General features: G+C 62.3%; 50 protein-coding genes and 1 pseudogene (1 of these 51 running past the window's edge). 32 read left to right on the forward strand and 19 right to left on the reverse strand.

The window, feature by feature from the left end:
• Window positions 1–345 precede the first annotated feature (345 nt).
• The 7 genes from hydA to JQ597_RS31975 form a co-directional block, all read right to left on the reverse strand.
• A complete protein-coding gene (gene hydA, locus JQ597_RS31945) occupies window positions 346–1,755 on the reverse strand; it encodes a dihydropyrimidinase (protein WP_212269410.1) in 1,410 nt (469 codons plus the stop codon).
• Between the two features lie 74 nt (window positions 1,756–1,829).
• Complete coding sequence (locus JQ597_RS31950; protein WP_212269411.1) at window positions 1,830–2,666, reverse strand: transporter substrate-binding domain-containing protein; 837 nt, start codon at window positions 2,664–2,666, stop codon at window positions 1,830–1,832.
• Between the two features lie 73 nt (window positions 2,667–2,739).
• Window positions 2,740–3,240: a MaoC family dehydratase gene (locus JQ597_RS31955; RefSeq protein WP_212269412.1), complete on the reverse strand. Its 501-nt coding sequence runs from the start codon at window positions 3,238–3,240 to the stop codon at window positions 2,740–2,742.
• A gap of 9 nt (window positions 3,241–3,249) precedes the next feature.
• On the reverse strand, window positions 3,250–4,833 hold the full coding sequence (locus tag JQ597_RS31960; protein WP_212269413.1) for an acyl CoA:acetate/3-ketoacid CoA transferase: 1,584 nt from the start codon (window positions 4,831–4,833) through the stop codon (window positions 3,250–3,252).
• Window positions 4,834–4,849: 16 nt separating this feature from the next.
• A complete protein-coding gene (locus tag JQ597_RS31965) occupies window positions 4,850–5,992 on the reverse strand; it encodes an acyl-CoA dehydrogenase family protein (RefSeq protein ID WP_212269414.1) in 1,143 nt (380 codons plus the stop codon).
• Between the two features lie 15 nt (window positions 5,993–6,007).
• On the reverse strand, window positions 6,008–6,376 hold the full coding sequence (locus JQ597_RS31970) for a tautomerase family protein (protein WP_212269415.1): 369 nt from the start codon (window positions 6,374–6,376) through the stop codon (window positions 6,008–6,010).
• A gap of 3 nt (window positions 6,377–6,379) precedes the next feature.
• On the reverse strand, window positions 6,380–7,438 hold the full coding sequence (locus JQ597_RS31975) for a LacI family DNA-binding transcriptional regulator (RefSeq protein WP_212269416.1): 1,059 nt from the start codon (window positions 7,436–7,438) through the stop codon (window positions 6,380–6,382).
• A gap of 182 nt (window positions 7,439–7,620) precedes the next feature.
• Here JQ597_RS31975 and JQ597_RS31980 point away from each other — a divergent pair, with 182 nt between their 5' ends.
• The 5 genes from JQ597_RS31980 to JQ597_RS32000 all read left to right on the forward strand — a co-directional run bounded on the left by JQ597_RS31980 (window position 7,621) and on the right by JQ597_RS32000 (window position 11,363).
• Window positions 7,621–8,538, forward strand: coding sequence for a dihydrodipicolinate synthase family protein (locus JQ597_RS31980; protein ID WP_212269417.1), 918 nt, complete (start codon window positions 7,621–7,623; stop codon window positions 8,536–8,538).
• A gap of 80 nt (window positions 8,539–8,618) precedes the next feature.
• A complete protein-coding gene (locus JQ597_RS31985) occupies window positions 8,619–9,560 on the forward strand; it encodes a dihydrodipicolinate synthase family protein (protein ID WP_249148373.1) in 942 nt (313 codons plus the stop codon).
• A 10-nt stretch (window positions 9,561–9,570) separates the two neighbouring features.
• The gene (locus tag JQ597_RS31990) at window positions 9,571–9,744 is read left to right on the forward strand and encodes a hypothetical protein (protein WP_212269419.1); all 174 of its coding nucleotides are present in this window, start codon (window positions 9,571–9,573) and stop codon (window positions 9,742–9,744) included.
• A gap of 17 nt (window positions 9,745–9,761) precedes the next feature.
• On the forward strand, window positions 9,762–10,493 hold the full coding sequence (locus JQ597_RS31995) for an amino acid ABC transporter permease (RefSeq protein WP_212269420.1): 732 nt from the start codon (window positions 9,762–9,764) through the stop codon (window positions 10,491–10,493).
• A 90-nt stretch (window positions 10,494–10,583) separates the two neighbouring features.
• Window positions 10,584–11,363 (forward strand): amino acid ABC transporter ATP-binding protein, encoded by a 780-nt coding sequence (locus tag JQ597_RS32000; protein WP_212269421.1) that lies wholly within the window; start codon window positions 10,584–10,586, stop codon window positions 11,361–11,363.
• Between the two features lie 317 nt (window positions 11,364–11,680).
• Here the strand turns inward: JQ597_RS32000 and JQ597_RS32005 are convergent, their stop codons facing one another.
• From JQ597_RS32005 to lipA, 3 genes and pseudogenes are all read right to left on the reverse strand, one after another.
• Entirely contained in the window at window positions 11,681–11,923 is a 243-nt protein-coding gene (locus tag JQ597_RS32005) for an aminoglycoside phosphotransferase/kinase family protein (protein ID WP_212269422.1), read from the reverse strand.
• A 14-nt stretch (window positions 11,924–11,937) separates the two neighbouring features.
• Window positions 11,938–12,212, reverse strand: a pseudogene (locus JQ597_RS32010) (phosphoadenosine phosphosulfate reductase domain-containing protein); the annotation flags it as partial.
• A 225-nt stretch (window positions 12,213–12,437) separates the two neighbouring features.
• Window positions 12,438–13,412: a lipoyl synthase gene (gene lipA / locus JQ597_RS32015; protein ID WP_212269423.1), complete on the reverse strand. Its 975-nt coding sequence runs from the start codon at window positions 13,410–13,412 to the stop codon at window positions 12,438–12,440.
• Between the two features lie 559 nt (window positions 13,413–13,971).
• Between lipA and aceE the strand changes: the two genes are divergently transcribed.
• The 20 genes from aceE to JQ597_RS32115 all read left to right on the forward strand — a co-directional run bounded on the left by aceE (window position 13,972) and on the right by JQ597_RS32115 (window position 41,650).
• On the forward strand, window positions 13,972–16,659 hold the full coding sequence (gene aceE / locus JQ597_RS32020) for a pyruvate dehydrogenase (acetyl-transferring), homodimeric type (RefSeq protein ID WP_502754736.1): 2,688 nt from the start codon (window positions 13,972–13,974) through the stop codon (window positions 16,657–16,659).
• Between the two features lie 24 nt (window positions 16,660–16,683).
• Entirely contained in the window at window positions 16,684–18,249 is a 1,566-nt protein-coding gene (locus tag JQ597_RS32025; protein ID WP_212269425.1) for a dihydrolipoyllysine-residue acetyltransferase, read from the forward strand.
• Window positions 18,250–18,265: 16 nt separating this feature from the next.
• Window positions 18,266–20,014: a dihydrolipoyl dehydrogenase gene (lpdA, locus tag JQ597_RS32030; RefSeq protein WP_212269426.1), complete on the forward strand. Its 1,749-nt coding sequence runs from the start codon at window positions 18,266–18,268 to the stop codon at window positions 20,012–20,014.
• A gap of 57 nt (window positions 20,015–20,071) precedes the next feature.
• Window positions 20,072–21,046 carry a TAXI family TRAP transporter solute-binding subunit gene (locus tag JQ597_RS32035; RefSeq protein ID WP_212269427.1) on the forward strand — a complete coding sequence of 325 codons (975 nt, stop codon included), beginning with the start codon at window positions 20,072–20,074 and terminating at the stop codon, window positions 21,044–21,046.
• 28 nt (window positions 21,047–21,074) lie between these two features.
• Window positions 21,075–22,442, forward strand: coding sequence for a dicarboxylate/amino acid:cation symporter (locus tag JQ597_RS32040; protein WP_212269428.1), 1,368 nt, complete (start codon window positions 21,075–21,077; stop codon window positions 22,440–22,442).
• A gap of 93 nt (window positions 22,443–22,535) precedes the next feature.
• A complete protein-coding gene (locus JQ597_RS32045; protein WP_212269429.1) occupies window positions 22,536–23,708 on the forward strand; it encodes an acetyl-CoA C-acetyltransferase in 1,173 nt (390 codons plus the stop codon).
• 126 nt (window positions 23,709–23,834) lie between these two features.
• On the forward strand, window positions 23,835–24,560 hold the full coding sequence (phbB, locus tag JQ597_RS32050) for an acetoacetyl-CoA reductase (RefSeq protein ID WP_212269430.1): 726 nt from the start codon (window positions 23,835–23,837) through the stop codon (window positions 24,558–24,560).
• 54 nt (window positions 24,561–24,614) lie between these two features.
• Window positions 24,615–24,992 carry an acyl-CoA thioesterase gene (locus JQ597_RS32055; RefSeq protein WP_249148374.1) on the forward strand — a complete coding sequence of 126 codons (378 nt, stop codon included), beginning with the start codon at window positions 24,615–24,617 and terminating at the stop codon, window positions 24,990–24,992.
• Between the two features lie 11 nt (window positions 24,993–25,003).
• Window positions 25,004–25,426: a TIGR01841 family phasin gene (gene phaP / locus JQ597_RS32060; protein WP_212269432.1), complete on the forward strand. Its 423-nt coding sequence runs from the start codon at window positions 25,004–25,006 to the stop codon at window positions 25,424–25,426.
• Window positions 25,427–25,500: 74 nt separating this feature from the next.
• The gene (locus JQ597_RS32065; protein ID WP_212269433.1) at window positions 25,501–27,777 is read left to right on the forward strand and encodes an NADP-dependent malic enzyme; all 2,277 of its coding nucleotides are present in this window, start codon (window positions 25,501–25,503) and stop codon (window positions 27,775–27,777) included.
• Between the two features lie 49 nt (window positions 27,778–27,826).
• Entirely contained in the window at window positions 27,827–29,149 is a 1,323-nt protein-coding gene (locus tag JQ597_RS32070) for an NAD(P)/FAD-dependent oxidoreductase (RefSeq protein WP_212269434.1), read from the forward strand.
• 89 nt (window positions 29,150–29,238) lie between these two features.
• The gene (locus JQ597_RS32075; protein ID WP_212269435.1) at window positions 29,239–30,630 is read left to right on the forward strand and encodes a cytochrome ubiquinol oxidase subunit I; all 1,392 of its coding nucleotides are present in this window, start codon (window positions 29,239–29,241) and stop codon (window positions 30,628–30,630) included.
• A complete protein-coding gene (locus JQ597_RS32080; protein WP_312011863.1) occupies window positions 30,627–31,631 on the forward strand; it encodes a cytochrome d ubiquinol oxidase subunit II in 1,005 nt (334 codons plus the stop codon). The genes JQ597_RS32075 and JQ597_RS32080 overlap by 4 nt, the downstream gene beginning before the upstream one ends.
• A 49-nt stretch (window positions 31,632–31,680) precedes the next feature.
• Window positions 31,681–33,519 (forward strand): sensor histidine kinase, encoded by a 1,839-nt coding sequence (locus tag JQ597_RS32085; RefSeq protein ID WP_212269436.1) that lies wholly within the window; start codon window positions 31,681–31,683, stop codon window positions 33,517–33,519.
• Window positions 33,509–34,885 carry a sigma-54-dependent transcriptional regulator gene (locus tag JQ597_RS32090; RefSeq protein ID WP_212269437.1) on the forward strand — a complete coding sequence of 459 codons (1,377 nt, stop codon included), beginning with the start codon at window positions 33,509–33,511 and terminating at the stop codon, window positions 34,883–34,885. The genes JQ597_RS32085 and JQ597_RS32090 overlap by 11 nt, the downstream gene beginning before the upstream one ends.
• A 158-nt stretch (window positions 34,886–35,043) precedes the next feature.
• The gene (locus tag JQ597_RS32095) at window positions 35,044–36,744 is read left to right on the forward strand and encodes a PHA/PHB synthase family protein (RefSeq protein WP_249148375.1); all 1,701 of its coding nucleotides are present in this window, start codon (window positions 35,044–35,046) and stop codon (window positions 36,742–36,744) included.
• 499 nt (window positions 36,745–37,243) lie between these two features.
• On the forward strand, window positions 37,244–38,239 hold the full coding sequence (gene dusA / locus JQ597_RS32100; RefSeq protein WP_409411246.1) for a tRNA dihydrouridine(20/20a) synthase DusA: 996 nt from the start codon (window positions 37,244–37,246) through the stop codon (window positions 38,237–38,239).
• A 231-nt stretch (window positions 38,240–38,470) separates the two neighbouring features.
• A complete protein-coding gene (locus JQ597_RS32105) occupies window positions 38,471–39,598 on the forward strand; it encodes a TRAP transporter substrate-binding protein (RefSeq protein WP_212269439.1) in 1,128 nt (375 codons plus the stop codon).
• Window positions 39,599–39,662: 64 nt separating this feature from the next.
• Window positions 39,663–40,253 carry a TRAP transporter small permease subunit gene (locus JQ597_RS32110; protein ID WP_212031759.1) on the forward strand — a complete coding sequence of 197 codons (591 nt, stop codon included), beginning with the start codon at window positions 39,663–39,665 and terminating at the stop codon, window positions 40,251–40,253.
• Entirely contained in the window at window positions 40,250–41,650 is a 1,401-nt protein-coding gene (locus JQ597_RS32115; RefSeq protein WP_212269440.1) for a TRAP transporter large permease, read from the forward strand. The genes JQ597_RS32110 and JQ597_RS32115 overlap by 4 nt, the downstream gene beginning before the upstream one ends.
• 60 nt (window positions 41,651–41,710) lie before the next feature.
• Here JQ597_RS32115 and JQ597_RS32120 read toward each other — a convergent pair whose 3' ends face one another.
• From JQ597_RS32120 to JQ597_RS32135, 4 genes are all read right to left on the reverse strand, one after another.
• Window positions 41,711–42,283: a TIGR02281 family clan AA aspartic protease gene (locus JQ597_RS32120; protein ID WP_212269441.1), complete on the reverse strand. Its 573-nt coding sequence runs from the start codon at window positions 42,281–42,283 to the stop codon at window positions 41,711–41,713.
• Window positions 42,284–42,314: 31 nt separating this feature from the next.
• Window positions 42,315–42,518, reverse strand: a complete 204-nt coding sequence (locus JQ597_RS32125) for a DUF1289 domain-containing protein (RefSeq protein WP_212031756.1) — start codon at window positions 42,516–42,518, stop codon at window positions 42,315–42,317.
• A gap of 45 nt (window positions 42,519–42,563) precedes the next feature.
• Window positions 42,564–44,168, reverse strand: coding sequence for a sensor histidine kinase (locus tag JQ597_RS32130; protein WP_212269442.1), 1,605 nt, complete (start codon window positions 44,166–44,168; stop codon window positions 42,564–42,566).
• A gap of 129 nt (window positions 44,169–44,297) precedes the next feature.
• Complete coding sequence (locus JQ597_RS32135) at window positions 44,298–45,167, reverse strand: NAD(P)-dependent oxidoreductase (RefSeq protein WP_212269443.1); 870 nt, start codon at window positions 45,165–45,167, stop codon at window positions 44,298–44,300.
• Between the two features lie 284 nt (window positions 45,168–45,451).
• Here JQ597_RS32135 and JQ597_RS32140 point away from each other — a divergent pair, with 284 nt between their 5' ends.
• From JQ597_RS32140 to JQ597_RS32155, 4 genes are all read left to right on the forward strand, one after another.
• The gene (locus JQ597_RS32140; RefSeq protein ID WP_212269444.1) at window positions 45,452–45,889 is read left to right on the forward strand and encodes a VOC family protein; all 438 of its coding nucleotides are present in this window, start codon (window positions 45,452–45,454) and stop codon (window positions 45,887–45,889) included.
• Between the two features lie 75 nt (window positions 45,890–45,964).
• Window positions 45,965–47,128, forward strand: coding sequence for an Mrp/NBP35 family ATP-binding protein (locus JQ597_RS32145; protein ID WP_212269445.1), 1,164 nt, complete (start codon window positions 45,965–45,967; stop codon window positions 47,126–47,128).
• A 186-nt stretch (window positions 47,129–47,314) separates the two neighbouring features.
• A complete protein-coding gene (locus JQ597_RS32150; RefSeq protein ID WP_192734707.1) occupies window positions 47,315–48,403 on the forward strand; it encodes a TRAP transporter substrate-binding protein in 1,089 nt (362 codons plus the stop codon).
• A gap of 263 nt (window positions 48,404–48,666) precedes the next feature.
• Window positions 48,667–49,755 carry a TRAP transporter substrate-binding protein gene (locus JQ597_RS32155; protein ID WP_212269446.1) on the forward strand — a complete coding sequence of 363 codons (1,089 nt, stop codon included), beginning with the start codon at window positions 48,667–48,669 and terminating at the stop codon, window positions 49,753–49,755.
• 105 nt (window positions 49,756–49,860) lie between these two features.
• On the opposite strand, the gene JQ597_RS32160 is transcribed toward JQ597_RS32155, so the two are convergent.
• The 5 genes from JQ597_RS32160 to JQ597_RS32180 all read right to left on the reverse strand — a co-directional run bounded on the left by JQ597_RS32160 (window position 49,861) and on the right by JQ597_RS32180 (window position 54,930).
• Complete coding sequence (locus JQ597_RS32160) at window positions 49,861–51,462, reverse strand: TRAP transporter large permease (RefSeq protein ID WP_212269447.1); 1,602 nt, start codon at window positions 51,460–51,462, stop codon at window positions 49,861–49,863.
• The gene (locus tag JQ597_RS32165; RefSeq protein WP_212269448.1) at window positions 51,459–51,998 is read right to left on the reverse strand and encodes a TRAP transporter small permease subunit; all 540 of its coding nucleotides are present in this window, start codon (window positions 51,996–51,998) and stop codon (window positions 51,459–51,461) included. The genes JQ597_RS32160 and JQ597_RS32165 overlap by 4 nt, the downstream gene beginning before the upstream one ends.
• Window positions 51,999–52,375: 377 nt before the next feature.
• Complete coding sequence (moaA, locus tag JQ597_RS32170; protein ID WP_212269449.1) at window positions 52,376–53,407, reverse strand: GTP 3',8-cyclase MoaA; 1,032 nt, start codon at window positions 53,405–53,407, stop codon at window positions 52,376–52,378.
• 225 nt (window positions 53,408–53,632) lie between these two features.
• Window positions 53,633–54,100 (reverse strand): hypothetical protein, encoded by a 468-nt coding sequence (locus JQ597_RS32175; RefSeq protein WP_212269450.1) that lies wholly within the window; start codon window positions 54,098–54,100, stop codon window positions 53,633–53,635.
• A gap of 143 nt (window positions 54,101–54,243) precedes the next feature.
• Window positions 54,244–54,930 (reverse strand): HAD-IA family hydrolase, encoded by a 687-nt coding sequence (locus JQ597_RS32180; protein ID WP_212269451.1) that lies wholly within the window; start codon window positions 54,928–54,930, stop codon window positions 54,244–54,246.
• 145 nt (window positions 54,931–55,075) lie between these two features.
• On the opposite strand from JQ597_RS32180, the gene rpiA reads away from it, so the two are divergent.
• From rpiA to gor, 3 genes are all read left to right on the forward strand, one after another.
• The gene (gene rpiA / locus JQ597_RS32185) at window positions 55,076–55,768 is read left to right on the forward strand and encodes a ribose-5-phosphate isomerase RpiA (RefSeq protein WP_249132890.1); all 693 of its coding nucleotides are present in this window, start codon (window positions 55,076–55,078) and stop codon (window positions 55,766–55,768) included.
• A gap of 25 nt (window positions 55,769–55,793) precedes the next feature.
• Window positions 55,794–56,339, forward strand: a complete 546-nt coding sequence (locus tag JQ597_RS32190) for a DUF2059 domain-containing protein (RefSeq protein ID WP_212269453.1) — start codon at window positions 55,794–55,796, stop codon at window positions 56,337–56,339.
• Between the two features lie 179 nt (window positions 56,340–56,518).
• Window positions 56,519–57,671: the 5' portion of a glutathione-disulfide reductase gene (gene gor, locus JQ597_RS32195; RefSeq protein WP_212269454.1), read on the forward strand. 236 nt of this gene lie beyond the right edge of the window; 1,153 of the gene's 1,389 nt are visible here — the first part of the coding sequence; the start codon lies at window positions 56,519–56,521; the stop codon falls past the right edge of the window.

A 57,671-nucleotide genomic window follows, 5' to 3' on the forward strand; every position in this document is an offset into this window, starting at 1 on the left:
GTGCCAGGACCACACGGTTTTGCCGTACGCTTATCCACGCCGTCGTCGAGGCGTAAACCAGCGTCCACCGCAACCCGTCCAACGTCCGTGACGACGGCCGACGCCCTCTGAGAGGGACGGGATGGCGATATATATGCACCTGATTTGTCTTCTGGTAAACAGAAATATTTTTCATTTCGGGGCTTGACACTAATTCCGTAAATCGTAAGTGATTTGCCCGTCGGGTTGATTTGTCGCACGCAGACCTCAAGATTGTGCTTGCGTGTGAGGCGACGCAACTGGCGTTTCGTAGTTGGCTGGCAGCATTGGGGCGAGGCCCCGTGTTTCGAGGTTAGGCCGGTTGCGTTAGTCGCGGGCGGAGGCGAACTGCGAAGGGTCGCGTGCCAGATGCTGGCCGGCCCCCTTGCGGCCGACCAGGGTGCCATCCGCGACGACCACCTCACCACGCACCAGTGTGGTCACCGGCCAACCGGTGACGCGGAGGCCCTCATAGGGCGTGTAATCGGGGCCGTGATGCAGGATGTCCTGGCTGATCGTCACCTCACGCGTCGGATCCCAGATCGCGATATCTGCATCGGAGCCGATCGCGATCGTGCCCTTACGCGGATAGAGACCATAGGTCTTGGCATGGTTGGTCGCCGAGAGGGCAACGAACCGGTTCAGATCGATTCGTCCCTTGACCACGCCTTCCGAAAACAGAATCGGCAACCGCGTCTCGACGCCGGGAATCCCGTTCGGCACCCAGCGAAAGCTGGTGCGGCCTTTCGGGGCGAGCTTTCCGGTCGTGTCGTAACGGAACGCGCAATGGTCGGAGGAGAAAACGCTGAATATCCCTTGCTGCAATCCTTCCCAGCAGGCGACCTGGCTTGGGACATCGCGTGGCGGCGGACTGCAGACGTATTTGGTCCCCTCCATGTTGAGCCCCTCCATGTCCTTCTCGGTCAGGACGAGATATTGCGGGCAGGTTTCACCAAACACCTTGAGGCCGCGCTGCTGGGCACGACGGACTTCTTCCATCGCTTCGCGGTTGGAGACGTGGACGATCATCACGGGCACGTCGATCAGCTCGGCGAGGGCGATGGCGCGATGGGTGGCCTCGCGTTCGACGACAATCGGCCGGGATGCGCCGTGGAAATGCGGAGCGGTACGGCCGCCTCGCTCCAGGCGATCGGTGAGGAAACGGATGGCGTCGAAATTCTCGGCGTGGACCATGACCAGCGCGCCGGTCTCGCGGGCAACCGACATCACCTCGAGGATCTGGCGATCGCTGAGCGCCAGATCCTCATAGGTCATGAATACCTTGAACGAGGTGTAGCCGTCCTTGATCAGGGCCGGGAGCTCCTGGCCGAGGACCTGTTCGGTCGGGTCCGAAATGATCAGGTGGAAACTGACGTCGATGTAGCAATTGCCGTCAGCCTTGGCGTGATAGTCCCGCACCGCCTGCCGCAGGCTCTGTCCGCGTTCCTGCAGACAGAACGGCAGCACCGTGGTGTTGCCTCCGAAGGCGGCGGCGCGGGTGCCGCTTTCGAAATCGTCGGCCATGACGATGCCCGGCCCGCTCGGCTGGGAAAAGTGGACATGGCTGTCGATGCCGCCGGGCAGGACCAGCCGGCCGGTAGCATCGATGGTCTGTCCCGCATCGCCGAGGCCGTGGCCGAGTGCTGCAATCCGTCCGTCCGATATCCCGACATCGCAGGCGAAGGTGTCGGACGCCGTCGCCACTGTGCCGCCGCGGATGATGGTGTCGAATGTCATGTCGCGCTCCGGTCGGGTCGGTTTGCGGATTGCTCACCGGGGAGCGCTGCCGCGCCATGCGGCAGCACTTGCCGTCAGTTGGTGGGGCCGTCGCCGCGGATGACGAAAGTGGTGGCTTTCAGCTTGGTCATGCCGAACTTGTCGAACAGCTTGTCATAGGTGCCGTCTGTGCGGATGGCCGTCAGCGCGTCTGCCGCCGCCTGCGCCAGCAGCTTGTCGCGGAAGGCGAAGGTAATGTCGGTGCCGGCAATGTCCCTGACCCAGATCTTGGCGATGCCGCGCTGCTCGAGCGAGTTGGCGGTCTCGTTGATGTTGAGCGCAGCCTCGAGCTGTCCGGCGCGCAAGGCTGCCGAGGTCGCGGTGACGGTCGTGAACGTGCGCAACTCGATTTCCTTGAGCCCTTTGGCCACCATCGCGGCGCTGTACTCGCGCGCCTTGCGCTCGGTATAGGTCGCCGACTCGACGCCGACGACGCGGCCGGCGAGATCTTCGAACTTCTCCAGCTTCAGGCTGGATGCAGGATCGGTATAGATGCTGATCGCCTGCTGCGCGTAGGGCACGAGGTACAGCATCTTCGAGCGCTCCTCGGTCCAGAACAAACCGGTGTTGATGGCGTCGAAGCGGCCGGAGCGCAGACCCGGAATCATTGGCGGGAAATCCATCCGCAGGAACACCGGCTCGATGCAGATGCGTTTGGCGATTTCGCGCGCCAGTTCGACATTGAGCCCCTGCAGTTCGCCCTTGTCGTCGATGAACTGCTGCGGTGGCAGGGTCGGATTGATGGACATCTGCCATTTGCCGGCTTCGATCAGGCTCGATGCCGGCACTCTTGGCGTGCAGTTCTGGGCGTGAGCTGTTGGGACGAGGCCGATCAGCACGGCCAGAGCGGAGAAGATATTGAGAAGTCGCATGACGTGAACCCCTTAAGTGAAAGTGAATAGGTGAGGCGGCGTTCCCGGGTCTGGTCGTCTTTTCGTTGTCTCGTTATGACGCGTCCGGCGTGGCGGATGCGCAATCGGGCTGGCGGGTCAGGATCAGCGAGGTATGGCGGGCTTCCGTCACCACCTCGTCGCGCTGGTTGATCAGCTCGAGTGCTTCGATGACGACGCCGCGCGCGGGGTTGCGGGTCGGCCGCTTCTCGACGAAGCGGAATCGCACGCGCAAGCGGTCGCCGGCGACCACCGGCGCCTTGAAGCACACGCCGTCCCAGCCGAGCGAGGCGACTGACGTCTCTTCATAGAGTTTCAGCTCCGACTTCAGCCCTTCCATCAGTGACAGGCCATACAGCCCATGCGCGATCACTGCCGGAAAGCCGCGGGATTTCGCGTAAGCAGCGTTGACATGCAGCGGATGATGATCGCGCGTGACGTCGGCGAAGGCCGCGATATCGGCTGGCGTCACGGTGTGTGCCGCGCTCTCGAACTGCGTGCCGGATTCGATATCTTCAAAACGGAGATTGATCGGCGCGGTGGCTGTGGTTTCCATAGCGTGTTCTCAGGCGACCTTGCGCGGGCGAGCCGGCAGCTCAACGAAGCTCTGGCCGATTCCCATCGGCCCGGGCCGGAAGATGCGCGGGTCCATGTCCTTGAGGTCGGGGCTGATGCGCGGCCGGAATCCCATATGCGCCAGCACATCCTGCTCCAGGCGTACGCCCGGGGCGATCTCGGTCAGCGTCATGCCGCCATTCTCCAGCTGGAACACGGCCCGTTCGGTGACGTAGGAGACTTCCTGGCCGCGCTGCGCGGCCAGACCAGCACTGAAGCTGATCTGGCCGACCTGCGGCACGAATTTACGGAAGGCGCCGTCGCGGCGGATCGCCAGCCGCCCGTTTTCGACGGCGATGTCGAACTTGCCGCCGGTCATGGTGCCGCTGAAGATCAGCCGCTTGGCGTTCTGGGTGATGTCGATGAAGCCGCCAGAGCCGTCGCGGCGGTCGCCGAAACGGGTGACATTGACATTGCCCACCTCGTCGACTTCCGCGAACGAGAGAAAGGCGCAGGAGAGGCCACCGCCGTCGTAGAAATCGAACTGGTAGGCCTGATCGAGAATGGCGCGGGGATTGATGGCGGTGCCGAACTCTCGCGCATGGCCCGGTACGCCGCCGACCACGCCGGATTCCACGGTCAGGGTGATCAGATCCGCGATGCCTTCCTCGGCTGCGACATTGGGGATCATCGCCGAGATGCCGACGCCGAGATTGACCACGTCGCGCGGGCGCAGCTCGAAGGCGGCGCGGCGGGCGATCACCCGCCGTTCGGTGAGCGGATCGGGCACGATCATCGCGACCGGTACGCGGGTCTCGCCGCAGCGAGCAGGATCGTAGAGCGTGCCGTAGGTCTGCATCTGCCCGGGTTCGAGCACGACGTGGTCGATCAGGAAGCCGGGGATCTTGACCATCTGCGGATGGATCGAGCCGCGCTTGACGATCCGTTTCACCTGGCAGATGACAGTGCCGCCGGCATTGTGAACGGCTTGCGCGATCGAGAGATCCTCGCGCGTCGTGCCTTCGTGCTCCATGCTGACATAGCCGTCCTCGTCGGCCGAAGTGCCGCGGATGATGGCGACGTTGGGAGGCGAGGGCGCGCGGTAGAGCAGCCACGATTGGCCCTGCAGTTCGACGAGGTCGACCAGCGGCAGGGTGGTGCGTGCATTCATTCGCCCCCCGTCCTGGCGCGGGTCCATGTAGGTGTTGAGGCCGACATGGGTCAGCACGCCGGGATGCTTTGCGGCCATGGCACGGCAGAGCTGGCTCATCACGCCTTGGGGGAAGTTGTAGGCGTCGATCAACTCGTCGCGCACCAGGCGCATGAACGGCACTTGCAGCCCGAAATTGCCGCCGACCACCCGCGCGATCAGGCCTTCATGCGCGAGATGGCATAGACCCTTCTCGGTCACCGCGCCGACGCCTGTGATGTTGATCAGCGTTAGCCCGTGCGGCCCGCCGCCGCCGAGGAAACGCTGCTCCAGCGCATCGAGAACGGCTTCCGCCACGCCGGTTCCGCCATTGCCGCCGACGATCAGCGTATCGGTGTCGCGGATCAGGCTTGCGGCCTGTGCCGCGGTGATGATGCTCAGCACGGTTGCACGCTCGCCGTCATGCGGCCTCCTTCTCGACCTGGCGGGCGATGATGAGGCGCTGGATCTGGTTGGTGCCCTCATAAATCTGCGCGAGGCGCACGTCGCGGAACAGCCGTTCAATGCGGTAATCGCGTGAATAGCCGTTGCCGCCATGGATCTGCAGCGCGTTGGAGACGTGCTTCATCGCCATGTCGGTGGTGAACAGCTTGGCTTGCGCCGCTTCCTTGGCGATCGGCACGCGCGCGTCGTGCAAGCGCGCGGCGTGGTGGATCAGAAGGCGGGCGGCGGCGATGTCGGTCGCCATGTCGGCCAGCATGAACTGAATCGCCTGAAAACCGATGATCGGCTGGCCGAACTGCTTGCGGTCCTTGGCGTAGGCGGTGGCATCCTCGAACGCGGCCTGTGCCATGCCGAGTGCCATTGCCGCCATCATCAGCCGGCTGAAATTGAAGTTGCTCATGGCCATCTTGAAGGCCTGGTTCTCCGGCCCCATCACGCTGTCGGCCGGCAGGCGCACGCCGGAGAAGGTGATCTGGCAATCCTCGAGGCCGTGCATGCCAAGGAGCTCTTCATTCTTGCCGCGCGCGATGCCCGGCAATTTGCCATCGACGAGGAGGCAGGAAATGGCGCGGTGTCCGGACTCGGCGCCGGTGCGGGCGAACACCATGATGCGGTCGGCGACGCCGCCGAGTGTCACCCAGGCCTTGGTGCCGTCGAGCAGCCAGCCGTTGCCGTCGCGCACCGCTGATGTCCTGATGCCGGCGACATCGGAACCGTGGTCGGGTTCGGAGACGGCGGTGGCGGGGATAATCTCGCCGTTCAGGATTTGCGGGATCAGCGCCTTGTGCGTCTCGGTGCCGTGCTGGTCGAAAAACAGCACCGCTTCGACCGGAATGGCGAAAGCGTTGGCCACCGCGCCCGAACAACGTGCCAGCTCTTCCATGGCGATGCAGGCGGCGACCGCGTCGAGCCCTGCGCCGCCCGCGCCTTCGCGCAGGCAGATGCCGAACAGGCCGAGGTCGGCCATGCCCTTGTAAAGCGAACGGTCGAAGCGGTCGTCGCGATCGATCGCCGCGGCGCGCGGCAGGATCTCGGCCTGCGCGAAGCGACGCGCGGTGTCTCGCAGCGCTTTCTGGTCCTCGGTGTAGAAACGGTCCATGGCGTGTCGCTTCCCTCAGTCGCTGGCGAGCTTGGAATCGTGGGCGACCTCGTCCTTCTCGCGGTCGAAGAAGTACGCGGCGACATCGGCCCCCGGCACGCCATAGGCGTTGCAGACGCTTCGCGTCAGCGCAGCCGCGGCGGCACGGCGCTCGGCCTCGCTGCGGCGGAAAGCGTGCACCTTGAGCAGGATACGCTGGCCGGTGCCTTGTGATCCCATCTCTCCGGCATGGGCATAGTCGTCGGGAGCGATCGGCAGGAAATAGAGCGTGATCGTCTGCGCGTCGACGCCGAAGCTCGACATCAGGCCGTCGGTGATGGATTTGGCCAACGCGGCCTTGCTTTGAGGCGGGGCAGGCGGCGCAAGGATTTCGACATAGGGCATCGGTCAGGCCTTCGCTCTGGACGATTTGGTTGCGGAGGATTTGCGTGGGGACGGATCGAACGGGCGGCAGGAATCGCGCTTCACCAGCCGGGCGCCGACGCGATATTCGCGCACGCCATCGGCGCCGTTGCCCTTGGCGTCCATGCGGTGTAGCAGGCGGTCGACGGCGAGGTTGGCAAGGTCGCTCGCGCCGTTGTCGACGATGCTGATGGCCGGGCGATGCCACTCGAACCAGGGCGAATGCTCGTAACAGAGCAACGAGAGATCATCGGGAATCGACAGGCCACGTTCGGCGATCACGCGCAGGACGCCGAGCGTCGCTTCGTGGTTGGCGACGAAGATCGCACTAGGGGGCTCGGCGAGATCCAGCAGCTTGCGACAGGAGGCGGCGCCGGTTTCCGGCTCGAAATGGCCGGCATGGATCAACGCGTCGTCCACTTGTATCGACGCCTCGCGCAGTGCACGGACATATCCCGACAGTCGCTCCCGTCCTGACGTTGTATCTGGACGGCCGACAATGATCCCGATCCGTCTATGCCCGAGTTCGATGAGATAGCGCGTGCCCACGTATGCGCCTTCTGAATCGTCGGCGAGTACGGTCTCGAGGTCTGTCCCGTCGTCGCGGCGCACCAGGCAGACGATCGGGATTTCATTTGCCAGAGCGGTCAGGCGGGCGCCGTTCTTGCCCGTGGGCACGACGATCAGTCCATCGACGCGATGGTCGGCAAGTGTCGTCAGCGTATCGCTTTCCAGCTGCGGATCGTCGCCGGCGATGCACAGCAGCATCTGGTAACCGAGCGCCTTCAGCCGCGCCTGCACCACCTCGGCCATTACCTGGAACGACGCATTGGCGAGGTTGTGGACCAAAAGCCCCACCAGCCGCGACTGTCCGGTTTTCAGTCCGCGTGCGATCGGGTTGGGACGGTAGCCGAGCTCGCGCGCAATGCGCGTCAGGCGCTGCTGGGTACGCTCGCTCGTCAATCCGCTGCCGCCCAGCGCGCGCGATGCTGTGCTGATCGAAACGCGGGCCGCCAGTGCCACATCTTTGAGCGTGACGCTCATCAATCCTGCCGTTAGAATGGAAACGATTGCAAAACAGTATGGGCAGAAATTTGCACGTGCAAGCCTAAATTTGAGATGGGTCTTGCCCAAATCAACGCCAATACTGCAATCGTTTGCAGCAATGCGGTGGCCCGCGACAGGGGCCGCTGCTCGGGTTCACGTTGAGCAACTGGAAGTCCTCGATGAAGACATTTCGCGGCACCTACACCGTCATGATCACGCCGTTCACGCCGGGCGGCGATGTCGATGCCGAGGCGTTGCGGGACTTTGTCGATTGGCAGATCGAGCAGGGGATCCACGGGCTGATTCCGCTCGGCTCGACTGGCGAATTCCTGTCGCTCGATGACGACGAGAAAATTCTGGTGGCCGAGACGGTCATTGCCCAGGCGGCGGGTCGTGTGCCGGTGCTGATCGGGACCGGTGCGGAGGATACGCGAGAGGTGGTACGCCTCAGCCGTCGTGCCGAAAAATTGGGCGCCGATGGCGTGATGATCATTCCACCGTTCTATTCGACGCCGACCGACGACGAGCTCGTCCATCACTACAAGACCGTGGCCGATGCGATCTCGTTGCCCATCATGGTCTACAATAATCCCGCGACTGCCAATGTCGATCTCAAGCCGGCACTGGTGGCGCGGCTCGCTGAGATCGACAACTGTCTTTACATCAAGGAGTCGACGCTCGAGGTGACGCGCGTGCGCGACATCATCCGGCTGTGTGGTGACCGGATGACCGTATTCGGCGGCATCCTCGGCTTCGAATCTTTCGTGGAGGGCGCGCAGGGCTGGGTAGCGGTTGCCTCCAACGTGGCGCCCCAGGCGATGGCGCGCATCTTCAGCCTCGTCGCCGATGAAGGCAAGATCAATGCGGCGCGCAAGCTCTATCTCGATTATTTGCCGGTGATCGAATTCGTCGGCGGCCAGGCTTATGTCGCCGGCACCAAAGCGCTGCTCGGCCATATGGGCTTTTCTGTCGGCGTGCCCCGTCCGCCGCGTCTGCCATTGCCGGCCCCGCAGGACGCGGCCGCGCGGGCGTTGGTAGCGAACTTCGGCCTAGTCTGGCCAGGGGCAATGGTTTCATCAAGGCAGGTCGCCGGCTGAGGAAAGGGCGCGCATATGATCGCAGTAGCTCGTCACAGGCACAGCGCGGTTCCACGGCGCGAGCGATCATGAGTGATCGGATGAAGAAACCCGATCTGCGCGGCGTCACGGTCGCCACCGTGCTGCCATTCAACGACGACCTGACGATCGACTGGGAAGGCTACGCCCGGCTGCTCGATTATTGCGCCTGCCCGGATGGCATCGCGGCCGTCTTTGTCAACGGGCATGCGGGCGAGGGCGCCTCGCTGTCGGACGAAGAGCGCCAGGCGGTGATCGCGCGAACCCGAACCCATATCGGCGAGAAGCCGCTGCTTGCCGGCATCATTGCGCACTCGACCGCCGACGTCATCAGCCAGGCTCGGCTCGCCGAGGCCGCCGGTGCGGATTGCGCGGTCTTGTTCCCGCCTGCCGCGCTCGGCGGCGGTGCATCCGCCACGTCGCGCGCGCCGGTTAGCTTCGTGCGGTCGGTCAGCGAGGCAATCGCAATCCCGGTGTCTATCTTCCAGTATCCGATGGCGTCCGGTTTTGGTTATTCGCCGCAGACGCTCGCCGAAATGGCGGCCATCGACCGCGTGATCGCCGTCAAGGAAGGCAGCGATACGATGCTCGCCTATGACGAGAACCGGCGGGCCGTGAAAAAAGCCGATCCGGAGGTCGCGGTCTTGCCTTCGAATTACAACTGGTTCCTGCCGCAGCTCGCTGTCGGTGGCGACGGCATCCTGTCCGGGCTCGTCAGCCTGGCGCCGCATCTGTTTATCGAACTCTGGCAGGCGTCGGTCGCCGACGACCTCAAGGCGATGCGCGCCGTGAACGAGCGCCTCTATCCGATCGTCAAGGCGATTTACGGTCCAGCACCGATCGTTGACATGCATACGCGCATGAAAGTGGGCCTTAAAGAACTCGGCCTGATCCGCAACGCAGATCCGCGGCCACCGCTGTTGCCGGTTCTGCCCGGACTTTACGACGACATCGCAACGACGCTCGGCGCCGCGCGCCGCGCCTGCGACATTCGCCCGACTTGAGGATGCCATCATGTCCGACGAAGCCTTCATCGATATCGTAGCTCCCGACGGCGGCACAAAATTTGCTGCCGAACGGTATCTGATCGGAAAGCCATCCGCCTTCGAAGCCGGCAGCTGGCAGATGAACTGGCTCAGCCAGCCGATCGATCAGGCGCTTGCAATCGTCGGCCCCGGTCCGGCCTGACACATGGAGACGAGCCGATGACCCATTTCAATCTGGCGGCCAGCGTCGACTACTTTTTCAATTTCTTTCTGATGAAGGGCGTGCTCGTCACCATCGGCTTGACGGTTGCCGGAGTCGTTGGCGGGCTCATTCTGGGGATGGGCATAGCGCTGATGCGCATGTCATCCAACCCTGTGCTCAGCGGCTTCGCCCGATTCTACATCTGGTTCTTTCGCGGCACGCCGCTCCTGATCCAGCTCGTGGTGATCTACAGCGGCTTGCCGCAACTGGGTATCAAATTCGACGTGATCACCTGCGCCCTGGTCGGATTGATCCTCAATGAAGCCGCATATCTTGCTGAAATCGTTCGCAGCGGTTTCATGGCGGTGTCGGCCGGGCAACGGGAGGCCGCCTGGGCTCTAAGTCTGTCGAGATGGGTAACGTTCCGGCGCATTACGCTTCCGCAAGCGTTTCGACTGATGATCCCGCCGCTCGGCAACTCCATCAATTCGCTCCTGAAGGCGACGTCGCTCGCCTCTGTCATCTCGGTCGAGGAAATCATGCGCCGAAGCGACATGCTGATGCAGGAGCATTTTCAGATTCTCGAAGTCTATGCGGCCGCCACGGCCTATTACTTGATCCTCACCTCGGTCTGGGATGTGGCTCAGCGCCGCCTTGAAAAGCACTTTGGCCGTTCGAGCGCGACAAGATCGCGAAGATCCAACGCAACAGCGCCGCCGACGCAAGCCGGCCTCGAGGCCAGAGCATGATTGTGTCGAGGGGAGGTTGTTGTTGCGAGGAACGAAGCTCCGGTCGCGAGGAGCAGCTCCGCTTCGCTCGCCACTTAAGGAAACGCATCGATGGCAACCGATATTGACGATGTACAGGGGCAGCCCCGCAAAGGCGAGGTGGCCGCGGTTCGGATGGAGGCGGTCTACAAGTACTACGGCGAATTTACAGCCTTGAACGAGATCGATCTCAAGGTGGCCAGTGGCGAGAAGATCGTGATCTGCGGCCCGTCCGGTTCGGGGAAATCGACCCTGATCCGGTGCATCAATCATATCGAAAAGCACGACCAGGGGCTGATCTACGTCAACGGCACCGAGCTGGATGATCAGCGCAAGAACATCGACGCCATCCGGAGGGACACCGGAATGGTGTTCCAGAGCTTCAACCTGTTCCCGCACATGACGACCCTGGAAAACTGCATCCTGGCGCCGATGACGGTGAACGGCATGACGAAGCAAGAGGCGAAGGACATCGCCATGCACTTCCTGACCAAGGTTCGGATCCCCGAGCAAGCCGAAAAGTTTCCGGGGCAGTTGTCGGGCGGACAGCAGCAGCGCGTCGCCATCGCGCGCGCGCTCTGCATGCGGCCGAAGATCATGCTGTTCGACGAGCCGACGTCGGCGCTTGATCCGGAAATGGTCAAGGAAGTACTGGAAACGATGAAGAAGCTGGCGGAAGAGGGCATGACCATGCTCTGCGTCACCCACGAGATGGGCTTCGCCCGCGAGGTCGCGGACCGGATCGTATTCATGAATGAGGGAAAGATCGTCGAGCAAGCGGCTCCGGAAAACTTCTTCAATCATCCGGCGTCCGAGCGGGCGAGGACATTCCTCGAGCAGATCCTTCATTAGTTCGTAGCTCTCGCGCTTGAACGAGAGAGACCAATCGGCACCGAGTGAAGACGAAGCCAGACGACCTGGCGAGCAAACACGAGATGCAGCTGCGCGCAAGGCCAGAGCGGCGCGATTCATTCCGGGCAAGGGCCGCGCAGCCCAGGCATCAACTGATGCGGGGCGCGTTACAGTCGGATTGCCGATCGTTTGCGATCACCGAGCACCAGTCATGTCGGCGGCTCCGGGCAAAGCTTCGCTAACGCACCTTCTCTTCGGCGATGGTCTGCCGACCCAGAATTGTCGAAGACGATTTTCGTGATCGAGTCGGTCTGCAGTCAAAGAGTCTGGAGAAACCGCCGCCCCATCGCCACTGTGCCCTCCGCATAGCCGTTTCCCAGCAGACGTGCCGGCTCGGTTTCCGGGTGCGATGCGATCCAGGCCGTCAGCAGCATACGCCTCAGCATCACAAAGGTAAGCATCGCCTCATCCTCTTTCGATACTGGTGCCACGTTCTGATATCCCTCAAGCCACGTATTCTGCAGATCGGTGATGATCGGTTCGTGCTCCATGAAGCTCACGGCCGCCGCGACTGGGTATGCACGGAGGAGCCGGAAGCAATCGGTCCAATTCCGCGCGCCGAGCCATCCTGATTGACGTGAACGAGCAGATCGATTCCGATTCGGAGAATGGTTTCGTCGCGAAACGTAATCATATCGCGAAATTTCAAGGTGTATCAACGTGCAAGAGCGGGAACGGAAGCTTGGCCGGATGGAACGCCTTGATCGCCAGATGCAGCATGACGCTTGAATCTTTGCCGATCGAGTACAGCATCACTGGCTTTCCGAACCCGGCAATGACTTCGCGCATGATCTCAATTGATTCCGCCAAAGGCCTCGTCTGGCTCGGCGGCAATCTCGACAGGTCCGGTTATTCTTTCCACTTTAGAAAGCTTCAGAACTAGCGAGCGTGTTGTCGAAGTCCCGGATAGGTCGCGCGTCAGTCAACCCAAGCGAGAATTGCAAAGAAAATCAGGGGCGATCCATGGATCAAGAGCCGGTCGCGGTTTCGATGGTGCTCGCTTTGCAACGCTCCTCAGGGAAAACCGCGTCGGCGCTCGCGCAGTTTGCGGAAGTCATCGCCTGCGTGGTGTGAGGAGCGTGTCAGCGGCGTGGCCGACACCAGCAGAAAGCCCTTGGCGTAGGCGATCTTTTGATAGGCCTCGAACTCGTCAGGGGGAACGAAGCGTGCGACCGCATGGTGCTTGCGCGTGGGCTGGAGATACTGGCCGATGGTCAGGAAATCGACGTCGGCGGAGCGCAGATCGTCCATCAATTGCAGCACCTCGCTCCGGTCTTCGCCGAGGCCGACCATGATTCCGGACTTGGTGAAGATCTGTGCGTCGAGTTCCTTCACGCGCTGCAGCAGCCGGACCGAATGGAAATAGCGCGCGCCCGGCCGCACCGTCAGATATTTCGACGGCACGGTCTCCAGATTATGGTTGAACACGTCGGGTTTCGCTGCAACCACCGTTTCGAGTGCGCCGCGCTTACGCAAGAAATCCGGGGTCAGGATTTCGACCGTCGTACCTGGGCTTGCCGCGCGGATGGCCGCAATCGTCGCGGCGAAATGCGCCGCACCTCCATCGGCAAGGTCGTCACGATCGACCGAGGTGACGACCACATGTTCCAGTCCCAGCTTGGCTACCGCTTCGGCGACCTTGACCGGTTCATCCGTATCGAGGGCACCCGGCAGGCCAGTGCGCACGTTGCAGAAAGCGCAGGCGCGCGTGCACGTGTCGCCCATGATCATGAAGGTCGCGTGTTTCTTCGCCCAGCACTCGCCAATGTTCGGACAACTGGCTTCCTCGCAGACGGTCACGAGCTTGTTCTCGCGCACGATGCGCTTCGTCTCGGCCCATTCGGCCGAGCCGGGAGCCTTGACGCGGATCCACGCAGGCTTGCTCTGCAAGGGCGTGTCGGGTCGTTTGGCTTTTTCGGGGTGACGCGGCTTGTCCGGCCGCATCCCGGCTCGCGGATCGCTGTTGAGGAGATCGAGTATGACGGTCATTTGGTCAGCCTCGTGAGTGCGGCAGCTCGCGGACATTCGGCTATCCAAACGAAGTTCGTCAATTCGATTCTTCGTCCTCCCACCAGCGACCCCTCGCGACCGGTCGCTGCGCTGCGCGGGCGCTGCTGCCTCGATCGCGCAGGCCGGTTTCGGACTTCGAGCCGTGCATTTGGAACCCGTCGCCGTTCCGGTCCGACATTTCGGGTGATCCGTCCGGGTGGTTTTCCGGAGCTTCAGACAGATTCGAGCCGATCGCCCCCGAGGGCGCGACGGCTTGCATCGCAATCTCAAGCAAAATGAACGGCATGCGCGCGATGGGCCGCGCTTTTCGTGGTCTGGCACGAATGCTGCTTAGGTAATCGGCAAAAGAAGCATCCGCAAAAGAAGCGGCAGCTCAAGAACAGACAAAGCGAGGGGACGTTCAGATGCCAGCCAGTATTCAACTCATCACCTAGAGCGCCAGGCGATATCGCCTGTGCGGCATTGCGCGTTTCCGCAGTACGCGGAGCGCAATGAACGTTGACGCTTGTTTTCGGCTTGGCCTGCAATGGAGAAGGTAATGAAGGTCGCGGACGCGCATGATCTGGATCCGCTGGAAACCCGGGAGTGGCTGGATGCCTTGTCGGCAGTCCGGGGCCATCGCGGCAACGAACGGGCCGAGTTTGTCGTCAATGCGGTGATCGACGCTGCGCGCAGCGGCGGCCTCGGCATTCAACAGACGTTGACCACGCCCTATTGCAACACGATTCCGGTGGACCAGCAGCCGGCGCTGCCGGGCGATCGCGCGATCGAACACAAGCTTCGCTCGATCATCCGGTGGAATGCGCTGGCCATCGTGCTGCGCGCCAACAAGGAGAGCTCGGAGCTTGGCGGCCACATCGCGAGCTTCCAGTCGGCGGCAACACTCTACGACATCGGCTTCGGCCATTTCTGGCACGCGCCGACCGAGAAGCATGGCGGCGACCTCATTTTCGTCCAGGGGCATTGTTCGCCGGGCATCTATGCGCGCGCCTTTCTCGAAGGCCGCTTGAGCGAGGAGCAATTGCTCGGCTTCCGGCAGGAGACCGCGGGCGGCGGATTGTCGAGCTATCCGCACCCCTGGCTGATGCCGGACTTCTGGCAGTTCCCAACGGTGTCGATGGGGCTTGGGCCGCTGATGGCGATCTATCAGGCGCGGTTCCTGAAATATCTGGAGAACCGCCATCTGGCCGAAACCGCCAATCGCAAGGTCTGGGCCTTCATGGGCGACGGCGAAACCGATGAGCCGGAATCGCTCGGCGCGATTTCGCTCGCCGGCCGCGAAAACCTCGACAATCTGATCTTCGTCATCAATTGCAACCTGCAGCGGCTCGACGGACCGGTCCGCGGCAACGGCAAGATCGTCCAGGAGCTCGAAAGCGTGTTCCGCGGCGCCGGCTGGAACGTCATCAAGGTGCTGTGGGGCTCGGGCTGGGACCGCCTGCTGCAGAAGGACAAGAGCGGGCGGCTGCTCCAGCTCATGGACGAATGCGTCGACGGCGAATACCAGGACTTCAAGAGCAAGAGCGGCGCTTACATTCGCGAGCACTTCTTCGGCAAATACGAGGAAACGAAGGAACTCGTTGCCGACATGAGCGACGACGATATCTGGGCGCTGGCGCGCGGCGGCCATGATCCGGAGAAGGTGTTCGCCGCCTACACCGCCGCCGTGAATCACAAGGGCCAGCCGACCGTCATCCTGCCGAAGACCGTCAAGGGTTTTGGCATGGGCGAATCCGGCGAAGGCCAGATGATCGCGCATCAGGCCAAGAAGATGACGCAGGATGCGCTGCGCGGCTTTCGCGATCGCTTCCAGGTGCCGGTCTCGGATGCGGACCTGAGCAAGGTTCCGTTCCTCCGTCTGCCGGAAGACAGCCCGGAGATGAAGTATTTCCACGCCCAGCGCGCAAAGCTCGGCGGCAGTCTGCCGCAGCGCCGGCGCAAATCCGCCTCCCTGCAAATTCCGCCGCTATCAACGTTCCAGCGGCTGCTCGACGCCAGCGGCGAGCGCGAAATTTCGACCACGATGGCCTTCGTGCAGATGCTCGGCACCCTCGTGCGCGACAGAGCGATCGGCAAGCACATCGTGCCGATCGTGCCGGACGAATCCCGCACCTTCGGCATGGAGGGCATGTTCCGCCAACTTGGCATCTACTCGTCGGTCGGTCAGCTCTACCGGCCGCAGGATGCAGACCAGCTGATGTATTACCGCGAGGACAAGAGCGGACAGGTGTTCCAGGAGGGCATCAACGAAGGCGGCGCGATGTCGAGCTGGATCGTCGCAGCGACGTCCTACTCGACCAACAACGTGCCGATGATCCCGTTCTACATCTATTATTCGATGTTCGGCCTGCAGCGCGTCGGCGATCTCGCCTGGCTCGCCGGCGACATGCGTGCCCGCGGCTTCCTGCTCGGTGGCACCGCCGGCCGCACCACGCTGAACGGCGAGGGCTTGCAGCATGAGGACGGCCACAGCCATTTGCTGGCCGCCACCATCCCGAACTGCATCTCGTACGATCCGACCTTTGCCTATGAGGTCGTGACTATCGTCCGCGAGGGTATGCGCCGCATGTATGAGGCGCAGGAGGACGTCTACTACTACATCACCCTGATGAACGAGAACTATCAGCACCCCGGGTTGGCCGAGGCCGGCAAGGGGGCGGAAGAAGGAATCCTCAAGGGGCTCTACCTCCTCAAGAACGGCGGCGAGACCGCGAAGAAGGGTCTGCGCGTCCAACTCATGGGCTCCGGCACCATCCTGCGCGAAGTGATCGCGGCCGCGGATCTGCTCAAGGCAGATTTCGGCGTCACCGCCGACGTCTGGAGCGCGACCAGCTTCAACGAACTGCGCCGCGACGGCATGGCGGCGGAGCGCTGGAATTTGCTGCATCCGACCGAGCAGCGCCGCAAGAGCTGGGTCGAGGCGCAACTTGAAGGCCATCCGGGGCCGGTCGTGGCGTCGACCGACTACATGCGCAGCTACTCCGACCAGATCCGGGAATATGTGCAGGCGGCCGGCCGTCGTTACGTCGTGCTCGGCACGGACGGTTTTGGCCGCAGCGACTATCGCGTGAAGCTGCGAAAATTCTTCGAGGTCGACCGGCATTACGTCGCCGTCGCCGCGCTCAAGGCGCTCGCTGACGACGGCGCGATCAAGCCGGCGATCGTGGCCGAAGCCATCGCCAAATACAAAATCGACGCCGGGCGTGCTGCGCCCTGGACCGTGTGAGCCAGCGGAGCCGAGGACAGAGCGATGAGTGGTCTGATCGACATCAAGGTTCCCGATATCGGTGACTTCAAGGACGTCCCGGTGATCGAAATCTTCGTCAAGCCGGGCGACAAGGTGAAGGCCGAAGATCCGCTGGTTGCGCTGGAGTCCGACAAGGCGACCATGGAAGTGCCGTCGCCGCGCGATGGCGTGGTGAAGTCGGTGGTCGTGAAGCTTGGCGACAAGGTCAGCGAAGGCACGGTGGTGGTGCAGTTCGAGGGCGCCGGCGCTGAACAAACCGAGGCGCGCCCGGTCGTCAGCGCTCCGCCGTCACCGGTCAGCGCACCGGCGGGTGTTGCCGAGGTGCGAGTCCCCGATATCGGCGACTTCAAGGACGTTCCGGTCATCGAAATCTTCGTCAAGGCGGGCGACAGCGTGAAAGCGGAGGATCCGCTGATCGCGCTCGAGTCGGACAAGGCGACGATGGAAGTGCCGGCGCCGCTCTCGGGCACCGTGCGCGAGATCAAGGTCAAGACCGGCGACAAGGTCAGCGAGGGTTCGATCATCCTGTCGCTCGCAACTGGCGCAGCACCTTTGCAGGCCGACATTCCTCCCGTGTCGTCGCCTGCGTCCTCGTCGGCCACCGCCGCTGGAACGGCGGTGGTCGGCGCCTTTGATGAAGGAAGCTTCGCGCTCGCCTATGCCGGTCCGGCCGTGCGCAAGCTGGCGCGCGAACGGGGTGTCGATCTCGGCAAGGTCAAGGGCTCGGGGAATCACGGCCGCATTCTGCGTGAAGACGTCGAGGCCTTCGGCAAAGGCGGAGCGGCGCCAGCCAAGCCGCAAGCAGCGACCGCCAGTGGGGGCGGCGTCGGCGGTATTGACCTTCTGCCCTGGCCCAAGGTCGATTTTGCGAAATACGGGCCGGTCGAACGCAAGGAACTCGGCCGCATCAAGAAGATCTCCGCGGCCAACCTGCACCGCAACTGGGTCGTCATCCCGCACGTCACGACCCACGACGAGGCTGACATCACCGATCTCGAACAATTCCGGGTGACGATGAACAAGGAGTTGGAGAAGAGCGGCGTCAAGCTCTCGCTCCTGCCGTTCATGGTGAAGGCCGCGGTCGCAACGCTGCAGAAGTTCCCGGAATTCAATGCCAGCCTCGACGGCGATGCGCTCGTCTACAAGAACTACTGGCACATCGGCTTTGCCGCGGACACGCCGAATGGCCTGATGGTGCCTGTCATCCGCGACGCCGACAAGAAATCGGTGCCGGAGATTGCCAAGGAGATGAACGCCCTCGCCAAGCTCGCGCGCGAAGGCAAGATCAAGCCCGACCAGATGCAGGGTGGGACGTTCTCGATCTCCTCGCTCGGCGGCATCGGCGGCATCTATTTCACGCCGATCATCAACGCGCCCGAAGTCGCGATCATGGGCGTCTGCAAGGGTTACTGGAAGCAGCACTCCTCCGACGGCAAGACATCGAACTGGCGGCTGACACTGCCGCTGTCGCTGTCCTGGGATCACCGTGTCATCGACGGTGCGGCGGCCGCGCGCTTCAACGTTTACTTCGCCAGCGTGCTCGCCGATCTGCGGCGCGTGCTGTTCTGAGATCGGGGGAAGCAGCATGGCACAGCAGATCGAAGTGAAGGTCCCCGATATCGGTGACTTCAAGGACGTTGCGGTGATCGAAGTGATGGTGAAGCCCGGCGAGACCGTCGCGGTCGACACCAGCCTCATCATGGTCGAGTCCGACAAGGCGTCGATGGAGATTCCGTCTTCCCACGCCGGCGTCGTGAAGGAAGTCAGGGTCAAGGTCGACGACAAGGTGAACGAAGGGTCGACCATCCTCGTGCTGGAGGCCGCAGGCGCCGCAGCAGCACCGACCCCCGCGCCGGTATCGCAGCCGGTCGCGGCCGTACCGCCAACGGTAGCGCCTGCCGCGGCATCCCATTCCGGCAAGGCGGACATCGAATGCGACGTAGTGGTGCTGGGCGCCGGTCCCGGTGGCTACTCAGCCGCCTTCCGCGCCGCCGATCTCGGCATGAAGACCGTGCTCGTCGAACGTTACGACACGCTCGGCGGCGTGTGCCTCAACGTCGGCTGCATCCCGAGCAAGGCGCTGCTGCATACGGCTTCCGTGGTGGACGAAGTCAGGCATCTTCCCGACCATGGCATTTCCTTTGGCCCGCCGCAGATCGACCTCGGCAAGCTGCGCGCGTTCAAGGACGGCGTGATCAAGAAGCTGACCGGCGGCCTTGCGGGCATGGCGAAGGCGCGCAAGGTCGAGGTTGCGACCGGCGTCGGTGCCTTCCTCGACCCACACCATCTCGAGATTGTCTCAGCCGGAGGCAAGAAGACGGTCAAGTTCGCCAACGCCATCATCGCCGCCGGCAGCGAGGCCGTGAAACTGCCGTTTCTGCCCGAAGATCCGCGCATCGTCGATTCGACCGGCGCGCTGCAGCTGAAATCAATCCCCAAGCGCATGCTGGTGATCGGTGGCGGCATCATCGGTCTCGAAATGGCGACGGTCTATTCGACGCTCGGCGCACGCATCGATGTTGTCGAAATGCTCGACGGGCTGATGCAGGGGGCCGACCGAGACCTGGTCAAGGTCTGGGAGAAGATGAACGCGGGCCGTTTCGACAAGGTCATGCTGAAGACCAAAACGGTGGGCGCGAAGGCGATCGAAGCCGGGATCGAGGTGAGCTTCGAGGGCGAGCAGGCGCCTTCCGGGCCGCAGGTCTATGACCTCGTTCTCGTGTCGGTCGGCCGCAGCCCGAATGGCAAGCAGATCGGGGCCGAGAAGGCCGGCATCGCGGTGACCGAGCGAGGCTTCATCGACGTCGACAGGCAGATGCGCACCAACGTGGCGCACATCTTCGCGATCGGAGACATCGTCGGCCAGCCGATGCTTGCGCACAAGGCGGTGCATGAGGCTCATGTGGCTGCAGAAGTCGCGCATGGCGAGAAGTCGTATTTCGATGCGCGGCAGATTCCGTCTGTCGCCTACACCGATCCTGAGGTAGCCTGGGCCGGGAAGACCGAGGAGCAGTGCAAGGCCGAGGGTCTCAAGGTCGGCAAGGCGGTGTTTCCATGGGCGGCGTCGGGCCGCGCTATCGCCAACGGCCGCGACGAGGGTTTTACCAAGCTGCTGTTCGATACGGCGACCCATCGCGTGGTCGGCGGCGGCATCGTCGGCACGCATGCCGGCGATCTCATCAGCGAGATCTGCCTTGCGATCGAGATGGGCTGCGAGCCGGCCGATATAGGCAAGACCATTCACCCGCACCCGACCCTCGGCGAGTCGATCGGCATGGCGGCTGAGGTGTTCGAGGGTCATTGCACCGACTTGCCACCGCAAAAGAAGAAGTGACGTTGAAGACCAACCAATTGTCAGAAGCGGGGCGCGGTTGAAGTGAAGGAGACAGTCATGGTTTCAAAAGCGTGGCGAGTTCTTGTCCTTCTCGCATTTGTTCTGCTTCCGCCCAGATTGGCGTCGGCGGCGGAGGCGCATTGGCCCGAGACGCTTACTCTCGGCACCGCGTCGGAAGGCGGCACCTACTACGCCTATGGTGAAGGGCTGGCTCGATTGCTCTCGCGAGAACTCGGCATCGCGGTGGTGGCGCGACCGACTGGCGGCCCGGTCGAGAATATCAAGCTGCTCGAGACCGGCGAAATTCAGCTGGCCTTCGTCACACAGGGCGTGGCGTTGCAAGCCTGGAACGCCGGCGCTGCCTGGACCGATGGGCGGCAATACCGAAACATGCGCGCCATGTTCGCGATGTATGATACGCCGTTTCAGTTTCAGGTGCTCAGTGAATCGCCGATTCAATCGTTTGCCGAATTCGCCGGCAAGCGTATCGGTGTCGGGCCCGAGGGCGGCACCACCGCCGCCTACTTTCCCGAGTTCCTCAAGGCGCTGAAGATCGAAGCCACCCTGGTTCACGGCGATTGGGCGGAGCTCGCGGAAAAGTCGCTGGCGCGAAGCATCGATGCGCTCGCGGTTGGCGCCGGCGTGCCGGTTCCGGTATTTATCGATATCGAGCGCAAGGCGAAGGTGCGCTACCTCCCTCTCACGCGGCAGGAGATCGCAACACTGCGCCTGACGATGCCGGAACTCTCCGCATCCGTTGTTGCGGCGGGTTCGTATCCGACTTTGCGGCGCCGGTACGACACGATCGGCCTTTTCAACTTTGCCGTAGCGCACAAGGATTTGCCGAACGATCTGGTCACAGCCATCGTCGACACAGTGTTCGCCAATAACGAGCGGCTGGTCGAAGTTCATCCGGCGGCGGCGGAAACGATCCCCTCCAACATCATGCGCAACAATTTCATTCCGCTTCATGGCGGCGCGGTCAGTTGGTATCGCAGCAGGGTTACGCCCGGGGTTGTGCATTCAGATTGAGAAACAGTCCTTAGGGAAGGAATAGGATATGGCAACAGCAGCAACGACAGGCGGTCACCATTCCGCAAAATGGTATCAGCACCTCTATGTGCAGGTTCTGGCTGCAATCACGGCCGGCGTCCTACTGGGCCATTTTTATCCTCAGCTTGGCGAGCAGATGAAGCCGCTCGGCGATGCGTTCATCAAATGCATCAAGATGATCATCGCGCCGATCATCTTCTTCACCGTTGTGCATGGTATCGCCAGCATGCGCGACATGAAGAAGGTCGGACGTGTTGGCTTGAAGGCATTGATCTATTTCGAAGTTTTGACGACAGCTGCGCTGATCATCGGGCTTATCGTTATCAATTTGTGGAAGCCTGGCGTCGGCATGAACCTCGATCTGTCGACCGTTGACACAAAATCGATCGCGGCCTTCACTGCGAAAGCGAAGGAGCAGGGCACGGTCCAGTTTCTGATGGACATTATCCCGTCGACCGTCGTCGGCGCGTTTGCCAACGGCGAAATCCTGCAGGTGTTGTTCTTCGCAATCCTGTTTGCATTTGGCCTGCAAGCTCTCGGTCATCACGGTGAGGGCGTGCTGCGGCTGATTGATGTCGTGAGCCACGTGTTCTTCAAGATCGTAGGCTACATCATGAAACTTGCGCCGATCGGAGCGTTCGGCGCAATGGCGTTCACGATCGGCAAGTATGGCGTGGCGACGCTGATCTCGCTGGCAAACTTCATGTTGGCGTTTTACGTAACATGCTTGCTGTTCGTCTTCGTCGTGCTTGGCTCCGTTGCGGCCCTTAGCGGCTTTTCGATCTTCAAGTTCATCCGTTACATCAAGGAAGAACTCCTGATCGTGCTTGGCACTTCGTCATCGGAATCAGTGCTGCCGCGCATGATCGCCAAGACCGAAAATCTTGGCTGCGAAAAGTCGGTCGTCGGATTGGTTATTCCGACCGGTTATTCGTTCAACCTCGATGGCACTTGTATTTACCTGACAATGGCGGCGATCTTCCTGGCGCAAGCGACGAACACGCCCCTGACGATCTGGCAAGAGCTCGGCATCATCGGCGTTCTGCTCCTTACGTCCAAGGGCGCCGCCGGTGTCACGGGATCCGGCTTCATCGTCCTGGCCGCAACACTTGCATCGGTCGGGACAATTCCGGTCGCGAGCATCGCCTTGATCCTTGGCATTGACCGCTTCATGTCGGAGGCGCGCGCGCTCACCAACCTCATAGGAAATGGCGTTGCGACGGTGGTCGTCGCCAAATGGGAAGGGGCGCTCGACGAAAGAATGCTTCATCGACGTCTGAACCAGGAGAGCGATGTCGAAGCTGATGATCCGGAGTCCGTAAAGATTGCGGATGACGAGATAGAGGCAGGCGCGCCCCGGCCAGTCGTCGCTTGATCCTGGAAACGGCAGAGGCTGCCAGCCTGGAGCCTGTTACCGCGCTTGGCAACGGCTTGGGAAGCGCAGGGAACACTAAAAGAGGAGTTGAATATGACTGATGTAGTGATTGTGTCCGCCGCGCGGACGCCGGTTGGTTCTTTCAATGGAGCGTTCGGCTCGCTGACTGCCCACGAACTGGGGGCTGTGGCGATCAAGGGCGCGCTGGAGCGCGCCAAGGTCTCGCCGGAAGAAGTCGATGAAGTGATCCTGGGCCAGGTCCTATCCGGCGGCGAGGGACAAAATCCGGCGCGGCAGGCCGCCATGGCGGCCGGCATTCCGCAGGAGAAGACGGCGTGGGGCATGAACCAGCTTTGCGGTTCGGGCTTGCGGTCGGTGGCGCTCGGCCTTCAGCAGATCGCCAACGGGGATGCAAAGGTCATTGTCGCCGGCGGCATGGAGTCGATGTCGATGGCGCCGCATCTGTCGCACATGCGGAACGGCACCAAGATGGGCGACACCAAGTTTATCGACTCCATGCTAAAGGACGGCCTGCTCGATGCGTTCCACGGCTATCACATGGGAGTCACCGCGGAGAACATCGCCACCAAATGGCAGATCACCCGGGAAGAGCAGGACGCGTTCGCCACCAGTTCGCAGAACAAGGCCGAGGATGCGCAGAAGGCCGGCCGGTTCAAGGACGAGATCATTCCCGTCACCGTCAAGACCAGGAAGGGCGACGTCGTCGTCGACCAGGACGAATATATCCGCCCGGGCACGACACAGGACGCGCTCGCGAAGCTGAAGCCCGCCTTTAACAAGGAGGGCAGCGTGACCGCCGGCAATGCTTCCGGTCTCAACGACGGCGCGGCCGCGCTGGTGCTGATGAGCGCCGATGAAGCCAAAAAACGCGGCCTCACGCCGCTTGCCAGGATCGTCTCCTGGGCGACCGCGGGCGTCGATCCCGCGGTCATGGGGTCGGGCCCAATTCCGGCGTCACGCAAGGCGCTTGAAAAGGCCGGATGGAAGGTTGGGGATCTCGATCTCGTCGAGGCCAACGAGGCCTTCGCGGCGCAAGCGATCGCCGTCAACAAGGACATGGGCTGGGATCCGTCGATCGTGAACGTGAACGGTGGCGCCATCGCCATCGGGCATCCGATCGGCGCATCCGGCGCGCGCGTTTTGACGACGCTGTTGTTCGAGATGCAGAAGCGTGGCGCCAAGAAAGGCCTTGCCACGCTGTGCATTGGCGGCGGCATGGGCGTCGCCCTGACGGTCGAGCGTTAGACCGGCGGACGGGCCGGTCGTTCCGGCCGGAGCGAGGCGCGGACGGCACCGGGCCGCCCGCGAATGACAACGGCTCCCAGAGAGCCGGCAAATACAAGTTCAACCGATCAAAATCAGGAGGAGACCATGTCCAGAGTTGCGGTAGTGACGGGCGGTACGCGAGGCATAGGTGAGGCGATCTCGATCGCGCTCAAGGCGGCCGGCTACAAGGTGGCTGCGAGCTATGCCGGCAATGATGAGGCGGCCGCGAAGTTCAAGGGGGAGACCGGCATCAACGTCTACAAATGGGACGTGTCAAGCTACGACGCCTGCGTCGCAGGACTCAAGCAGGTCGAGGCCGATCTGGGCCCGGTGGATGTACTGGTCAACAACGCCGGCATCACCAAGGACGGCATGTTCCACAAGATGACGCCGGACCAATGGTATGCCGTCATCAACACCAACCTGAACTCGCTGTTCAACATGACGAGGCCGGTGTGGGAAGGAATGCGCGAGCGCAAGTTCGGCCGCGTGATCTGCATTTCCTCGATCAACGGCCAGAAGGGCCAGATGGGCCAGGTCAACTACTCCGCCGCCAAGGCAGGTGACATGGGCTTCGTGAAGGCGCTGGCCCAGGAGGGGGCTCGCTCCGGCATCACCGTCAACACCATCTGTCCCGGCTACATCGCCACCGAGATGGTCAAGGCGATCAACCCCGAGGTCGTGGCCAAGAACATCCTTCCTCTGATCCCGGTCGGCCGTCTGGGCGAACCGCACGAAATCGCGCGCACGGTGCTGTTCCTGGCATCCGACGATGCCGGCTTCATCACGGGCTCGACGATATCCGCAAACGGCGGCCAGAGCATGGTCTGAGGCACCGCTATGTCGATGCAGCCACAAGGGGATCTGACGACGCGAACGCTCGCCATGCCTGCGGATGCAAATCCGAGCGGCGATATCTTCGGCGGCTGGGTGCTTTCCCAAATGGATATCGCGGGTGGCATCCATGCCGGCCAGCGCGCTCAGGGGCGCGTCGCGACGGTTGCGATCGAGGCGATGCACTTCATCAAGCCGGTCCATGTCGGAGACGTTCTGTGCGTTTACGCCGCGGCCGAGCGTGTGGGGCGGACTTCGCTGGCGATCCGCCTGGAGGCCTGGGCGCTGCGCCGCCGCCTGGGGGACCGTGTGAAGGTGACCGAAGGCATCTTTACGTTCGTCGCGCTCGACGCCGAAGGACGACCGTCGCCGATCGCAAACGTGACCGACGCCGCTGCCACAAATCAACACCGCACCAATCACTCATGAAGGAGACGGACATGTCTGACAACAAGTCAATGCCGGGCGCAGATTGGGGCCTCCCCGGGTTCGACTTCGCCAAGCTCATCGAATCCTGCCAGATCAGCGGCGTCGACATGATGTCGTTGATCGACATGGAGAAGAAGAACATCGACGCGCTCACCGAGGTCAATCGTTCGGCATATGAGAGCTGGCGAAACCTGATGGCACGGCAGACCGAGGTTTTCCAGGAAACCATGAAGGCGATCGCCGCCGAGGCAAGCAACGAAACCGTTGCGGGACGGCGCACTGAAATCGCCCGGCTGGGATTCGAGCAAGCTCTCGCCAACATGCGCCAGCTCGCCGAGACCGCGACCGAGTCCCAGAAGCAGACGATCGAAATATTGCGCCGGCGCTTCGAGGAAGGGATGGCCGCGATGCGCGCCCGTGGCGGAAGCGCCTGAGAGCCGCTAACCGAGCAAGAGCAGGAGAGGGGGCGCATCCGCCTCTCGAACCAAGGGTAGAATCGGGGAATATGATGGATCAGGATCTGAGGGAAGCCGCACTCGAATATCATCGCTTGCCGAGGCCGGGGAAGATCTCCGTCGTGCCGACCACGGCGATGGCAACGCAGCGCGATCTGGCCCTGGCGTATTCACCTGGCGTGGCGGAACCTTGCCTGGTCATTGCCAAGGATCCGTTGCAGGCCGATGAACTGACGGCGCGCAGCAACCTCGTGGCCGTCGTCACCAACGGCACCGCCGTGCTTGGTCTCGGCAATATTGGCCCGCTGGCGAGCAAGCCGGTCATGGAAGGCAAGGCGTGCCTGTTCAAGAAGTTCGCCGGGATCGATGTATTCGATATCGAACTCGCCGAGGAAGACCCTGACGCGCTGATCGAAACGATCGCCAGGATGGAGCCGACCTTCGGCGGCATCAACCTGGAGGACATCAAGGCGCCGGAATGCTTCTACATCGAACAGAAGCTCCGCGAGCGAATGAAGATTCCGGTCTTTCACGATGACCAGCACGGCACTGCGATCATCGCGGCGGCGGCAATCCTCAACGGGTTGAAGCTGGTCAAGAAGGACATTGCCGACGTCAAGCTGGTGTGCTCCGGAGCCGGTGCGGCGGCGCTGGCATGTCTCGATCTCATCGTCAGCCTTGGCCTGCGGCACGACCGTATCATCGTGACCGACGCAAAAGGCGTCGTCTATGCGGGCCGCACGGAGGGCATGGACGACAACAAGGCGCGCTATGCGGTGAAAACGGAGGCGCGAAAGCTGGGCGAGATCGTTCAGGACGCTGACATCTTCCTCGGCCTGTCGGCCGGCAATGTGCTGACGCCCGACATGGTCAAGAAGATGGCGCGAGATCCCCTGATCTTCGCCATGGCCAACCCGATCCCCGAAATCATGCCGGAGGACGCGCTGGCCGTTCGTCCCGATGCGATCATCGGGACAGGGCGTTCGGACTACCCCAACCAGATCAACAATGTCCTGTGCTTCCCGTTCATCTTCAGGGGCGCGCTGGATTGCGGGGCGACCACCATCAACGAGGAGATGAAGCTTGCGACGGTCCGCGCGCTTGCGGATCTGGCCATGACCGAAGTGCCCGAGGTGGTCGCCGCCGCATACAAGGGGGAGGGGCTTCGCTTTGGCCGCGACTATCTCATTCCAAAGCCGTTCGACCCGCGTCTCATCGAAATGATCGCGCCGGCGGTAGCCAAGGCTGCCGCCGACACTGGCGTCGCCAGGCGTCCGATCGCCGATATGGAGGCCTATCGTCAGAAACTCGGTCGGTTCGTCTACCAGTCCGGCAACGCGATGCAGCCGGTTTTCTCGGTGGCGAAGGGAAGCGGCAAATCGCTCCTGCTGGTGGAAGGCGAGGATGAACGGGTGCTGCGCGCGGCACAAGTCGTCGTCGACGAGAGGATTGCAAGACCGCTGCTTCTCGGCCGGCCGTCGACGATCGAGGAGCGAATCAGGGCCTTCGGTCTCCGGCTCGAGCCGGGTAACGACTGCGAGATCATTGATCCGCATGATGCGCAGGTCTATTCCAAGTGCGCGGACGTCTACCATGCGAGCAGGAAGCGCGATGGTGTGTCGGCCGCGCTGGCGCTGTCGGAGACACGGAGCAATGCGACGGTGCTCGCATCGATCCTGCTCGATAGGGGCGTCGGCGATGCGATGCTGTGCGGGGTTATCGGAAGGACCGCCGATCACCTTGCCGCCATACGCAACGTGATCGGGACGCGGGAGAACGTGCGGACGCTTGCAGTAATGCAGATGCTCATTCTGCAGCAGCATCAGCTGTTCATTTGCGATACCCACTGCAATCTCAGCCCGACCGCCGAGCAGGTCGCCGACATTGCGTTGCTGGCGGCTGCCGAGGTCAGGCGGTTTGGCGTCACGCCGAGGGTTGCGCTGTTGTCGCATTCGAGCTTCGGTAGTTCGGCCGTCCCGGAGGCGCACAAGATGCGGGAGGCGCGCGCAATCATTCGCGAGCGATCGCCCGATCTTGCCGTGGAAGGCGAGATGCGCGGGGATGCCGCGCTGTCGCAGTCGGTACTTGATCACGAGTTTCCCGATTCCGGCTTCGTGGGTCCGGCGAATGTGCTGGTGATGCCGAATCTCGACGCCGCCAACATCTCCTACAATTTGTTGCGGATGGCCGCGGGCCAGGGACTGACGGTCGGCGGCATCCTGCTGGGGGCGGCAAAGTCGGCCCACATTCTCACGCCATCGTCGACGGTCCGGCGAATCGTGAACATGGCCGCCGTCGCCGTCGCAGATGCAGTCTCCGAGAGAGCCTGATCAGGAGGACGCGTTTGGGCGGGTTGTGAACTGATCGGTCGAGGCCATCATGAGTGAGCCACAGTTGGGAAAGTCCCGCATCGTGATCGTCGGAGGCGGAGCCGGCGGATTGGAGCTGGCGACGCGCCTTGGCGACAAGTACGGACGCAAGGGAAAGCTCGACATCACGCTGATCGAGCGAAAGCGCACGCACGTGTGGAAGCCGAAGCTGCACGAAATTGCCGCCGGTAGCATGGATATCGCCGCCCACGAGGTCGATTATCTTGCCCAATCCTACTGGCATGGCTTTCGCTACCGGATCGGGGAGATGATCGGGATCGATCGGGATCGCCGTCAGGTGCAGGTGGCGCCGTATTTCGACGCCGAGGGCCGCGAGGTTACCCCGAAGCGGGCCTTTGACTATGACGTCCTCGTGGTCGCCGTCGGAAGCCAGAACAACGACTTTGGCACGCCCGGAGTCGCGGATCATGCGATCAAGCTCGAATCGCAGTCGGACGCACGTCGGTTCCACGAAAGAATGGTCAATGCATGTATCCGCGCGCATGCCCAATCGGCGCCTCTGGGAGCGCACCAGTTGAAAGTCGCAATCATCGGGGCCGGTGCGACCGGCGTCGAGCTTGCGGCCGAGCTCCACAGAACAACGCGCGAAGTGGTGGCGTATGGCCTCGATCAGGTTGATCCCCAAAAGGACATCAGGATCACGCTGATCGAAGCCGCCGAACGGGTGCTGCCCGCCTTGCCCGAACGGGTTTCGAAAGAGACGGAAAAGTTGCTTGTCAGGCTCGGTGTCAATCTGCTGGTGGGGGCCAAGGTCTCCGAGGTCGGGTCCGACCAGGTGAACCTGACGGACGGCCGGACGATTCCCGCCGAATTGATAGTCTGGGCTGCGGGCGTCAAGGCGCCCGACGTCCTGAAGGATATCGCCGGCCTCGAAACCAACCGCATCAATCAGCTCGTGGTTCGGCCGACGCTGCAGACAACGCGCGACGACGGCATCTTTGCCATCGGCGACTGCGCGGCCTGCTCATGGGGCGAGCGCGGCAATGTGCCGCCTCGCGCACAGGCGGCTCACCAGCAGGCCTCTCACCTGTATTCACAGATTCCGCGCTATCTGCGCGGCGAGCCGCTCAAGCCCTATCGCTACAGGGACTTCGGATCACTGGTGTCGCTCGGCGAATTCAGCACGGTCGGCTCGATGATGGGAGCGCTCGTGGGCGGCAATCTGGTCTTCGCAGGTATCTTCGCGCGGATGATGTACCTGTCGCTCTACAAGATGCACGAACACGCGTTGCATGGTTCGGTGAAGGTGGCGCTCGACACGCTGGCCCGCCTGATCACCCGGCGCACCGAGCCGCACGTGAAGCTCCATTGATTGCAGGGCATGGATGGGATGGGTGCTGTGTCGGCCGTTGTGCACTGGATTGGGGGTGAGGCACTGCGCCGAACCTGGAGGGAATGCTGATGGACGTCGTGGTCCTTGCGCGCATCCAGTTCGCCGCCAATATCACGTTCCACATTCTGTTTCCCTCGATTTCGATCGCGCTGGGGTGGGTTCTGCTGTTTTTTCGGTTGAAGCACCTGCGCGCGACCGACCCGCAGAAAAAACTGGATTGGTTGCGCGCCTACCGGCTGTGGACAAAAATATTCGCCCTGACATTCGCGCTCGGGGTCGTCAGCGGCGTCACCATGAGCTTCCAGTTCGGCACCAACTGGCCGGGCTACATGGAGCGCGTCGGCAATATCGCCGGCCCGCTACTCGGCTATGAAGTGCTGACCGCATTTTTTCTGGAAGCGGGTTTTCTTGGCGTGATGCTGTTCGGCCACCGCCGGGTAGGGGAGATGATCCACCTTGGGTCGACCTTCCTGGTCGCATTCGGCACAATGCTGAGCGCATTCTGGATCCTTGCCTTGAATTCATGGATGCAGACGCCGGCGGGCTACGAGATCGTCGACGGCCAGTTTCACGCGCGGAACTGGCTGGAAATCATCTTCAACCCGTCCTTCCCGTACCGCTTCGTTCATATGATGCTGGCATCCGCGCTGACCTGCGCGTTCCTGCTGATCGGGATTAGCGCCTGGCAGATCCTGAAAGGTGTCGCGACGGCCAGTGCGTCGCGCGTGCTGCGGACCGGGCTGGTATTCGCCTCCCTGGCTATACCGGCGCAAATAGTGGCGGGTGATCTTCACGGGCTCAATACCCTCCAGCATCAGCCGCAGAAGATCGCAGCGATGGAAGGTATCTGGGAAACAACGCGGGGAGCCCCGCTTCTGTTGTTTGCGATCCCGGATGACGCGACGCGAACGAACCGCTTCGAACTGGCGGTGCCGAAACTCGCGAGTCTGATCCTCCGGCACGATGCTGACGGCGAAATCAAGGGGCTGAACGAGTTTCCATCGGCCCATCCGCCGGTCTTTCCGGTGTTCTGGTGCTTCCGGATCATGGTGGGGACTGGCATCCTGATGCTGCTGGTCAGCTGGATCGGCTTGTGGCGGCATTGGCGCGATGGCTGGGATTTCGCCCGGATGCCGCGGCCGATGCTCAAGCTGTTCGCCGCGATGACCTTTTCAGGTTGGGTCGCGACCATCGCCGGATGGTACGTCACGGAGATCGGACGCCAGCCCTTCATCGTTGCCGGCCTCCTTCGGACCAGCGACGTCGCCTCTCGTGTTCCGTCGTCGAGCATTGCCCTGACGCTCGGCATCTACATTGCGGTCTATCTGGCGCTGCTCGTCGCCTATGTCGGCGTGCTGAAGCACATGTCGGAAACATCGGAAAAGAAGCCGGGCATGATCACATCGGAAGGCTTGGCGGAGAGCCCGCAGGACTATCAGCGCCGGGGAGAATTCGCATGATTTCGATGTCGTTCGACGAACTGCTCCCACTGATCTTCATCGGGTTGATGGGGGTGTCGCTGCTCGTCTACGTCGTGAGCGACGGATACGATCTCGGGGTCGGCATGCTGATGCATCGGGCGACGCCCGAAGAGCGGGATACCATGGTCGCATCCATCGGTCCGTTCTGGGATGCCAACGAAACCTGGCTGGTTCTTGGCGTCGGCCTGCTCCTTGTCGCTTTCCCCAAGGCGCATGGGTTGGTCCTGTCGGAACTGTACCTGCCGACTGCCCTCATGCTGGTTGGCCTGATCCTGCGCGGCGCAGCTTTCGATTTCAGGGTCAAGGGCAAGGCCAGCCGGAAGGCGATGTGGGACCGCCTCTTCATCGCGGGGTCAATGCTTGCGTCCGTGTGCCAGGGCTGGATGCTTGGTCGCTATATCAGCGGCTTCGGTGAGGGCTGGAACTATCCAATCTTTGCAGGCGCCATTGCGGTAGCGCTGCCGATGGCATACGCGCTGCTCGGTGCGACATGGCTGGTGATGAAGACGGATGGCCAGCTCCAGGACAAGGCGATCGAGTGGAGCAAGATCGCCTGGCCACCCATGGTCGTGGGCTTGATACTGATCTCGATGGCAACGCCGTGGATCAGCGAGACTGTTCGTGTCAGGTGGCTTACCTTGCCGGCGATGATTGCGGTGGCGTCGATCCCGATCACGACGGGCATTGCGCTGCTGACGGCGCGCCTCCTGCTCGGGTCGCCGGCCGTACGCGGCAGCCTGTGCTGGCTGCCCTTCGCATTGCTGGTGCTCGTCTTCTTCCTGAGCTTCCTCGGCCTCAGCTACAGCATCTATCCGTTCGTGGTGATCGACAGGCTTACCGTCTGGCAGGCCGCCAGCAGCCCCGAATCGCTCAAGATCATCCTGATCGGCGTTTGCGTCACGTTGCCTGTCATTATCGCCTACACCGGATTTTCCTATCGCGTATTCCGGGGCAAGACCATAGAGTTAGACTATGCATGAGCGGTCGTCCGTCGTGGCCGGCGCTCCTCGGATTTGTCTGGTTCCCGAGATGACGGACCTTCCATCGCTGGTGAACATCAAGGGGAGTCCCGCAATCAGTTCGGTGGCGCCCGGTTCCACGCGTTGGCTTGTGCGCGGAGCAATTGCAGCCGGGCTGGTCGTGGCCGCTTCGTGGCTCGGATATGCCGTGGCTTTCCAGCGCGGACTGGAGCATTTGCGCGCGGCAGCGCAGCAGCGGCTGGCCGTGGAGGCCGCCCGGCTCGACGGTCATCTTTCAAGATTTGAATACCTGCCGTCCTTGCTCGAGACGTCCCCCAGCGTCTTCCGGCTGCTCGACGCGCCCGGCGATCCCGCACTGCGGGAAGCCGTCAGCCAGTACTTGAAGTCGATCAATCTGCTTGCGGGAGCCGAAAATCTCTACGTCCTCGGCGTCTCCGGCGATACACTGGCCGCGGCTGATTTCGAGCAGCCGGGTACACCGTTTGGCCAAAACCTGTCGTACCGTCCCTATGTCAGCGAGGCTCTCTCGAAGGGTCGAGGGACGTTCTTCGGCGTCGGCATTACCAGCGCGCGCGCCGGCTACTATCTCTCCTACGCCCTGAAGGACGGCGGGGAGACGAGGGGTGTTGCCACCGTCAAGGTCAACCTGGATTCGTTCGAGCGCGCGTGGCGCGACATTGAGAGCGATATCCTTCTGCTCGACGAACGCCGGGTCACGATACTCTCGTCCCGGGACGCGTGGCGCTTTCATCCGATGGCGCCGCTGTCGCCTCAGATGCACGAAGAGATTTCGCGATCCAAGCCATACGGAAACCACGAACTGACGCCGCTCGGATGGACCTTCGTCGCTCAGTTCTCGGAGGGCGCTGCACGCGTCACCGCAGAAAACGGCGTGGCCTACACCCTCAGCGAACGGCCAATCAACCGCGGTCTGTGGAAGCTGGTCCTGCTCGACGATGAGGCGCCGACGCGGCAGACTGCGCTGATCATCGGCGCGATGTCGGGCCTCGCCTGCATCGTTGCGTTGCTGGCGGCTGGTCTGGTCGAGCAGCGCAGGCGAGCGATCAAGCAACGCCTGGCCAACCAGGCGGCGTTGCAGGCGGCGAACGACATGCTCGAGATCAGGGTGCAGGAACGAACCGCCGAACTGCGGGCCGCGCAGGATGATTTGGTCCATGCCGGCAAGCTCGCCGCCCTCGGCCAGATGTCGGCCGGAATCGTGCATGAACTGAACCAGCCTCTGGCCGCCCTGCAGACGGCCGCCGACAATGCGGTTCTGCTCGTCGACCGCGGGTCGATCGGCGATGCCCGCGGAAATCTGACCCGGATTGGCGAATTGGTGCGCCGACTCGGACGCCTGACCGGCCAGTTGCGGACTTTCGCATACAAGTCGAGCAGCCCGCTTGAGGCGGTCTCCGTCGAACATGCCGTGGCCGAATCGCTCAAGATACTCGCCGGGCGCGTCAAGGAAGGGGGAGTGACCGTCGTAACCGACGTTGACGCGAATATCTGCGTCATCGCCGATCAGACGCGGCTTGAGCAGCTGTTGTGCAACATCGTGGCGAATGCGCTGGACGCCGTGGAGAGCGCCGACCGGAAGTCGATCCTGATCCGCGCGAGCCGGGAACAGGGGCAGACCGCGCGCTGCCGCATCGTCATCAGCAACAGCGGTCCTTCAATCGCGCCCGATGTCCTGCAGCGCATGTTCGAACCTTTTGTGACGACCAAGCCTGCGGGCAAAGGGCTCGGTCTTGGTCTGATGCTCTCCAACCACATCGCGCACTCCTTTGGCGGCGAACTGCGCGCACGAAACCTGACGCCATGCGGCGCCGAATTTGCAGTGACCCTTCCATTGGCTGGCACATCAGAGGTTTCGCATGAGCGATGACCAATCGATCGGCGTGATCTACGTCGAGGACGATAACGATGTCCGGATCGGCGGCGTTCAGGCGCTTGAACTTGCCGGGTTTTCCGTCTCGGGGTTCGCCTCGGTCGAGACCGCCAGTGTGTCCGTCCGTGCCGACATGCCGTTCGTCGTGGTCTGCGACGTGCGCCTGCGCGGCAAGAGCGGCCTTGAATGGCAGTCCGATCTGCACAGGTTGGATCAGGATCTGCCAGTGATCCTGATCACCGGGCATGGCGATATTTCCATGGCCGTGCAGGCGATGCGAAACGGTGCCTACGACTTCATCGAGAAGCCGTGCTCGTCGGAGCAACTTGTCTCGGTGGTACGCAGGGCGACCGAAAAGAGGCGACTGACCCTGGAGGTGCGCTCGCTGCGATCGGCCCTCGCAGACCGCCAGGCAATCGAGGCGAGCCTCCTGGGCCGCTCGCCGCAAATACAGGAAGTGCGCCGGCTCGTTTCCACATTGGCCGCGACGAACGTCGACGTCACGATCTATGGCGAGACCGGAACCGGCAAGGATGTGGTTGCGCGCTGTCTCCACAATCACAGCGGGCGACGCGGCGGCCACTATGTCGCGGTGAACTGCGGCGGCCTCCCCGAATCGCTGGTCGAGAGCGAGTTGTTCGGCCATGAGGTAGGGGCGTTCACCGGCGCCACCCGTCAGCGTATCGGAAAGATCGAATATGCGAATGGCGGAACGCTGTTCCTCGACGAAATCGAGAGCATGCCGCTGAGCGTGCAGGTGAAGTTGCTGAGGTCGCTGCAGGATCGATCGATCGAACGCGTCGGAACGAACAAGCCGATCTCGGTGGATTGCCGCGTCGTTGCGGCGAGCAAGACGAATCTGCTCGAGTTAAGCGAGAAGCGGCTGTTTCGCGCCGATCTCTACTATCGCCTTGGCGTCGCATTCATCGAACTGCCGCCGCTTCGCGAGCGGCGCGAAGACATTCCCCTGCTGTTCGAGCACTTCACGCTGGACGCCGCCAGACGGTTCGAGCGCGACGCGCCGATACTGGACGAGCAGACGCTGTCCATCTTGCTGGCCTATTCGTGGCCGGGAAACGTACGGGAGCTCCGTAACGTCGCCGATCGCTTCGTGCTTGGCGTGCTCGACGGCAAGGCCATCAACAAGCCCGGGTTGGGTGCATCCGATGTGTCGTTGCCTCGACAGTTGGAGAACATCGAGCGGTCGATCATCGAGGACGCGTTGCGGCGCAAGCAGGGCGACGTTCAGGCGACGGCGACGCTTTTGGGCATCCCGAAGCAGACGCTGTACGACAAGATCAAACGCCTTTCCGTTAACGTTGACGGGATCAGGGAGGGGACAAGTGTTCGCTCCGGCTCCTGACGACAACAAGCGGCCATTGCGACGGGTCCGGCCGGATAGCTGACAAGGTCTCGGCGCATACGAGAGCGAAGGGCGCCAGACAGAAGCTGCCCGAAGAGGAAACGAACGAAACATTCAATCTTGCTGAGCGAGGGTAAGTGATGGATCGGCCATTCAATATGCCTGACGAATTTGTCGAAGGTTTCATGAAGGCAGGCGCGAGCCTCTGGCGGTCGCTGGGTTGGACACCGAACGGCGATCGTGACGGCGCGGGCCTTGGTGCAACGTTGAATTCATCGGGGCGCATCGCCGAATTGCAGGCTGACCACCTGATGCGTCTGTACCAACTCACGGAACAGGTCATCAAATCGGCTGCAGGCGTGCAGGGCGAAGGCAGCGTCGGGCCGGCGCGTGGCGATCGCAGGTTCAACGCCACGGAATGGCGGGACAATTCGCTCCATAGTCTGCTGAAGCAATGCTATCTGCTGAATTCGCGCTATTGCACTGACTTCGTAGAAGCGCTGGATCTGGACGAAAAGGAAAAGCAACGGCTGCGCTTCTTCACGCGCCAACTCGTCGAGGCGATGAGTCCGACCAATTTTCTCGCCACCAATCCCGAAATCATCAAGCTTGCAACGGACACCGAAGGCCAAAGCCTCAAGGCAGGCCTCGACAATTTGATGTCGGATCTGGGCCGGGGCAGCCTGACGATCACGGACGAGGGCGCATTCGAGGTCGGAAAGGACGTCGCGGCATCCGGGGGCGCGGTCGTGTTCGAGAACGATCTTTTTCAACTGATTCAATATGAACCGGCGACGGAGCAGGTGGCCGTTCGGCCGTTGCTGATCGTGCCGCCCTGCATCAACAAGTTCTACATTCTCGACCTTCAGCCGGCCAATTCCTTCGTCCGGTTTGCGGTCGAGCACGGCATGACGGTCTTCATCGTTTCCTGGCGCAATCCGGATGCCTCTTGCGGACATTTTGGATGGGATGATTACGTGGAGCATGGCGCCATGCGCGCCATCGAGATCGCCCGATCAATTTCCGGCGCCGACAAGGTCAACGTCGTCGGCTGGTGCGTCGGGGGAACCATCCTGTCGTCTGCGCTCGCTATCCTGCGGACGCGGGGCGACGAATCGGTCGCCAGCGTGACTCTGCTGACGACCATGCTCGATTTCCGCGAACCAGGTGATCTCGGCGTATTCGTGGACGAGGAGAGCGTGCGACAGCGTGAGCAGACCATTGGGAGTGGCGGCATCTACCGCGGCGCCGAACTCGGATTCGTGTTCCAAACCCTGCGTTCGAAAGAGCTGATATGGCCGAACGTGATCAACAATTATCTGAAGGGAAAATCGCCCGAGCGTTTCGATCTTTTGTTCTGGAATGCCGACGTCACCAATCTGCCGGGACCGATGTACTGCTGGTACATCAGGAACATGTACCTGGAGAACAATCTTCGGCACCCGAACAGGTTGACGATGTGCAACACGCCAGTCGATTTGGGGCGGGTCGATCTGCCGGCTTATGTTTTGGCGACCGTCGAGGACCATATCGTGCCGTGGCGATCCGCCTATCGCACGACCGGCCTGTTCAGCGGTGATACGCGCTTTGTCCTCGGCGCAAGCGGACATATCGCCGGTGTGATCAATCCCGCGTCGAAGAACAAGCGAAGCTATTGGGTGTCGACCAAGCGATCCGACGACCCGGCGACCTGGCAGGCAAGCGCCGATGAAAAGCCCGGCAGCTGGTGGAACGACTGGATGGCCTGGCTCAAGCCGCGGGCGGAAGAGCAATTGCCGGCGCGAACGCAACTCGGCAGCAACCTCTATCCTCCGGGCGAATCTGCACCCGGTCGATACGTGAAGGCGAAAGCCGACTGACAGCGTCTATGGCGAGCATGGTACTACCGGCAACCGAGAGGCAGTCGAGGCGGCGATGGTTGGCGCATGCGCGGCGGCTTTTGGCGGCCTACCATGTTCGGCCTGGCGAGCTAGGCTACCTCCGATCGATTCGCGAAACCGCGAAGGTATCCACCTAAGTATTTGATATATAATAGTGTTATACTATTTTTGCGATTTTAGTAGAACCCGCTTGCCGGGATGTCCCTGATCGGATCGTCTTAGCAGCCCATGGTCGCCAGATGGGTGCTCGAAGTCTGAGCCAGCGTCGTCACACTGCTCACATTCTATTGAGGTGTTTCTCGACATGCGCCGACATTGGAGCACGCATGATCTCTTCAGTTCGCATTGGATCAACGCGGATTTCGTTGCAGAGCATGCGTGCAACGGCAGGTCGAAACGGGTACCAACGCGCGCAGTTTCCGTTTAGTCTGGATGCACATGTTTGCAGTTCATCACATTGAGAGAGTAGTCTAGGCTGTTGAAGCATCAAGATTATCGCTTCTCCGTCGCACCCATGATGGATTGGACCGACCGGCATTGCCGCGTGTTCCACCGTCTGATGACGCGGCGGGCGCGGCTTTACACGGAGATGCTGACGACCGGCGCCATCATCCATGGCGACCGAATGCGGCTGCTCGGCTTCGACCAGAGCGAGCACCCCGTTGCGCTGCAGCTTGGCGGCTCCGATCCGCGCGATCTCGCTACCGCTGCGAAGATCGGCGAGGATTTCGGCTATGACGAGATCAACCTCAACGTCGGCTGTCCGTCGGACCGGGTAAAGGACGGCCGCTTCGGCGCCTGCCTGATGGCAGAGCCGGCGTTGGTTGCCGAGGGCGTCGCGGCGATGAAGCGCGCGGTGAACATTCCCGTCACGGTCAAATGCCGCATCGGCATCGACGACCAGGATCCGGAAGTGGCGCTGGACGTGCTGGCGCGCGGCGTCGTTGCCGCGGGCGCCGATGCGCTGGTCGTGCACGCCCGCAAGGCCTGGCTCAACGGCTTGTCGCCGAAGGAAAACCGCGACATTCCGCCGCTCGATTACGACAGAGTCTACCGGCTGAAGGCCGCGCTGCCCGAGGTGCCCGTCATCATCAATGGCGGGATCGGCAGCCTCGCCGAGGCGAAGGCGCATCTTGCCCATGTCGATGGCGTGATGCTGGGGCGGGCGGCCTATCAGGAGCCGTGGCGATTGCTCAAGGTCGATCCGGAGTCATTCGGCGAGGCGGCGCCGCATGCGACGATGAAGGATGTGTTTGAGGCTATGATGCCCTACATCGAAAACCAGCTCGGGCAGGGCACGCGGCTGCATTCGATGACGCGGCATTTCGTCGGCGCGTTTCACGGCGTGCCGGGCGCGCGTGCCTTCCGCCGCCATCTCGCCGAAAACGGCGTCAGGCAAGGCGCCGGCGCCAACGTATTGTGCGATGCGATTGCGCTGGTCGAAGCCCGCGCGGCGTCTTCGATCGCGGCCTGACGGCAACGCTTCTGGCGCGCGACCCAGGCTGATGGCAGCGTTGGTGCTGCCGGCAATTTCTCAATTAGCTGTCTCGCTTCCACGAGCCTGGCCACTCCATCTTTCACCGGCTCACTTGCCGGTCCGACAGATATCGCCTTGACAGCGCAATCATCCCGTCCGTAACTTCAGCTCACAAGATCAAAAAAACATCAACCAAGGAGAAATTGCTGCCAAAAGGGAGGAGTGAGAATGCTCAGGTACACGTCTATTGTCGTGGCTGCTGCCCTCGGACTCGCCGCCACCTTTACGGACCCAGCCCAGGCTCAGACCCCGGCTCCGGCGCCCAAGCCCCTTGTATTAAAAGGGCAATCGACCCACCCCGCGTCGTCGAACTTCCACCTCATCTTCAAATTGTGGGCCGAGACCGTCGAAAAGATGACGGCTGGCCGCCTCAAGATTGAAACGCTCCCGGCCGGCGCCATCGTTCCCCCGTTCGAGGTCTTCGACGCAACGTCGAAGAACGTTCTCGACGTTGGAATGGCGCCGTTCGGCTACATCCTCGGCCGCAACACCGCGACGATTCCGATGTCGCACGGTCCGTTGTTCGGCATGGACGGAAGCGACTACTGGGCCTGGTACTACGACGGCGGCGGCATGGCCCTGCTGGAAGAATTCTACCGCGACGTCCTCAAGCTCAACGTCGTGGGCTTCCCGATTCCGACCGATTATCCGCAAGGCATGGGCTGGTTCAAGAAGGAGATCAACAGCCTCGCCGATCTCAAGGGGATGAAGTATCGCATCTACGGCATCGGCGCGGAGACCTACGGCCGGCTTGGCGTGTCGGTCGTCACCATACCGGGCGGCGAGATCGTCCCAGCGATGGAGCGCGGCGTGATCGAAGGCGCTGAATGGATCAACTGCGAGGAAGACAAGAAGCTCGGTCTGCACCAGGTCGCGAAGCACTACTACACCCCTGGCATGCACGAGCCCGTCACCGGTGGCCAGTTGATGATCAACGGCGATGTCTGGAAGAAGCTGACGCCGGATCTGCAGGAGATCATCAAGGTTGCCAGCGTCTACGCCACGACGCAGCGCAATTTCTCCTTCAACCGCGAGACCGCGCAGGCCTGCCAGGACCTCCTCAAGATGGGCGTCCAGTTGCATCGCACGCCGGATGATGTCCTGAAGAACTTCCTCGACGAGTGGGAGAAGATCCAGGCCGAGTACGCCGCCAAGAACCCCTTCTACAAGAAGGCGATGGACAGTCAGAAGGCCTACGCCGAGAAAATCGTCCCGTTCAAGCTTTCCTGGTTCCCGCCTTATAATTTCGCCGGCGAGTACTACTGGAAGGACAAGGTCTATCTGCAGAAGAAGTGATCCGCTTTCGCGCGCGCAACTGGCGTCATTGACAGGCGCCAGTTGCTTTCCAAGGGGGATCATGATGTCGACTGACGGCGGAGCCTCGTATCCTGCTGGCGTGGGAAGGGAGTTTCCACACGCCTTCTACACGATCATTCGGGCCATTGACCGGTTCTCGGACGTCACCGGCAAACTCATCTCCCTGACGATGTTGTTCCTCGTGGTGACGATCACCTACGAGGTCGTGATGCGTTACGGGTTCAATGCCCCGACCGCCTGGGTTTACGAGTCGAGCTTCATGGCCAACGGCGCGGCCTTCATGCTCGCCTGCGGATATGCGCTCTACAAGGGTGCGCACGTTCGAACCGATATTTACTGGGAGAATTTTTCGGAACGCACCAAGGGGATCATCGACATGATCTCCTACATCCTGCTGTTCTACCCGGTCATGATCACCTTCATGGTGGTCAGCTACGACGCCGCATTGCATTCCTGGGACACCGGTGAGAGGTCGCAGGAAAGCGTGTGGCGCGTGATCATGTGGCCGTTCCGGGCCACCATCCCGCTGGCGGCGGTCCTTCTCATGGTTCAGGGCGTCTCCGAAGTACTGAAGTGCTGGTATCAGATCCAGTTCGGGCGCGAGTTCGAGCACAAGGAAAAGATCGAGATATGACCGGACTCGAGCTGCTTGGCCTATTCATGCTGCTGGTGATGCTGGGGGCGATCTTCATCGGCCTGCCGATCAGTTTTACGTTGCTGTTTCTCGCCGGTGTGTTCGGCTACATCGGCATGGGGCCGCGGGTGCTCAGCCTCGCCTACCTGCAGACCATCGGCATCATGAAGCAGGACGAACTGGTCGCGGTGCCCATGTTCATCCTGATGGGCTTCATCTGCGATCAGGCCGGGCTGATGGAACGACTGTTCAGGGCGTTCCGCGATCTGTTTGCGCCGCTGAAGGGCGCATTATACGTGGTCGTCATCGTTACCGCGACGCTGTTCGGCATCGCTGCCGGAACCGTGGGCGCGACGGTGGCGCTGCTCGGCATCATGGCCGGTCCGATGATGATCCGCTCCGGCTACGACGTGCGCATGTCGGCGGGCGCGATCGCGGCCGGCGGCACGCTCGGCATCCTGATTCCGCCGTCGGTCATGCTGGTCGTGATGGCGCCCGTGCTCGATATCTCGATCATCGATCTGTATGCGGCCGCGTTCGGCCCGGGCTTCCTGCTGTCCGGCATGTTCATCGCCTACACGCTGATCCGCTGTCATTTCAATCCGAAGCTCGGTCCCCCGGTGCCAATCGAGGAGCGGCCGGAATCGATGAAGATCGTGCTGTGGGAGTGCCTGGTCGGCCTCGTACCGGTGACGGTGCTGACCATCGTCACGCTGGGTGCGATCCTGGCCGGCATCACGACGGCGGCGGAGGCGGCGGCACTCGGCGCGCTCGGCGCCATCCTTCTGGTCATCCTCTACGGCAAATTCACGTGGAGCGGTTTGCTGCAGGCCTGCTACAGCACGATGGCGACCACCAGCATGGTGCTGCTGCTCGCGGTCGCCTCCAACGTGTTCGGTGCGGTGTTCGCGTGGCTCGGCACCGCCAGCTGGATGACCAATGCGCTGCTTGCCTCGCCGCTGCCGGCCTGGGGCACCATGACGCTGCTGCTGACGCTGATCTTCCTGCTCGGCTGGCCGTTCGAATGGCCGGCGATCGTGTTTATCTTTCTTCCCATGCTCGCGCCGGTGGCCAAGGGCCTCGGCTACGACATGGTGTGGTTCGGCTGCATCGTCGCGGTCGTCCTGCAGACGGCGTTCCTGTCTCCACCCGTCGCCATGTCGGCCTATTATCTCAAGCAGGTCGTGAGGGAATGGAATTTGAGGTTGATCTACCGCGGCATGGCGGACTTCATGGTCATCCAGGTTCTGTGCGTGGTCCTAGTGCTGATCTTCCCGGCGATCGCGATGTGGTTTCCAGGCTGGCTGCAGGCCCGCAGGGATGCCGAACGCAAGAAGGTGCAGATCGAGTATGTGATGCCAGCGAAAGTCGCCGCTTCGCTGCTCGGGCCGAATTGACCCGCACGCAGCCGAGCCACCCATCCGCAAGGCGCCGGCGGGCCGCGCGATGCGATCGCGCTAGTTGGCAGCCGCGCGGTCGCGCCGGGGGCGGCGCGGGGAGCTGACGCTGCCCGTCACGTCGGGATAGCCGTGCAGCATCAGCTGGTCGGCCTTTACGCCCCAGCTTTCCAGGCGATCCAGAAAGCTCATGCCGAGCAGGTTGGTTTTCATCTGCCCGCGCTGCACCACCAGCGCCGGGACCGATTTCTCGACGAGGTGACCGACCGCGAGACGGTCGAGCGTCAGCCGCGCCGCCTTGGTGTGCCCGCCCACGGTTTCGACGTCGACATTGTATTCGAGCATCTCGAGCGGCAGCCCGATCGCCTTCGCGGTTTCCCAGGTCAGCACCACCGAGGTCGCGCCGGTGTCGATCACCATCGGCGCCTTGACGCCGTTGATCTTGGCATGCAGCGCGAATTCGCCGGCCTGGCCGCGCGCGATCTGCACCGCGGGCACCGGCTGCGGGCTGTGCCGCCGCAGCATCTGCGAAACCTGGTCGCTGGCGCGTGCGATCTGTTCGGGGTCGCCGTAAGCAACGACGGCGCCGGCGGTGGCGGCGAGCATGATCAGGACGAGCAGGATGCGGCTCATCGCGCCCCCCCCTGGGCAGTCCTGCGATCGATCAGCTGGACGTCGGACGCTCCGCGATCTGCGCCAGGCCGGCCTCTGCCATGCGGGCCGGCAATCCTGCCATCACGGCCAGCCGCTCCGCGCTGTCCATGCGGTGCCATTGCGCGATTTCCGGCAGCGTTCGTCCGCAGCCGAAGCAGAGTTTGGTTTTGGGGTCCATCATGCAGACTGCGATACACGGCGTTTCTTTGCTCATTCAGGGAGTGTGAAATGCTTTCAGTGGTTTGCGCAAGCGCTCCAGTTACAGTCCTGTTCCGGCGCTCATGATCGGCTTGTGGCGCGCCCGGCGCTTCTCGTCGGCGGTCGCAATGATGACGGGCTCCGGCTGCAGGGGCGGGGCCTCTTCGGCCATCGGCGCCAGCGCCGACATCACGCGCTCCGGCGGGAAGGTGACGATGACTTCGGTGCCGATCCGCAGCTTCGATTTCAGCGTGAAGGTGCCGCCATGCATGTCGATCAGGCTTTTTGCGATCGGCAGTCCCAGCCCCGCGCCCTGTTCGGCCGACTTGATCGAGTTGGAGCCCTGGCCGAACGACGCCAGCACGATCGGGATTTCGTCTTCGGCAATGCCGGAGCCGGTGTCCTTGACGCTCAGATACTGGCCACCGGACGCGGTCCAGCCGACCTTCAGCCAGATATCGCCGCCTTGCGGGGTGAACTTGATCGAGTTCGACAACAAATTGAGCACGATCTGACGGGTGGCGCGCTCATCACCCCAGATCCGCGGCATGCCCTGTTCGAACACTTCGTGGATGGTGATGCCGCGGCTGGTGGCGCGCAGTTTCAAGAGATGATGGCAGTCGGCGACGACATGCACCAGCGACACCGCTTCCTCGTTGAGTTCGTAGCGGCCGGCCTCGATCCGCGACAGATCGAGGATCTCATTGATGAGGTTGAGCAGGTGGACGCCCGAATTATGGATGTCGGCGGAATATTCCTTGTAGACCGGCACGGTGTGCGCGCCAAAAATTTCGCTCTTCATCACCTCGGAGAATCCGAGGATCGCGTTCAGCGGCGTGCGCAATTCGTGGCTCATCTGCGCGAGGAAGCGCGACTTGGCGACGTTGGCGGATTCGGCGCGATGCCGCGCCTCGTCGGAGATCGCCTTGGCCTGCTCGAGCTCGCCGATCAGCGCATCCTTTTCGGCGCGCGCCTCCAGCGTCGCCAGCGTCGTCGAGTGCAGGCGATGGGCGAGCAGCGCGAAATAGCCTTCGGCGGCGAGCGCCAGCATGGCGAGCGCGTAGGTGTCGAAGGTGCCGCCCAGCACGAAATTCAGCGCGATCGCGGCCGTCACCGGCGCGGTGGCCGCCAGCGCCGCAATCGGCAGGCTGGCCGCCAGCATGCTCGACACCGCGATCACCAGCAGCATCAGGAACATCATCATCGTGTTCGACACGACGTCGAGGCCGGCGGGGTGGATCAGGATCGCGGTCCAGCACAAGCCGTAGAGCAGGTCGAGCAGCACAAATCGCGTGCGCCATTTGCGCGTGGCAGCGAGCGAGGGCTGCACCGCCAGAAATCTCCGGCAATTGCGGATGATGACGGCATGAATGCACAGCATGCCGAAGGTCCAGGCCAAAGCCGCTATCGGGTGCATCCAAAGGCCGAACAGCACACCGGTCGCAACCACCAGCAGCATGACGACGTAGGAGGCCGACATCCGGGTCTGGGCATATTGCCGGAGCAGTTCGGTGTCGAAAGCCGGGCGGGTTCCGCTGGTCGACGTTAACCGGTCGCGCGCCTCGCGCACCCGCTGCGCCGCGGCGCGCCGGGTATTGACCGGCGCGGCGACTGGCGGGTCCGCCGGAAGCTGGACAACCTCGGGCTTTTCTGCGGGATTACTCATTAAACAACACAAACCCTGCCCGCGAACCGCGCGGGCTTTTGTATTGTCTATCTGTGAGCCCAAATCCTTAAGCGATGACTTAAAGAGCTAAAGAATCCCGTTAACGCGAGGTTAAATTAACCTCTTCGCTCAGCGCTGCAGCCTTGCCAGCAGGCTCGACGTGTCCCAGCGCTTGCCGCCCATTTTCTCGACTTCGGAATAGAACTGATCGACCAGCGCGGTGACCGGCAGATTGGCGCCGTTGCGGCGGGATTCGGCGATGCAGATCGACAGATCCTTGCGCATCCATTCGACTGCAAAGCCGAAATCGAACTTGCCGTCGTTCATGGTCTTGTAGCGGTTCTCCATCTGCCAGGACTGCGCGGCGCCCTTGGAGATGGTCTCGATCACGGCCTGGACGTCGAGGCCGGATTTTTTCGCGAAATGAATGCCTTCGGAGAGGCCCTGAACCAGCCCCGCGATACAGATCTGGTTGACCATCTTTGTTAACTGACCGGAACCGGCAGGTCCCAGCAGCTTGCACATCCGCGCATAGGCCGCGATCACGGGCTCGGCGCCGGCATAGGCGTCCGCGGCGCCGCCGCACATCACGGTCAGGACGCCGTTTTCGGCGCCGGCCTGGCCGCCGGACACCGGCGCATCGATGAATTTGAAGCCCGCTTTGGTGGCGGCGGCATCGAGCTCGCGGGCGACTTCGGCAGACGCGGTGGTGTGATCGACGAAGGTCGCGCCCTTCGCCATGCCGGCAAAGGCGCCATCAGCGCCGATCGTGACCGCGCGCAGATCATTGTCATTGCCGACGCAGCACATCACGAAGTCCTGGCCTTCGGCGGCGGCCTTTGGCGTCGGCGCCGTGCGGCCGCCGAACTTGTCCGCCCATTCCTTCGCCTTGGCTCCGGTCCGGTTGTAAACGGTGACCTCGTGGCCGCCCTTTTTCACCAGATGGCCCGCCATCGGGAAACCCATCACGCCGAGACCGAGAAAAGCGACTTTAGCCATGTGTGCTACCTTATCGTTTGCCCTGGCGGGCTTGATCTTTGGGGGGCCGGACTTCGACCGAAGCTGGGAAGGGCCGGGCGGAACCCTGAGGCGGGTGGCCGCACCATAACCTCTGCGCCATGAAGGGCAACGCCTTCGTTTGGCTGGCGCGACCGGACACCGGTTCGCGTCAGGAAAACGCGTCAAAACAAGAGGCTAGAGAAGTCGGTTATGATTCCATCAGAACCGATTATGCTCTAGGATCACCCGGTTCAAACAACTCACAAAAAAGGGAGTGAGATCGCATGGGCGTCAGCGTGGGCGTGCTCGATCATTTCAACATCCGGACCCGGAATCTCGCCGACACGGTCCGTTTTTACGAGGATATCCTGGGCCTGGAAAAGGGCGCCCGGCCGAACTTCGCCTTCCCCGGCGCGTGGATGTATTCGGAGGGCAAGGCGGTGGTGCACCTGGTCGATATTTCCAAGACCGACGAGCCCCAAAAGCCTGACTCCGGCGTGGTCCATCACGTCGCCTTCGCCAGCACGGGCTTTGCCGGCATGCAGCAGCGGCTCAAATCCAAAGGAAGGGAATTCGACTCGCGTCAGGTTCCCGGCGGCGATCTCTGGCAGATCTTCGTCACGGATCCCAACGGCGTCATGGTCGAATTGAACTATGAGGCCGCCAAGGAGGGCGGGGTCGTGGCCCCGGCCGAACGCCGGGACGACGTCGGAGCAAGGTAGCCTTTTGGGCTGCAACGCTCTAAGAGGGCCCCGGTTCTGATGTTCATCAGAACCGAAGGCTCCAGGAGACGTGCGGTGAGCGTAACGCAGCAACAGGTTCTCGATGCCTTGGCCAAGGTGGCTTCGCCGCGCGGCGTCGCCTTGACCAATGCCAATGTGCTGTCGGCGATCACGGCCACCGACGGCAAGGTGTTCTTCTCCATCAATGTCGACGCCGCGGAGGCCCGCGCATGGGAAAGCGTGCGGGCGCAGGCGGAAGCTGCGGTTCGCGCCATTCCCGGCGTCAGCGTGGCGATGATCGCACTGACCGCCGAGCGCAAGCCCGGTGCGGCTTCGCCGTCATCAGGCGCGGCGTCTTCGCCGCCACCGCCACCGCATCAGCATCGCCATGCCCACGGCATGCAGCCGGTATCGGCGCATAAGCCGCCGCAAAGCCCGGCGTCGCCGATGTCCAGGCAAGCCGAAATTCCGGGCGTTGCGGCCGTGATCGCGGTGGCATCCGGCAAGGGCGGCGTCGGCAAGTCGACCACGGCGCTCAATCTTGCGCTGGGCTTGCGCGATCTCGGCCTGCGCGTCGGCCTGCTGGATGCCGATATTTACGGCCCCTCGGTGCCGCGGCTGACCGGCATTCACGAGAAGCCGAAACTGAACGACGATCGGAAAATGATTCCGATCGAACGCTTCGGTCTCTCCATCATGTCGATCGGCTTCCTGGTCGAGGAAGAGACCGCGATGATCTGGCGCGGACCGATGGTGATGTCGGCGATCACCCAGATGCTGCGCGACGTGGCATGGGGCACGCTCGACATTCTCGTCGTCGACATGCCGCCCGGCACCGGCGACGCGCAACTGACCCTGGCGCAGAACGTGCCGCTGAAGGGGGCGGTCATCATCTCGACCCCGCAGGATCTCTCCTTGATCGACGCGCGGCGCGGCCTTGCCATGTTCAAGAAGGTCAACGTGCCCGTGCTCGGCATCGTCGAGAACATGAGCTATTTCCAGTGCCCGCATTGCGGCACCCGGTCGGACATTTTCGGTCATGGCGGGGCGCGGCACGAGGCCGAGCGGCTGGGTGTGCCGTTTTTGGGGGAGATCCCGCTGCACATGTCGATTCGCACCACCTCGGACTCCGGTAACCCTGTGGTGGCAAGCGAGCCGGACGGTCCGCACGCCGCCATCTACCGCGAAATCGGTACCAAGGTCCGCGACCAGCTTCAGGGCGCAAATGCTGCCGCCTGAGGGCCTTATTCTGCTTGCCTGAGACTTTCGTTTAATCAGTGCAGTCATGCCTTTGTCGCGTTTTCGTTAGCCAACTTCCATGTTAAAGCGCCCCCGCCAGAGCGCCCCGGATGATGTGGAATTCGCCCCGCCGGAGGATCGCTCGCGGAAATTGGGAAACGCCCCCGCCTTTAAGGAGATGCCTGAATGAAGCGTCGTGATTTTTTGAAAGTTTCAGCGGCCGGTGCTGCCGCGACCGCCGTTGCCTCGCCGGCGATCGCGCAATCCTCGCCTGAAATCAAATGGCGCTTGACGTCGAGCTTCCCGAAGTCGCTCGACACGATTTACGGCGGTGCTGACCAGCTGTCGAAATATGTCGCCGAAATGACCGACAACAAATTCCAGATCCAGGTCTTCGCCGCGGGCGAGGTCGTTCCCGGTCTGCAGGCGCTCGACGCCACCTCCAACGGCACGGTCGAGATGTGCCACACCGTCTCCTATTATTACGTCGGCAAGGATCCGACCTTTGCGATCTATGCGTCGGTCCCGTTCGGCCTGAACGCACGCCAGCAGAACTCCTGGTGGTCGCAGGGTGGCGGTGGGGAACTCGGCAACGAGTTCTTCAAGAAGTTCGGCGTGATCGGTTTCCCTTGCGGCAACACCGGCACCCAGATGGGCGGCTGGTTCCGCAAGGAGATCAAGACGGTCGCCGATCTGTCGGGCCTCAAATTCCGCATCGGCGGTATCGCCGGTCAGGTGTTGCAGAAGGTCGGCGTCGTGCCGCAGCAGATCGCCGGCGGCGACATCTACCCGGCGCTGGAAAAGGGCACTATCGACGCCGCCGAGTGGGTCGGTCCTTATGACGACGAAAAGCTCGGCTTCCAGAAGGTCGCGAAGTTCTATTATTACCCCGGCTTCTGGGAAGGCGGCCCGATGGTCCACGCCTTCACCAATCTGGAGAAGTGGAATTCGCTGCCGAAGAACTATCAGGCGATCCTCACCAACGCTGCGGCGCATGCCAACGGCTGGATGAACGAACGCTATGACATGCTCAATCCGGCAGCCTTGAAGCGTCTGGTCGCCGGCGGCACCCAGCTCCGTCCCTTCACCAACGAAGTGTTGGAAGCCTGCCTGAAGGCGACCAACGAGCTGTGGGCCGAACTGTCGGCCAAGAATGCCGACTTCAAGAAGACGATCGATTCGATGCAGGCCTACCGCTCCGACCAGTATCTGTGGTGGCAGGTTGCCGAATACACCTTCGACAGCTTCATGATCCGCTCGCGCACGCGCGGCTGATACATAGCGTTTTCGAGCGAAGTGGATCCCGGTTCGCGTCAAGAAAACGCGTCAAAACAAAAGTGAGACCCCTGGGTCTGATGTAATCAGGACCAGGGGCCTCATCCTAAGTCGCACAAGCAAGCCCGGTCTCCGCGAGGAGGCCGGGCTTTTTGCGTTACGCCCTGCAGTTCGGGATGGAAATCGGGAACCGGATGTTCCATGGTGCCGCCAAAGCCTCGGCAAGAAGGCTATCGGACACACATCCACAAGGGCAGGATTACATGAAAAGAAGAGATTTTCTCAAGGTCACAGGTATTGGCGCCGCAGGTGCCGCAACTCTGGCGGCGCCCGCGATCGCGCAATCGATGCCGGAAATCAAATGGCGGCTGACGGCGAGCTGGCCGAAATCGCTCGACACGCTGTGGGGCGGGGTCGAGGTGATGGCCAAGCAGGTTGCCGAAGCCACCGACAACAAATTCCAGCTCCAGACTTTTGCCGGCGGTGAAATCGTTCCGGGTCTACAAGTCCTCGATGCCGTGCAGAACGGTACCGTCGAGATGGGACATACCGCGTCCTACTATTACTTCGGCAAGGACCCGACATTTGCGTTCGGCACGGCGGTGCCGTTCGGACCCAACCAGCGCCTCAACCAGGCCTGGTACATGCAGGGCGGCGGCAGGGAGCTGCTGAACGAGTTCTACAAGAGCTATAATGTCACGTCGTTTCTGGCCGGCAATACCGGCTGCCAGATGGGCGGCTGGTTCCGCAAGGAGATCAACACCGTCGACGACCTGAAGGGACTGAAGATGCGCATCGGCGGCTTTGCCGGCCGCGTCATGCAGAAACTGGGCGTCGTGCCGCAGCAGCTGGCCGGCGGCGACATCTATCCCGCGCTCGAAAAAGGCACGATCGACGCGGCGGAATGGGTCGGCCCCTATGACGACGAGAAGCTCGGCTTCAACAAGGTCGCCCCGCATTATTACTATCCCGGTTGGTGGGAAGGCGGTCCGATGCTGCTCGGCATCGTCAATCTGGAAAAGTGGAACACGCTGCCGAAATACTATCAAACCGTGCTCGAGCTGGCAGGGCAGTCCGCCAACAGCTGGATGATGGCGAAGTACGATCAGCTCAATCCGCCGTCACTCAAAAAGCTGCTCGCCGGTGGCACCAAGCTGCATAGCTTCTCGCCGCCGATCATGCAGGCCTGCCTGAAGGCGACCAAGGAGATTTATGCCGAGACGTCGGCGACCAACCCGAACTTCAAGAAGGTGCTGGACTCGCTGAACGGCTTCACCAGCAACGGCTACCAGTGGTTCCAGGTCGCCGAACTCGGCTACGACAGCTTCATGGCGCGCAACCCGCAGGGCTGATCGCCAAACAAGCAGCAGCTTTGACAAACAAAAACCCCGGAGCGAAAGCTCCGGGGTTTTTCGTTACAGGAATCTTGGCAGGGATCTCGGCGGGAAGCGCGCCCGCTATTGTTTAGGCTGGCCGAAATCCAGTGGTGGCAACTCGATCTGCGGCACCTCGATCCTGACCTTGCTGAGATCGACGTCGAGCGGCTTGTCGAGGAACACGGTCACCACGATCGGGAAAGCGATCACGATCGCCACCATGATCGCCTGCAGGCCGATCCAGGGCAGGGCACCCCAGTAGATGTCGGAGCTCTTTACTTCCTTGGGCGCGACGCCGCGCAAATAGAACAGCGCAAATCCGAACGGCGGATGCAGGAACGACGTCTGCATGTTGACACACAGCATGACGCCGAACCAGATCAGCGCCGCATCGGGCCCCACGACCGGCGCCAATACCTTCTGCGCGATCGGCGCCACCATCGGCAGGATGATGAAGGCGATCTCGAAGAAGTCGAGGAAGAACGCCAGGAAGAAGATGAAGAGGTTGATGAAGATCAGGAAGCCCCAGACGCCGCCGGGGATCGAGGTCAGATGATGCTCGAGCCAGACGCCGCCGGAGACGCCGAGGAACACCACCGAGAAGCAGGTCGAGCCGATCAGGATGAACACCACCATGGTGGAGAGGCGCATCGTCGACTCGTAGCCCTGCTTGATCAGGCCGCGCAGGTCGGGGATACGGACGGCTTCGAGGCAGAGCCAGACGACGGCGAGATAGACCACCGCGAAGGTGAGTTTCAATACCTTGCCTTCACCGAGCAGCATGCCGATGATTACGGCGACACCGGTGGCGGCGATGCCGATGAGGAGCATCTTGTGCCCCTTGTTGCTCAGATCCTTGTGGTGGATCGCGGCGAGCACGATGGCGCCGATGGCGCCCATCGCGCCGGCTTCGGTCGGCGTTGCGAGGCCGAGCATCATGGTACCCAGCACCACGAAGATCAGAACGGCCGACGGTATGATGCCCATCAGGCATTTCTTCCAGAGCGGCCAACCCGTCAGCGTGAGCGCGTCTCTCGGAACCGGAGGGACGTGATCCGGTTTGATGAGGCCGAGCATGAACGTATAGCCGGCGAACAGGGCGATCTGGAGGATTGATGGCCCCCAGGCGCCGAGATACATGTCGCCGACCGACTTGCCGAGCTGGTCGGCCATCACGATCAGCACCAGCGAGGGCGGCACCAATTGGGTGATCGTGCCGGACGCGGCGAGCACGCCGGTGATGTAGCGAATGTTGTAGCCGTAGCGCATCATCACCGGCATCGAGATCAGCGCCATGGCGATGACCTGCGCCGCCACCGTGCCGGTGATCGCGCCGAGGATGAAGCCGACGATGATGACGGAATAGCCGAGGCCGCCGCGGATCGGTCCGAACAGCTGGCCCATCGAGTCCAGCATGTCTTCCGCAAGCCCGCACCGTTCCAGGATCGAGCCCATGAAGGTGAAGAACGGGATCGCCAGCAGCAATTCGTTGGAGAGCACGCTGCCGAAGATGCGGCCCGGAATGGCCTGCAGGAAGTTCATGTCGAAGAAGCCGAGATAGATCGACAGGAAGCCGAACGACAGCCCGAGCGCGGCCAGCGTGAAGGCCACCGGGAAGCCGATCAGCATGGCCAGAATCAAGCCGCCGAACATCAGCGGCGGCATCATTTCCAGCGTAATCATTGCACCGGCCTCTCGTATTTGGCGTCGATCATCACATAGCCCTTCAACGCCGCGATACGCTTGATCACTTCGGAGAGTCCTTGCAGAGCGAGAAAAACGAAGCCCACGGGAACGACGGCCTTGATCGGCCAGCGCACCAGGCCGCCGGCATTGCTCGAAATCTCGCTGACGGCGTAGGATTGCATGAAGAAAGGCCACGACAGATAGGCCAGCAGCAGGCAGGACGGGATCAGGAAAAACAGCGTTCCGATCATGTCGAGCCAGAGCTGTCCGCGCTCGGACAGCATGAGATAAAGAAGTTCGACGCGAACATGCTCGTTCTTCTTGAAGGTATAGGAGGCGCCGAACATCACGAAGACGGCGAACATGTACCACTGCAATTCGAGCCAGCTGTTGGAGCTGTAGCCGAACGCGTAGCGGATCATCGCGTTGGCGGCGCTGACCACGCAGGCGGCGAGCACGAGCCAATTGCAGATGCCGCCCAGTTGTTCGTTGATCCAGTCGATGCCGTTACTGATTGCCAACAATGGACGCATTACGTTCTCCTCGGGCACGTCATCGACATGCGCCGGATTTCTTCATTGATATTGCGTCGCCACCCCGCGTCAGGCGCGCAGAGCCGCTGCCGCGCGGCAAACGCGCAGCTTCGTTCCGGCGCGAAAAACGCGCAGGATCGCAGCTCATTCGCTGGAGCGATTGCAACGATAGTCCTCCCCCGTTCGCACGCTTCCGCCGTCTTGGCTGTTCCATTGGGAAACAGCGGCCCATCCGGCCGTGCTGGCGTAAAGCAGCCGCACCATTTCAGTGCGTTGCAGCGGCGTCAATCGGAAAATGGACAAATTGACGCGGGCTATCAGTTGCGCGGGGAGGACGCGCTTCGTTGCGCCGGACGGCTGAAATACACGCTGAAATTTCAACCGCCGGTGACGCTCATGTGGCGGCTGACGCTTGGGCGGTTATGGCGGCGGTCGATGATGAAGTCGTGGCCCTTCGGCTTCAGGCCTATGGCGCGATCGATCGCGGCGGAGAGCAGGTCGTTGTCGGCAGATGCCCGCAAGGGTTTGCGCAAATCGGAGGCATCCTCGTGACCGAGGCAGGTGTGCAGCGTGCCGGTGCAGGTGATCCGTACCCGGTTACAGGACTCGCAGAAATTATGGGTCATCGGCGTGATGAAGCCGAGCTTGCCTCCGGTCTCGCTGACGCGGACATAGCGGGCAGGGCCGCCGGTGTCGTCGTCGAGGTCATCAAGCGTGTAGTGCTGGGCGAGACGCGCGCGCAACAATGACAGCGGCACGTACTGATCGATCCGGCCTTCGCCGATATCGCCCATCGGCATCACTTCGATCAGCGTCAGCGCCATGCCCTTGTCGTGCGCCCATTGCATCAGCGAGGGGATCTCCTCCTCGTTCATGTTCTTGAGCGCCACCGCGTTGATCTTCACCGCAAGGCCCGCCGCGCGCGCCGCTTCAATGCCGGCGAGCACCTTGTCGATGTCGCCCCAGCGCGTGATGGCGCGGAATTTGGCGGGATCGAGCGTGTCCAGCGAGACGTTGATCCGGCGCACGCCGGCGTCGCGCAACTCGCCGGCAAAGCGCGCCAGCTGCGAGCCATTGGTGGTCAGCGTCAACTCATCGAGCGCGCCGCTCGAAAGATGCCGCGACAGCGAGCGCACCAGCGACATCACGTTGCGCCGGACCAGCGGTTCGCCGCCGGTGAGACGGATTTTGCGCACGCCCTTGGCGACGAAGGCCGAGCACAGCCGGTCGAGTTCTTCCAGCGTCAGCAAATCGGCCTTCGGCAGGAACGTCATGTCCTCGGACATGCAATAGAAGCAGCGCAGGTCGCAGCGATCGGTGACGGAGACCCGCAGATAGCGGATGCTCCGCCCGAACGGATCGGTCATCGGAGAGAACAGCTGATCGGGAGAAGTCGACAATCCGCTCATCCAAACTGCCTTGCAAACCCTGCCTGCGCGCCGCGTGCGGCGGAACCGCCGCAACGTCTGTCGCCCATCATTCTATAGCGCTTTCGAGCGACGTGGATACCGGTTGGCGTGAAGAAAGCGCGTCAAAACGAAAGACTTATATCCCGGTTCTGATCTTCAATCAGAGCCGGGATATAGGCACGAAGCAGGACGGCTACAATCCGCAGCTTTCGGGTGCGGTGCCGATCAGCGGGCCGGCTGCGCCGCCGGCGTGGCGGGGCTCGGGGACGGCGAGGCGGCGGCGGGCGCGGCTGCCGCAGGCTTCGGCTTTTTCTTCGGCCGCATCGGTTTTTTGCGCGGCGGCGGCCCCGCGGGCTTCAGCTCGGCGACCACGGGATTGGGATCGATCGTGGTGGAGGCCGGCGTTACGTAGTCGCCGGGGTCGCGAATCACCTGAACGGGAACCGTGACCGGCTGGAACCTCGGCATCGCGAAGGTGACCGTAAAGCCGGAATCGGGGGCGGCGACCGCAACCGAGCAGGGGGTCTTGCAGCCCGGTCCGACCGAGGTGGTGGCATCCGCCCCTGGTGGCACCGACTCCAGCTGGACCTGGATCGGCGGCGGCGTCGGCTTGAAGGAATCCATGGAAAACGAGGAACAGCCGGCCAGAGAGGCTCCCGCGACGGCAATCGCGAACACACGACCTATGATCATCACTCACCTGCGGCGATCAGCCACAATCCCCGATCCGGACCATAGGAGCGTGAGAAGAGGGCCGCAACCGCGGCGTGCAGATTCGCTAAAGGATGGTTAATGTCGCTCCGTAGCGATTCGGATATGATATATAAATCAGCATGTTAGGAGGCCGTCGCGGCCCCGCTAAGACTGTTCACGGCCGCGGGCAGTTCGCGAAAATGGCCGATCAGCCGGTCCGGCTTCAACTCGGCAATCGGCACGTCGGTGTAGCCGAATTCGACCCCGATCACCGGAATGCCCGCGCGCCGGGCCACGCCGATATCGGGACCGGCATCGCCGACCATGATGGCGCCCTCGAGCTGCGTGCCGGCACGGGCCAGCGTCTGCTGCAGGATCACCGGATCGGGCTTTGAGACGCCAAAAGTGTCCGCGCCGCAGATCGCGGCGAACCGCTTGCTGAGGTCGAGCTTGTCGAGCAGCAGTTTCGAAAGCCATTCCAGCTTGTTGGTGCAGACCGCAAAGCGAAAGCCTTGTCCTTCCAGTTCATCCAGCGCCGCTTCCAGCCCCTCGAAGGGGCGTGATTCATCGGCGATGTGGGCGGCGTAATATTCGACGAAATCCCTGGTCAGGCGGTTGACGTCGTCCACGCTCATGGTGCGGCCCTCGAGTTCGAGGCCGCGCTCGATCAGCTTGCGCGCGCCGGCGCCGATCATGTTGCGCGCGCGGGCGAGCGGCACGGGGGCGAGGCCCTCGCGATGAAGCACGAAATTGAGCGCGCTGATCAGATCCGGTGCGGTATCGACCAGCGTGCCGTCGAGATCGAATACGAGGGTGCGGGGAGGTGTCATTTGGCATTCGCTACCGGCCCGGGCGTGATGATGCAAGGGCTCGATAGGCCCGATTTGGCCTCGTTAGCGCTATTCCTTCCGCCCAAACGACGCTAGATATGCGCCGCCAGACCGGCGGATTTTCAAAGGGCATATCCACGTGGACATGGACGCATTGAAACGGCAGGCGGCGGCGCGCGCGCTGGAGCATGTACAGGACGGCATGAAGCTCGGGCTTGGCACCGGCTCGACCGCCAAGCACTTCGTCGAACTGCTCGGCGAGAAGGTCGCGAAGGGCATGCGCGTGATCGGCGTGCCGACCTCCGAGGCGACCCGCGCGCAGGCGCAGGCCTGCGGCGTGCCGCTGACCACGCTCGACGAGATCGACCACCTCGATCTCACCGTCGACGGCGCCGACGAGTGCGACGGCGCGCTCAATCTCATCAAGGGCGGCGGCGGTGCGCTGCTACGGGAGAAGATCGTGGCGGCCGCCTCCGATCGCATGATCGTGATCGCCGACGACAGCAAATGGGTCGATGTTCTCGGCCGCTTCCCCCTGCCTGTCGAGGTGATCCCGTTCGGGCTCGCCGCAACGCAGCGGGCGATCGTGTCAGCATTTGCGCAAAGCGGCGTTTCCGGGCAAATGGAGGTCCGGAAGGCCAAAGACGGCCACGTTTTTGTCACCGATGGCGGCCACTGGATTGTGGATGCCCATCTTGGGAAAATACCGGATGCGCCGCGTCTGGCAGGCTTGTTGAGCGTGATTCCGGGCGTCGTCGAACACGGTCTGTTCATTGGCCTGGCCCGCACGGCCGTGCTGGCCGGCGCACAGGGAATTCGCGTAGTTGAACGGCGATAGCGCCGAATCTTTGAGGAGAATTGGAATGAAGAGTCTTTCCGGAAGTTTGTCGGCTGCGGGTCTCGCGGTGGCGCTGGCGCTGATCGGAGCGCCAGCCATGGCGCAGCAGAAAAATGCCCCTGCGCCCACCCTGGCCATACCCGGCAAGCCCGCGTCGCCTGGCGCCATCGCCGCGGCCAAGGAAATCCTGAACATGAAGAACGCGAGCGCGATGTATTCCAACGCCGTTCCGGGCCTCGTCGATAAGACCAAGAACGTGCTGCTCGGCGCCAACCTCAATTATCAGAAGGACCTCAACGAGGTCGCCGTGATCGTCGCCAAGAATCTGGCCGGCCGCGAGAAGGAAATCGGCGACGGCATGGCGCAGATCTACGCCAACGAGTTCACCGAGCAGGAATTGAAGGATCTGGCGACGTTCTACAAATCGCCGCTCGGCCAGAAATTGATCCTGAACGAGCCGAAGGCGATCTCGGGCAGCATGGCCTATATGAACGAGTGGGCGCAGTCCTTTGCCGAGGTGATCAACGGCCAGTTCCGCACCGAGATGAGGAAGCGCGGCAAGGAAATCTGATCTTCGGTTACCTCGCCCCGCTTGCGGGGAGAGGTCGGCGCGCAGCGCCGGGTGAGGGGGTACAGGTCTCAACGCGCATGTTGCTCGTGGAGGGAGCCCCTCACCCCAACCCTCTAAGAGCGAGCTTTGCTCGTCTAGACCCCGCAAGCGGGGCGAGGGGGAATTGACAGGGGCTGACCATGGCTGAATACGACGTCGATCTGTTTGTCATCGGTGGTGGTTCGGGCGGCGTCCGCGCCGCGCGCATCGCGGCCGGCTACGGCGCCAAGGTGATGGTCGCCGAAGAATACCGGATGGGCGGCACCTGCGTGATCCGCGGCTGCGTGCCGAAAAAACTGTTCGTGATCGGCTCGCATGTCCGTCACGAGATCGAGGACGCCGCCGGCTTCGGCTGGACCATCCCGGAAGTTTCCTTCGACTGGCCCACTTTGGTCGCCAACAAGGACAGGGAGATCGCCCGGCTCGAGGGCATCTACACGACCAATGTCGAGAAGACAGGCGCGCAGGTGGTGAAGGCCCGCGCGGTGCTCGAAGATGCCCACACGCTGCGCCTGTCCGACGGCAAGCGCGTCACCGCGCAAACCATTCTGATCGCGACCGGCGGCCGGCCCAACCACGGCGCCGAGATTCCCGGCATCGAGCACGTGATCTCCTCGGACGAGGCGTTCCACCTCACTGAGTTGCCAAAGCGCATCGTGATCCAGGGCGGCGGCTATATCGCGCTGGAATTCGCCGGCATCTTCAAAGGCTACGGCGCCGACGTCACCGTAATCTATCGCGGCGACAACATCCTTCGGGGTTTCGACGAAGACGTGCGCAAGCATGTGCGCGCGGAGATGGAGAAGCAGGGCATCAACATCATCACCGGCTGCACCATCGCGAAAATCGAAAAACACGGCAAGGAATTCACCACGCACCTCTCCAGCGGATCGAGCATCGCCTCGGACCAGGTGATGTTCGCGATCGGCCGCCATCCCAACGTCGCCAATCTCGGGCTGGAGACGGCGGGTGTCGCGATCAATCCGAAGAACGGCGGCATCGCCGTCGACGCCTGGTCGAAAACGTCGACGCCGAACATCTACGCCATCGGCGACGTCACCCACCGTATCAACCTGACGCCGGTCGCGATCCGTGAGGGCCATGCCTTCGCCGACACCGTGTTCGGCAAGCGCCCGGTGCAAGTCGATCACGCCACGATTCCGACCGCGGTGTTCTCGCAGCCCGAAGTCGGCACCGTGGGCCTCACCGAAGCCGAAGCCCGCGCGCAGTTCAGCCACGTCGATATCTACAAGACCGATTTCCGGCCCATTAAAGCGACGATGTCCGGCCGCG

This window comes from Bradyrhizobium sp. AUGA SZCCT0177, from assembly GCF_018130125.1.
Taxonomy (GTDB): domain Bacteria; phylum Pseudomonadota; class Alphaproteobacteria; order Rhizobiales; family Xanthobacteraceae; genus Bradyrhizobium.

Coding starts and splice junctions, on each gene's coding strand:
- JQ597_RS32160 (WP_212269447.1), bottom strand. CDS start 51,462: ATGATTACGCTGGAAATGATGCCGCCGCTGATGTTCGGCGGCTTGATT.
- JQ597_RS32155 (WP_212269446.1), top strand. CDS start 48,667: ATGAAAAGAAGAGATTTTCTCAAGGTCACAGGTATTGGCGCCGCAGGT.
- JQ597_RS31975 (WP_212269416.1), bottom strand. CDS start 7,438: ATGAGCGTCACGCTCAAAGATGTGGCACTGGCGGCCCGCGTTTCGATC.
- JQ597_RS32165 (WP_212269448.1), bottom strand. CDS start 51,998: ATGCGTCCATTGTTGGCAATCAGTAACGGCATCGACTGGATCAACGAA.
- JQ597_RS32115 (WP_212269440.1), top strand. CDS start 40,250: ATGACCGGACTCGAGCTGCTTGGCCTATTCATGCTGCTGGTGATGCTG.
- JQ597_RS32150 (WP_192734707.1), top strand. CDS start 47,315: ATGAAGCGTCGTGATTTTTTGAAAGTTTCAGCGGCCGGTGCTGCCGCG.
- JQ597_RS32140 (WP_212269444.1), top strand. CDS start 45,452: ATGGGCGTCAGCGTGGGCGTGCTCGATCATTTCAACATCCGGACCCGG.
- JQ597_RS32040 (WP_212269428.1), top strand. CDS start 21,075: ATGGCAACAGCAGCAACGACAGGCGGTCACCATTCCGCAAAATGGTAT.
- aceE (WP_502754736.1), top strand. CDS start 13,972: ATGAAGGTCGCGGACGCGCATGATCTGGATCCGCTGGAAACCCGGGAG.
- JQ597_RS32000 (WP_212269421.1), top strand. CDS start 10,584: ATGGCAACCGATATTGACGATGTACAGGGGCAGCCCCGCAAAGGCGAG.
- JQ597_RS32090 (WP_212269437.1), top strand. CDS start 33,509: ATGAGCGATGACCAATCGATCGGCGTGATCTACGTCGAGGACGATAAC.
- JQ597_RS32075 (WP_212269435.1), top strand. CDS start 29,239: ATGGACGTCGTGGTCCTTGCGCGCATCCAGTTCGCCGCCAATATCACG.
- JQ597_RS32070 (WP_212269434.1), top strand. CDS start 27,827: ATGAGTGAGCCACAGTTGGGAAAGTCCCGCATCGTGATCGTCGGAGGC.
- hydA (WP_212269410.1), bottom strand. CDS start 1,755: ATGACATTCGACACCATCATCCGCGGCGGCACAGTGGCGACGGCGTCC.
- JQ597_RS32110 (WP_212031759.1), top strand. CDS start 39,663: ATGTCGACTGACGGCGGAGCCTCGTATCCTGCTGGCGTGGGAAGGGAG.
- JQ597_RS32055 (WP_249148374.1), top strand. CDS start 24,615: ATGCCTGCGGATGCAAATCCGAGCGGCGATATCTTCGGCGGCTGGGTG.
- phbB (WP_212269430.1), top strand. CDS start 23,835: ATGTCCAGAGTTGCGGTAGTGACGGGCGGTACGCGAGGCATAGGTGAG.
- JQ597_RS32125 (WP_212031756.1), bottom strand. CDS start 42,518: ATGAGCAAAGAAACGCCGTGTATCGCAGTCTGCATGATGGACCCCAAA.
- JQ597_RS32035 (WP_212269427.1), top strand. CDS start 20,072: ATGGTTTCAAAAGCGTGGCGAGTTCTTGTCCTTCTCGCATTTGTTCTG.
- JQ597_RS31965 (WP_212269414.1), bottom strand. CDS start 5,992: ATGGACCGTTTCTACACCGAGGACCAGAAAGCGCTGCGAGACACCGCG.
- JQ597_RS32120 (WP_212269441.1), bottom strand. CDS start 42,283: ATGAGCCGCATCCTGCTCGTCCTGATCATGCTCGCCGCCACCGCCGGC.
- JQ597_RS32130 (WP_212269442.1), bottom strand. CDS start 44,168: ATGAGTAATCCCGCAGAAAAGCCCGAGGTTGTCCAGCTTCCGGCGGAC.
- JQ597_RS31995 (WP_212269420.1), top strand. CDS start 9,762: ATGACCCATTTCAATCTGGCGGCCAGCGTCGACTACTTTTTCAATTTC.
- JQ597_RS32080 (WP_312011863.1), top strand. CDS start 30,627: ATGATTTCGATGTCGTTCGACGAACTGCTCCCACTGATCTTCATCGGG.
- JQ597_RS32135 (WP_212269443.1), bottom strand. CDS start 45,167: ATGGCTAAAGTCGCTTTTCTCGGTCTCGGCGTGATGGGTTTCCCGATG.
- JQ597_RS31985 (WP_249148373.1), top strand. CDS start 8,619: ATGAAGAAACCCGATCTGCGCGGCGTCACGGTCGCCACCGTGCTGCCA.
- JQ597_RS32065 (WP_212269433.1), top strand. CDS start 25,501: ATGGATCAGGATCTGAGGGAAGCCGCACTCGAATATCATCGCTTGCCG.
- JQ597_RS32045 (WP_212269429.1), top strand. CDS start 22,536: ATGACTGATGTAGTGATTGTGTCCGCCGCGCGGACGCCGGTTGGTTCT.
- JQ597_RS31990 (WP_212269419.1), top strand. CDS start 9,571: ATGTCCGACGAAGCCTTCATCGATATCGTAGCTCCCGACGGCGGCACA.
- lipA (WP_212269423.1), bottom strand. CDS start 13,412: ATGACCGTCATACTCGATCTCCTCAACAGCGATCCGCGAGCCGGGATG.
- JQ597_RS32180 (WP_212269451.1), bottom strand. CDS start 54,930: ATGACACCTCCCCGCACCCTCGTATTCGATCTCGACGGCACGCTGGTC.
- JQ597_RS32105 (WP_212269439.1), top strand. CDS start 38,471: ATGCTCAGGTACACGTCTATTGTCGTGGCTGCTGCCCTCGGACTCGCC.
- rpiA (WP_249132890.1), top strand. CDS start 55,076: ATGGACGCATTGAAACGGCAGGCGGCGGCGCGCGCGCTGGAGCATGTA.
- JQ597_RS31980 (WP_212269417.1), top strand. CDS start 7,621: ATGAAGACATTTCGCGGCACCTACACCGTCATGATCACGCCGTTCACG.
- moaA (WP_212269449.1), bottom strand. CDS start 53,407: ATGAGCGGATTGTCGACTTCTCCCGATCAGCTGTTCTCTCCGATGACC.
- JQ597_RS31950 (WP_212269411.1), bottom strand. CDS start 2,666: ATGCGACTTCTCAATATCTTCTCCGCTCTGGCCGTGCTGATCGGCCTC.
- JQ597_RS32085 (WP_212269436.1), top strand. CDS start 31,681: ATGACGGACCTTCCATCGCTGGTGAACATCAAGGGGAGTCCCGCAATC.
- JQ597_RS31955 (WP_212269412.1), bottom strand. CDS start 3,240: ATGGAAACCACAGCCACCGCGCCGATCAATCTCCGTTTTGAAGATATC.
- phaP (WP_212269432.1), top strand. CDS start 25,004: ATGTCTGACAACAAGTCAATGCCGGGCGCAGATTGGGGCCTCCCCGGG.
- lpdA (WP_212269426.1), top strand. CDS start 18,266: ATGGCACAGCAGATCGAAGTGAAGGTCCCCGATATCGGTGACTTCAAG.
- JQ597_RS31970 (WP_212269415.1), bottom strand. CDS start 6,376: ATGCCCTATGTCGAAATCCTTGCGCCGCCTGCCCCGCCTCAAAGCAAG.
- JQ597_RS32025 (WP_212269425.1), top strand. CDS start 16,684: ATGAGTGGTCTGATCGACATCAAGGTTCCCGATATCGGTGACTTCAAG.
- JQ597_RS32175 (WP_212269450.1), bottom strand. CDS start 54,100: ATGATCATAGGTCGTGTGTTCGCGATTGCCGTCGCGGGAGCCTCTCTG.
- JQ597_RS32190 (WP_212269453.1), top strand. CDS start 55,794: ATGAAGAGTCTTTCCGGAAGTTTGTCGGCTGCGGGTCTCGCGGTGGCG.
- JQ597_RS32095 (WP_249148375.1), top strand. CDS start 35,044: ATGCCTGACGAATTTGTCGAAGGTTTCATGAAGGCAGGCGCGAGCCTC.